Here is a 57,671-nt window from a genome sequence, read left to right as displayed (position 1 = left end):
ATCAGTCCACTATCGGACAAAAGTAGATTCTTGTTTTTCCATATGAGAAAAATGTCGCTGGTAGCAGCCAATACCGACTGCGGTCCAATCAAATCGAGAGAGGTAACCCCCGGAAAAATAAGCATGCCAATTTTCGGCTTGGGACGAGCAGTAGCACGCGAAACAAAATACTTACTTCCTTGCAAAGAATTTTCCTCCGCTTTACTTTTATCAGGATTCAACACAGATGCTGCAACCACGCCAGCAGCCAAGGTGACTATTGCTCTTCTTTTCGACACAATCACTATAGATTTCTCCTACCTATAAAGGGTTATAGCTTCACTATTTTTAGAGATGGATTTTGTTGATTTTTATTTAATATTAGAAATATTTACCCATGAAAGAGCCAAGGTTTATTTTTTTAAAGTTTTCAAATGGGTTTTGTAACTACAAGCATGACGATAGCAGCAATCGCCAGAATTACCACAAAAGGAATACACTGTGGTTTAGGAAAAGCTGATATTGATTTTTTCTCTTGCTGCCAAAAGAGCTTCCTTGATAGCCATCCGTAAAGAGCCGACAACAACAAGACGATACAAAGTTTGACAATCAGCCAGGCCGCAGGAAACCATCCCCCCAATAACGCAATAGCCAACCCTAACGCCCAGGTTACGAACATTGCTGGACTGGTAACCCTTTGATCCCAACGACGCACGGACGTAATCAACGTTGACGAGCTGGCTTTTTGTATCTGCTGACCTTCACGTACGCTGCTTAGTATAAGAATGGAAGTAGCAAGCATTCCTCCAATCCAAACGATTGCGGCAATAACATGAAATGCCTTAAGCCAAAGATAAACCACAGCAACCTCACTGAGTGGTTTCGAGCAATAAAGCCTGGCGACGAGCCAGTGCTCGTTCATTTACAAATGTCCCAAACGGAATAAGGGCTGCTACAATCATTCGGATTACATCGTTTAGAGCCCATTTTCCATCTGAAACGGTCTGGATCAGCATCCAGAAGTAAAAAATAAAAGCCATTCCATGAATTGGGCCCACAATAGAAGTTGTCACAGATAATCCCTCAAAGTATTTCAAAGGAACAGCAATCCCTATAAGAATCATGAGAGTTGAACCTTCCAGAAGTGACGCAAAGCGCATCCTTCTCAACTGCGCGATTTCTTCAAGCATCTCGGGCGACCGCATCAATCAACCTCCTTGAGAACCTTTTCAATATTCGCAAGGCGTCTTTCTATCTCAGCGATTGATCTCTTGGTGGCCGATACCCCACTTACACAGTCTTCCTGAGTTTTGATGGAGCGCGCCGCGAGATCACGATAAGCACCTTCACTGTTGATCTGCAGCCTTACAGATCGCGCAGAAGAGAAGTATTTCATCCCAAAGATCAGTACAATTACAACCAGCACCAGGATGGTGGTAAGAAGAAATGCCGAGGCATGATCATTCATGTTTGTCCCTTTCAGAGATTTCGTATTTTGTGGAAAGAGGTAGAGAACGAGCGGCGTCAGCAACAGAGGCCGGGTTTAGAGCAATATCAAACATTACGATCTCGAAGTAATTTAACGACTTTCCATCTTGCGATAATTCCATCTTGCTCAATACAAGCCCTGCGTCCTGTAACTTTTTCAGATGTAAATGCAGCAGGGGACGGCTAATACCTAGCTTGCGTGCAAGCTGACTGACATAAGCCCGCCCTTCAGCATGCAACACTTCGAGGATTCGAAGTCGATGTGGATTCGCAAGGGCAGCCAAGGTCTCCAGCATCTGATTCTCATTTATCCTCATCGATTGGTTCATCATTAATATGTTTCATGTGTAATATTTTTATTTCATGCTGTGCGGTATGTCAACAAAATCTTTCAGGTGGAATGCAAGATCGAACAGAGGTGACGCCCTCTGTTCTGACAATTTTTGGGCTTGAATAAGAACGCCTTTCAAAACCACGTTTTGAGTGCCCGGAAGCATATAGGTGAGCTTGCGATCGTGGTGAATGCGAGATGGATGTCGACTCTTCGTTCGTAGCGAACGGTAAGACGTCTGAGACGTGAGATCCAGGCGAATGTGCGCTCGGCGACCCAGCGATGCTTTCCAGGATGTGAGCTTCTTTCGATGTCTTTTCTCGTAATTACAGTGCCTGATCCCACAACGGGAATATGCGAGACGGCAACGTCTGTAATCATAGGCTCAGGACTAATTCTTTGAGATAGAATATGAAGCTTGAGGCGACATGTATTGCAGACATGAACGTATGTGTGCCACGGTCGTATCTGGCAGCAATACGACGCCAGTCTTCAAGCTTTGCGAAGATATTTTCGATACGGTGACGTTTTTTATACAGATGCTTATACAGATGCCAGTTGCAGGGAGGTTTTGATTTTTCGCTCTGCGAGAGACTGCCTTTTGCCTGTCCGAATAAATTAATAGGTCATGATCCTCGACAGGTTCCCCGGCGCGTTCAGCTTCCAGTCAGGTTCAACCGGTATGAAAGGGCTCCGCTTGTCGTCCTGCCTCTGAGCACCCCGCCGTGCGGCAGAGGCACAACACTCAGACCAGGGTGTCTTGTTGTACCACATGAAGCTCTCTGCCCGCCGCAGCCTTGTTCTGCTCACAGCTCTGAACACCCTGCTTTTGGCGCCTGCGCACGCAGCCCCTCTCGCAGGGCAGGACGAAACAGCCGGGCAACGCCTGTCCTTTCCTGATGCCCTGGCCATGGCCTGGGCGCAGGACCCGCGCCGGTCCGAGCTGGGAACAAACCGTTACTCCGCCGAATCCCGTGCCAGAGCGGCGGGAAGCTGGTTTGCCGGGGGGCCATCGCTTTCCGGTTCGTATTTTGATGACCACGCCATTGGCTCCAACATTGGCTATACAACCTATGAAGGCGGGATAAGCGTCCCGCTCTGGTTACCGGGGCAGGGCAGCGCGACCCGGAAGGTCGCCAAGGCCGAAGCGGAAGCCGCGACAGAACGCAGTAGTGAAGAACATATGGCCCTTGCTGTGCGCCTGCTGGACGCCACGGCAGCCGCCATGCTGGCCCACAAGCGGATGGCCAGCACGCAGGCGCTGGCCAGTGCCGCCGCCCGCCTGAGCGCTCATGTGGCGCGTGCTGCCACAACTGGCGAAATGACACTGGCTGACCAGCAGATGGCTGAAGCGGCACAGGCCTCTGCCCAGACCGATGCCACCATGGCGCGGGAAGAAGCCCAGACAGCCGCCGCCGGGCTGGTGGCCCTGCTGGGTTCACCCATAGTGCCGGATATCCTCGCTTTTACGGCGCCACAGAGTGCCGAGGAAAAGCTGGTGGCCCACACGGTGGAAGAAAATGACCCCCGTGTACGGGCCGCACAGAAAGAAACCGCCGCAGCCAATGCAGATATGGTGCTGGCCCGCCGGTCCTTCATGCCCAACCCGCAGGTTGGTGTCGGGGCCATTCACGAAGCCCAGTACGGCAGCCCGTGGGATACCCGCGTGGGGGTAAACTTCACCATGGCGCTGCCCAGCGCTGTGCATAACGCGCCACTCCTGGCCGCCGCCCGCAACCGGGTGGCCGCGGCAGAGACACAGGAGACTCTGACACGCCGCATGGTCCGGCAGGAAATTGCCCAGATCCGGGCAAGGCTGACCTCCGCATCCTCCACCCTAAAAAGTGCGCGCACAGCAGCCCAGCAACTGGAAAGTCGGGCGGACCTTATGGAACGCTCCTGGAAACTTCAGGAAACCTCTCTGGATGATGCACTGAGGGCCAGACAGGCGGCCTATGCGGCCGATCTGGTGCGGGACCGGGCGGAAATTCTCTGGCATACAGCCATTGCCCGCGCCCTGATTGCCGCCGGAGCCATTCCGGGGCTGGAGCAGGCCCCTGCCCTGGCACGCCGCCCCTCCGCCCGGCCAGCTTCCTCTGGTGCAGAGATGGAAATCCCGGAGGACGCAGGCACTCCGCATACACGCCGCCCCGGTGAACCGCTGCGTATTCCGGAACTGGTCTCTTCCCCCCGCAGCAGTGGCGGCCCTGAATGATGGACGGAATACAGACCTCCGCCAAATCGGAACGCGCCGCCCGCAGGCTGCATGACCGGTTTTCAGGCAAACCCTTTCAGAAAAAAACAGTCCTTACCATGAAATATCTTGCGCTTTTTCTTTGCGTTCTTGCCGCAGCACCCGTGACTGTTCTGGCTGAAGAGACCCCGCCCCAGACTCTGAAACTTTCTGCCGAGGCCATCCGGAACGAGGGGCTGCAGTGCGTACCTGTCACATCCGGCACGCTGGTGCATATGCTGCCCGCCACGGCCCATGTGCAGCCGGATGTCACCCGCACGGTCACGCTGCATGCCGCAGGGAACGGCAAGGTGCTCACAGTCGCCGTGCTGCCGGGGCAGAGTGTGAAAACGGGGGACACCCTGCTGACCTATCAGAACCACGCCCTGCATCTGGCCCGGCTGCAGGAGGTGCAGACACGCTCCGCACTGGCCGCCGCCAAGGCCGCGCGGGATGATGCCGCCGCATCATATGAACGCGCACGCGCACTGGCGGGCACAACTGTTTCCAGTGGGGAAACCCGCCGGCGTCTGGCCGTGCTGAAACAGGCGCAGGACACCATTGCCACGCACGAGGCGGAACTGGGCGTTCTGGCGCACCGCTTTCAGGAAGAATACACCTCCCCCACTGAAACGCATGGCGCGGACGAAACCTCGACCCTGATTTCCCCCGTGGATGGCACCGTGACACAGGTTGATACGGCTGTGGCTGCGGATGTGGACCCCACCGTGCCCCTGCTGACGGTGAGTGACACGGGGCATGTCTGGATTGTTTCAGATGTCACCCCGCAGGATGCCGCCCTGCTTGTGGAGGGCGGGCGTCAGGAAACGCTTTCCCGCTCGCCCGATGGCACAACGGCAATCCCCCCCCTGCTGTCCCGCATCGAGACCATTGATACCGCAGCAAACCCGGCAACCGGGCTTGTGCGTGTGCTCAGCCGCGTGCCCAACCCTTCCGGCAAGCTGCGTCCGGGCATGATGCTGAACAGCCTCCTGCAGACCTCGCAAACCGGCTCCGGACTGATCATCCCGGCGCAGGCTGTCCAGACGCTTGGAGACCGCACAGTGGTATTTGTGCAAACCGCACCTGACAGCTTTCGCCCCGTGACCATTCGGACCGGGATGGAAGAAAACGGAAAAACCCTTGTGCTGTCTGGCCTGAAAGCCGGAGAGACCATTGTGAGTGACGGCAGTCTGGCCCTGAAAGCCATGATCGTCCTGCCCGGCATGGATACGGATTAAGCCTGTGCTGACATTTTTTGAAAAACTGAATCAGGCCCGCTTCCTGCTGCTGGCCCTGCTGGTTCTGCTCATGCTGAGCGGGGGTGTTGTTCTGTCTGGCCTGCCGGTGGAGGCCGTGCCGGATATTTCACCCCAGCAGGTGCTGGTTTCGGCCATAGCGCCCGGTCTGGCGACGGAAGAAGTTGAAAAACTGATTACCTTCCCGGTGGAAAGCAGCATGGCGGGTATTCCCGGCGTGAAAGACCTGCGTTCCATCTCACGCTCCGGCGTTTCCGTGGTCTATATCCAGTTTGAGGACTCTACAGACATCAATCTGGACCGCGCCCGTGTGACTGAACGCATGGCGCAGGCCCGATCCCTGATCAGTGTGCCCGGTGTCAGCATCAGCATGGGGCCGCTTACAACAGGCCTTGGCGAAATCTTCCAGTTTCAGCTTTACGGCCCCGGCCTTTCCCTGATGGAGCTGCACCGCCTGATAAGCTGGACGGTGGCCCCTCAGCTCAAGCTTGTCCCCGGTGTAGTCGATGTCAACATCGGGGGTGGGGCGGAAGAGACATGGAATGTGACTCTCGATCCGGCCCGCCTGCTGACCTATGGCGTTTCTGTGGGCGATGTCTATCGCGCCATAGAGACCAGCAATGCCGCCTCCGGCGGCGGCTGGATCGAGCATCATGCCGAGGAACAGGTTGTGGGCGGGCGCGGGTTGCTGCGTTCCTTGCAGGATTTCGGGGCTATTACGGTTAAAACCCAGCCCGGAGGCACTGCCATCCGCCTGCGGGATCTGGGGCGCATCAGCACAGTCCCGCGCACGCGGCTGGGCGCAGTCACGCGTGACGGGCAGGGTGAAATTGTCACCGGGGTGGTGATGATGGAAAAAGGGGCCAGTTCAGACGCCACTCTGGCGGGCATCCGGGCCGCTCTTCCTGCCATTACGCAATCCCTGCCCGCCGGGGTCAGGCTGGTGCCTTATTACGACCGCGCCATGCTCACCAACCGCACCATTGCCACCGTGCGTGAAAACCTGCTGATTGGCGCGGCTCTGGTTGTGGCCGTGCTGCTTGCCGTGATTGGCAACCTGCGGGCCTCCCTGCTGATTGCCTCTGTTATTCCGTTCGCGCTGGTGTGCGCCATGACAGGCATGCGGATATTCGGCATCTCCGCCAATCTGCTCAGCCTTGGCGCCATTGATTTCGGCATGATTGTGGACAGCTCTCTTGTGGTGGTGGAGCATGTGCTCAGCCGCCGCCTGCGTGAGCCAGACGTGCCCTTCGGGGAGCTGGTCCGCTCCTGCGCGCAGCAGATTGCCCGGCCTGTCAGCTTCGCCATTCTGGTTATCATCATGGTGTATCTGCCCGTCCTGACTCTGCAGGACATTGAGGGCCGGATGTTCCGCCCCATGGCCCAGACCGTCATCATGGCGCTGGCCGCTTCCCTGCTTTACTGCATTGTGTGGATCCCCATTCTGTGTGTTTCCACCCTGCGCACGGTACAGGTCCCGCATGAGACCAGACTGATGCAATGGCTGCGGCGGCATTATGAACCGCTGTTCTCCCGCTGTGTGCGCAAGCCCCGGCTTCTGGTTGGCGGCAGTCTGGCCGTGTGCGTACTGGCTGCCGTTCTGGGCATGGGGCTGGGCAGCGAGTTTGTACCGCAGCTCGAGGAAGGTGCACTGGCGCTGCACGCCCTGCGCCTGCCCTCCGCTTCACTGGAGACGGTTCTGAAATCCGTGCAGCAGCAGGAACGCCTGCTGAAAACCTTCCCGGAAGTGGAAACGGTTATCAGCAACACCGGCACCGCCGCCATCCCGACGGACCCGATGGGCCAGAATGAAACCGACAGCTTCATTTTGCTCAAGGAACCGCGTCAGGGCCGCTCTCAGGCTGAACTGGTCTCGGCCATGAATAAAGCCCTTCAGAACGCGCTGCCGGACGCCCTCTTTTCATGGAGCCAGCCGGTCCAGATGCGTATGGACGATCTGCTGTCCGGTGTGCGGACCCAGATTGCTGTCTCCATCTTCGGGAATGATCTGCCTACCCTTGCCCGCCTGAGTGAACAGGTGATCAAGGCGCTGAACAGTGTGCCCGGCGCGGCGGATGTGATGGCGGAAGATGATGGCGCCACCCCCTTCCTGCATATTGACGTAAACCGCGAAAACGCGGGCAGGCTGAACGTGCGTGTGCAGGATATTCTGGATACGGTGGAGGCCATTGGGGGCCATATCGGGCGGCCCGTAACGCAGGGGAACGCCATCATCCCCACGCAGGCGCGGTTTGACCCGGCGCAGGCACGCTCCCTTGCCGATATCGGTGCCCTGCGCGTGATACAGGCAGACGGGCGCGGCACGGTCATGCTCTCTCAGGTTGCGGATATCCGCCAGCAGGACGGACCACCGCGGATCAGCCGCGATGGTATCCGCAGGCGTATTGTCGTTCAGGCCAATGTGCGCGGGCGGGATATTGCCTCCTATGTGGCGGAGGCGCAGAAAACCGTGCAGCGCACTGTCACGCTGCCGCACGGCTACACCATGCAGTGGAATGGCCAGTTCAGAAACCTCCAGTCTGCTTCAAAACGGCTGGCCATTGTCGTGCCCATTGCCCTCACGCTCATCTTCCTGCTGCTGATTACCGCTCTGGGCTCGGCCCGGCTGGCGCTGCTGGTGTTCTGTAACCTGCCTCTGGCTGCGTCCGGCGGTATTTTCGCGCTGGTGCTGCGCGGGCTGCCCTTCAGCATTTCCGCCGGCATCGGGTTTATCGCCCTGTTTGGTGTCGCGGTTCTGAATGGCGTGGTGCTGGTCAGCACGGCGGAGCAGATCCGCCGCCGGGGTGTGGGGGCCGCCCGCGCGGCCTTTACCGCCGCGCGGGAACGCTTCCGGCCCGTGATGGCCACGGCGCTGGTGGCCAGCCTCGGCTTTTTTCCCATGGCCTTTTCCGCCTCCGCCGGGGCGGAAGTGGAGCGCCCGCTGGCCAGCGTGGTGGTGGGCGGGCTGGTAACATCCACCCTGCTCACCCTGTTTGTTTTGCCTCTGCTCTACGCGCGCTTTATGAAAGCAGGACGCCCGCCCGCTGAAGAAAGCTGATCCCGCATGCGCATCCTGATCATGGAAGATGAACCCCATCTTGGAGCTGCCGTACAGGAACGGGTGCGGCAGGCAGGCCACACGGTGGACTGGTTCACCACGCTGGAGGATGGCCGCGCAGCCCTTGCGGCGGTGCATTACGATGTGCTCCTGCTGGACCTTGGTCTGCCCGATGGCAGCGGGCGCACCCTGCTGCGGGAAATCCGCCAGACCAGTTCCCCGCTGGCGGTGCTGGTCACCACAGCGGAAGATCAGGTGAGTGACCGCATTGCCGGTCTTTCCGAAGGCGCGGATGACTATCTGGCCAAACCCTATGATCTGGATGAGTTGGTGGCCCGCATTGCCGCCGTAAGCCGCCGCTACCGCCCTCTGGTTGATAACCGGCTGAGAGTGGGCGATATCGATATTGATCTCGAGCGCACCCGTCTGACGCGCAACGGGCAGGTGATTGATCTGACAGCGCGGGAGTGGGCTCTGGTGGAACTGCTGGCCCGCCGCCCCGGCGCCATCTGCTCCCGCGAGCGGATAGAAGATGCGCTCTATACTCTGGAAGAAGAAGTGGGCAGCAACACCATAGAAGTGTTTGTCAGCCGGGTTCGCAAAAAGCTGGGGGCGGATATTATCCGCACCGTGCGCGGGCGCGGATACTGCCTTGAACAGCCGCCTGCCTCATGACCCCCGCCCAGCCCCCTTCCCCGCTCCCGCCCGAAAAACCGGCTCCCCCCTGGCGGCTGGCCACGCGCCTGATCCGTGGCGTGACAGGTGTTGTGGCAGGCTGCCTCGCCATTGTCAGCCTGACAACAGCGGGTTTCACACAATACGAAATTACCGAACGGCTGGATGACTCCCTTCAGGAAGTAGGGGAACGGCTCCAGTTCGCCGTGCTGGCCCTGAACCAACAGGGGCCGGGGCAGGATGTGGCGCATCTGTCTGATATCAAGCCCACATCCCTCGCCTACCAGATTACCGATGCGGCGGGGCATGTCCTTCTCCGCTCTTCCAACGCGCCGGCAACGCGCTTTACCGTGCCCTTGTCCGGCGGGTTTTACATGCTGCCGCAGTTCCGGGTGTATGTTACACCCGCCGCACAGGCCGACCGGTTCATTATGGTGGGGGAACCCCGCCTGCACCGCACACAGGCAACACATCGCGCCATCCTGATTGCCGTACTCCCTATTATCGGCTCCGTGCCGTGTATCTGGCTGCTGGTGATCTGGATTGTGCGGCGGGGGCTGCGCCCGCTTGTGCGCCTGCAGGATGAAATCAGGGAACGCGGCAGCGGCAACCTCAAGCCCGTACCGGATCTGGCTTTGCCAATCGAGCTTTCCACCATCCAGATGGCCGTCAACTCACTTCTGGAGCGGCTGCATAAAGCCCTTTCCGCAGAGCGCGCCTTTGCGGCCAACGCCGCGCATGAACTCCGCAACCCCATCGCAGCCCTGCTGGCACAGGCCCAGATGCTGCGCGCCTCAACGCTGCAAGCCCTGTCCGCCCCGACCATGCCGGACAACACGGAAACCTCAGCACTTCCCCCGCCCGCTGAAGACCGCGAAAAAACCCTCGAACGAGTGGATACGCTGATCAGCCAGAGCCACCGCCTGAGCCGCACGGTTGAAAAACTGCTCCAGCTCTCCCGCGCCGTGGCTGGCACAGCCCTGCGGCGTGACCGCTTTGATCTACTCTCCGTCCTGCATGTGGTTGCGGATGAGCTGGACCGGCCGGACCTCTCCTGCCCGCGCATCCAGATTGAAACCGGTGCTCTGAAAAAGCTGGATGTGCTGGGAGATCTGGACGCCGCAGGCATCCTGTTCCGCAATCTGCTGGAAAATGCCCTGCGGCACAGCCCGCAAGGGTCTGTGGTGCAGGTGCATGTCTCCACCCCTCAGACAAATCCCGCATACTGTGGGGCAGCACCGCTGGCCAGCGCTGGCCAGAAAACCATCGGTCAGAACACTGCCCAGGCTGCCTGTGCGAGCTGCGCTTCTACCTCAGCCTCTACCTCGGCAATGGACCACATTGCCTGTGTCACGATTGAAAATGCCTGCCCGCTCCTTGCCCCGGATCTGCTTGGCCGCCTGCCAGACCCGTTTGTACGCGGGAACCTCGGTACGGAAGGCAGCGGGCTGGGGCTGGCCATTGCCAGAACAATTTCCGGGCAAATGGCCATCCGTATGGATCTGGCCTCTCCCATCCCGGGGCAGGAGGCTGGATTTATGGTGCGACTGACCTTCCAGCAAGCCCCCGGACAAGAGCCGGATGGCGTTCAGCCAATCCGTTCCAGACCACCCATATAAGGCCGCAGCACTTCCGGCACGGTAATGGAGCCATCTTCATTCTGACCGTTTTCCATCACCGCAATAAGCGTACGCCCCACGGCCAGACCGGAACCATTCAGGGTATGGACAAACACCGGAGAACCACCCCCCTGCGGGCGGAACCGGGCGTTCATCCTGCGGGCCTGAAAATCCCGCGTGTTGGAGCAGGAAGAAATTTCACGCCACGCCGCCTGCCCCGGCAGCCATGCTTCCAGATCAAACGTCTTGGCCGCCCCGAACCCGGTATCCCCCGCGCACAGCAGAATCCGGCGATACGGCACGCCCAGCTTTTCGAGAATTTTCTCGGCGCAGCGCGTCATGCGCTCGTGCTCCGCTTCACTCTCTTCCGGCGTGGTGATGGAAACCATTTCCACTTTTTCAAACTGGTGCTGGCGCAGCATACCGCGCACATCCCGCCCGGCGGACCCGGCCTCACTGCGGAAGCACTGGCTGAGAGCCGTCATGCGGCGGGGCAGTGTGGAGGCCTCCAGAATATCCCCCGCGACGGATGCCGTCAGCGGGACTTCCGCTGTCGGGATCAGCCAGCGGCCATCTTCCGTGCGGAAAGACTGGTCGGAGAATTTCGGCAGCTTGTCCGTGCCATACATCGCGGCATCATTCACCAGCACCGGAACCTGTGTTTCCACATAGCCATTCTCATCACTGTGCTGGTCCAGCATGAACTGCCCCAGCGCACGCGCCATACGGGCCAGAGCGCCACGCAGCACCACAAACCGGGCACCGGAGAGCTTGGAGGCCGTGCCAAAATCCATCTGGCCCAGCGCTTCCCCCAGCTCAAAATGCTGGCGTGCGGTAAACGCGAACTCACGGGGCGTGCCCCATACATGCTGCACCACGTTGGCGGTTTCATCCGCGCCATCCGGCACGGAAGGGTCAAGCCGGTTGGGCAGGCTGGCCAGAATGGTGGCGCTCTCCCCCTCCAGATACGCCACACGTTCTTCCAGCGCTTCCATTTCCACACGGATGGCAACGCCTTCAGCTTCCAGTGCGCTGCTTTCTTCACCCGTGCGCTTCAGAATGCCGATTTCACGCGCCAGCGTTTTCCGGCGGGCCTGCTTTTCCTGCAGGGCTGTCTGGGCCTGCCGCCGCTCCTCATCCCATGAGAGAAGCTGCTGCGCGACAGGGGCCAGCCCGCGGCGGGCAAGATCAGCATCAAAAGCGGCAGGGTCTGCCCGCAGGGCGCGGATATCATGCATGGATCAGGAAGCCTCTTCCTCTGGAGTGGTCTCTTCAGACAGCGGGGCGGGCTTTGTTTTTGGCTCAACAAGCCGCGCTGCAAGAATGGAAATTTCGTAAAGAAGGACCAGCGGAACCGCCAGCCCTATCTGCGTGATGACATCCGGCGGCATCAGGATGGCGGCAATCACGAACGCCCCCACAATGGCATAGCGGCGGAAGCGCCTGAGCATGGCGGCAGTCACAATCCCCACGCGCGCAAGCAGTGTCAGCACCACAGGCAGTTCAAACGCGACCCCAAACGCCATGATCAGCTTCATGACCAGCGAGAGATATTCAGACACCTTGGCCTGAAGCTCGATCTGCACGCCGCCTGTGCTGCCCGGCGTCTGGAAAGACAGGAAGAACCGCCAGGCAATGGGGAAAATGAAATAATAGGCCAGAGCCGCCCCCAGCAGGAACAGGATGGGCGTTGCAATCAGGAACGGGGCAAAGGCCCGTTTTTCCGAGCGGTACAGGCCGGGCGCAATAAAAATCCAGGCCTGCATGGCAATAATGGGGAAAGACAGAAAAGCGGCCCCGAAGAACGCTACCCGGATATAGGTAAAAAAGGCTTCATACAGCGCCGTGTAAATCAGATGCGGCTGCTCCCCCTGCTGCCGCATGATCTCGCCCAGAGGCCGGGCCAGAAAGAGGTAGATATCCCCCGCAAAGTGGTAACACAGCGCAAAGCACACCAGAAACGCCGCACCGGACCACAGCAACCTGCGGCGCAGTTCAAGCAGATGGTCAATCAGCGGCATGGGCTGATCGTGAATGGGGTCATTCTGCAGGGGTTCGTTCTCCATCATAGTCCGTGCCCGGCCCCGGCACCCTCACCACCCTGCGCAGGTGTTTCCGCACCGGGCTGCCCCGGCACGGCTGGCCCCGGTGCGACCCGGCGTTGCCCGTGCATCAGCCGCACGGGGGGTAAAATAGCGGGCGGGAACATCCGCGCACGTTCCTGCACAATGCGCCGCACATGCGCAGGGGGCAGTTCCGCCGGGGCATCAACCACCTCATCTTCAACAAGCGGATTGAGTTCGGCATAGGACTCAGCCCCTCCCACAGCAGGGGGCAGGCTTGGAAGGCCCACACTGCGCTCTTCCAGCATGGCGGTGGACCCACCCGTCGCCCCTGAAAACTCCGCCGAACGCTTTGGCGCATCCAGCGCACGGGGGCCAGCGGGGCGGACACCGGGCGGTTCCTCAAAAGACCGCGCCAGCGTGCCATCTCCATCAATGGCTTTCATGATGCGGCCGCGCACGTTCAGGTTCCGCAGATCCCGCACATGGTCCCGCACTTCAGAAAGATCGGCCTCACGCACCATCTCATCCACATGAGACTGGAACTCGCTTGCCATCTTGCGGGCTTTTTTCACAAACCCCGCCAGACCCTTGATCGCCACAGGCAGGTCTTTCGGGCCGATGACCACCAGGGCCACAGCACCTATCAAAGCAATTTCCGACCAGGCAAAATCAAACATCGGCAGGACCACCCATCAGCACAGCCTGAGGAGCACGAACCACCTCTCCCCCACGCCACATCCTGCGTGCGCAGCCCCCTCTGCCCCCTGTCGGAAAGAACGGGGCAGCAGGATGCACACACAGAGGCCGCAGATCTATCACGACCGCTCCGGCTCGGAAACCACTCCCGCGCCCTCATTGCTCTCTGGCCGGGGTGCGGGTGCCTCATCCTCCACTGGATCCTCTGCCGGGGTCAGATCAGGATCAGCACGCACCTCTTCTGTAAGGGTATCATCTTCCGGCGCGCGCTCTTCTTCCGAATGCGCGCTTCCGGCCTCCTGATCAGCCTCCTGTGCACCGTCCTGCCCCATGGCCTCCTCCGCAGACTGCGCGGATTTTCTGCCCGATGTCAGCGTATCCGGCACATCCACCAGAAGTTCTTCCCGCCGGGGAAGGTCCGAGAGGGCACGCAGGCCGAAATGCCGGAGGAAATCCGGCGTTGTCCCCCACAGCACCGGGCGGCCCGGCACTTCCTTGCGCCCGCGCGGGGCCACAAGAGAGGCTTCAATCAACGTATCCAGCACGGTCTGACCAAGGCTGACACCCCGGATTTCTTCAATTTCCACACGGGTGCAGGGCTGGTGATACGCAATAATGGCCAGCGTTTCCATCACGGCCCGTGGCAGGCGGCGCGGTTTTTCCAGCACACGCGTGAGCGCCGGAGCCAGATCCGGGGCGGTGCGGAACTGCCAGCCTCCGGCCACCTCCACCGGCATCACACCACGCCCGTCATAGCGTGCCACCAGAGCCGCCATAACCGCCGCGACAAACGCCCCCATATCCTCCAGACCATCGGGCACCAGATTTCGGGCTTCCAGCAGTTCCGCCAGACGGCGCAGGCTGACCGGCTCCGTTCCCGCAAAAATCAGCGCTTCCGCCAGCCGCACCGCATCCTCCGGCACAGCAGGCACTGGCCCCGCAGACTGCTCAGCCGAGGCCACCAGCGCCTCTGGCTGCGGGGCCGGGGTGTGCCCGGTCTGGCCGTCCTGCGGCCTCATGTCCGGTTCCTCGTTCATGCGCTCTCCCTGCCAGAACGGAGCGCCTTGCGCCCGGTTCTGTTTTTCTGCTGTGCCGTGCGGGCCGGGTCTTCACCCGTATCCGGGCCTGCCCCACCCTGCGGGTGTGCGCTGGCCTGCCGGGAGACATCCGCACCAGGTTCATGCTCGTCCAACAGTTCGTGCCCGTCCGGCACCTCATGCTCGTCCAGCTCAGAGGCATCGCCCTCATGCGGGCGCAGCATGATCCTGCCGAATGTTTCGTCCTGCCGCAGTTCCAGCCGCCCGCTCTTGGCCAGTTCCAGCCCGGCGATGAGCGTGCCCGCCACAGCTGCGCGCCTCTGCCGCACAGCCTCTTCCCCCACGCCTTCTTCCGGCAGGTGTTCGGGCAGGAACGCGTCCAGACTGTTCCAGCCCGGCGGGGTTTTGCCCAGCAGGCGTGTCAGGCGGGACAGCGCATCCTGCACCGTCCAGAACCGTATGGTGCGGGGGGCATAAATGCGTTTGCGCGCTGTGCGGCGCATGGCCGCCATGTAGGCCCGCATGAGTTGCGGCATGTCCAGCGCAAGACCGGAGCGGTCAATTTCAATCAGTGTTTCGCCCTCGCCTCTGGCAAACACATCACGCCCCAGACGGGGGCGGACATCCAGCCAGCGAGCGAGTTCGGTCATGCAGGCCAGCTCTATCAGCCGTTCCTGCAGAAGTTCGGCAGCGTCTTCCCCCTCCGCCGCAAGCTCATCTTCAGCAGGCAGCAGCAGGCGGGATTTCAGCCAGGCCAGCCAGGCCGCCATAACCAGCCAGTCCGCCGCCAGTTCCAGCCTGACCTTGCGGGCCGATTCCACAACGGCGAGATACTGTTCCACCAGTTGCAGAATGGAAATACGGGCAAGATCAACCTTCTGCGCACGGGCCAGATCCAGCAGTAGATCGAGCGGCCCTTCAAACCCATCCAGTGAGAGCAGGGGGACACGCGGCACGCCGCCTTCCGCCTCAGACACAGGTGGGGCAGCACCAGCCGCCTCTGCCTGATCCGGCAGAGGCCCCGGTGCATTCCTGTCTGGCCCCTCCGGCCTGCTGGAAGACGGCTGTGCGGCATCCATTACTGTCTGCCTTTAATGGACCTGTGTGCAGCCCAGCCCGCGCTCCCGCACAGCACTGCAGAAACTGCGCGTTTCCGCCACAGAGCCAAATCCGCTCACCCGCAGGCGGTAGAACACGGCATTATCGCGCTGCACTTTTTCAATCACCGGTGTGCGGTCCGCAAACAGCGTCGGGTAGTGCGTTTTCAGGCGGCTCCACTCCTGCTGGGCCTGCGCCTCTGTCTGAAGCGCTGCCAGCTGAACACGGAATTTTCCACCTGCTCTGGCAACCGGGGCCGGGGCAGAAGGCTGGGTGGTGCCCGAACTGGTGGCCGGGCTGGCTGGTTCAGCCGCCTCCGGTGCCACCTTTTTGGCCGCAACCTTGGGCGCGGGTTTGCTCGCGGCCGGAACCGCGGGGGCTGCGGCGGGCGCGCTGGCGGCGACATCTCCGGCGGCAGACTCATCCGCAACACCCGTGCTGGAGTCCGGCAGGCTGTCAGGCTGCTGCGTGGCGTCCGTCTGTGCGGTGCCCTCTGGCGTGGCCGGAGTGGCCTGCGCGGCAGTCCCTCCCGGCGCGGCCCCTTCCGGCCCGGCAGACTGCCCGGTAGCCGGAGCTGCTGCAGCTTTGGCCTGATCCGCAGGCTGAGCCGCACTCCCCGGAGCCGGTGCTTCCGTTGCCGCCGTTTTGGCGGCCTGCTGACCATACTGCGCCGCCAGGGCACTCGGGTCAGGCTTTTCCGGCGCGGGCACGGGGTGTGCCTGCCCATCATCCGCTTCCGGCGTGCTCAGGCCATCAACCTGCATCCCACCCGGATCAACCGGCTTGGTGCGCATGGAAACTTCTGGCGGACCCAGCACGGGAATCCCGCTCTGGTGGTGCCCCACCAGCGCCCAGCCGCCAATACCCAGAACCAGCAGGCCACCAAGGCCCGCCGCACCGTAAACCAGCCTGCGGGTTCCGGCATCACTGCTCAGAAGCTGGGCAAGTACGCCGCCCCCCGCTGCCGGGGCAGAGGCCGCGGCGCGGCGCGGCGGCGCGGCGGCATAATCCGTGCTCATGCGTTCCCGCGCACGGTTGATCCGGTCGTCAAAAGACCCTTTATCGTCTTCGTTCATCAGCGCATCTCCTCCACAGGTTCCACACCCATGACAGCAAGCCCGGACCGGATCACTGTTGCTGTTGCAGCAACAAGCGCCAGCCGTGCCCGCGTGGCTTCCGGGGCGTCGGGCTGGAGAAAGCGCAGAGACGCATCATCCCGCCCACGGTTCCACAGCGCGTGGAAATCACCCGCCAGGTCCGCCAGATAGAAGGCCACGCGATGCGGCTCCCGCGCAAGAGCCGCGGCTTCCACCAGCCGAGGCCATTCCGCCATGCGCCGCACCAGAGCCATTTCTGCCTCGGACTCCAGATGGCCCAGCGGCACACCCGCCAGAGCCTCAGCCGTCACGGCACCGTAAGAGCCATCCTCCTGAGCAGACCGCAGAACGGAGCGGCACCGCGCATGGGCATACTGCACGTAAAAGACCGGGTTATCGCGCTTCTGCGCCACAACCAGATCCAGATCAAACTCCATCTGGGCATCGCTCTTGCGCGTGAGCATGGTGAAGCGCACGGCATCCTTGCCCACTTCATCAATCAGGTCGCGCAGCGTGACAAACGTGCCCGCACGCTTGGACATCCGGACCGGCTGGCCATCACGCAGGATATGCACGATCTGGCACAGCACCACTTCCAGCGGCACGGTATCGTGCGTCACCGCGCGGACGGCGGCTTTCATGCGTTTGACATACCCGCCATGGTCCGCCCCCCACACATCCACCATCATCTGCGCGCCACGGGCCACCTTGTCTGCATGGCAGCCGATATCATTGGCGAAGTAGGTGTTCGTGCCGTCCGATTTCCGCATCGGGCGGTCCACATCATCACCAAACTGCGTGGAGCGGAACAGGAGCTGCTCGCGCTCTTCCCAGTCCTCCGGCAGCTTGCCTTTGGGGGGCTCAAGCACGCCTTCATACAGCAGGCCCTGCTTGTTCAGCGTTTCGATGGCTGCATCGGTCACGCCATCACGCAGCACCTGCGCCTCGGATGTGAAAACATCCTGATGCACGCCCAGCGCCGCCAGATCCTCCTTGATGGCTGCAAGCATCTGCGCCACGGCAAATTCGCGCACGGTATCAAGCCATGTCAGTTCCGGGGCGGGCAGCGCGCCGGGTTCCGCCAGATTATCGCCGTACTGCTCAACCAGAGCCTCACCCACCGGAATCAGATAGTCACCGCGATATTGCAGGCCGGTGGGGGTCAGGGCGTCAAACGCCTCCTCCGTCACCGTGGTGCCCAGCGCCTGCAGGTAGCGCCAGTATACGGCCCATGCCAGCGCCTTCACCTGCGCCCCGGCATCATTGATGTAGAATTCCTTGGTGACGGCAAATCCCGCCTTGGCCATCAGGTTGGCCAGCGCATCCCCCACCACGGCCCCGCGGCAATGGCCGACATGCATCGGGCCGGTGGGGTTGGCGGAAACATATTCCACATTCACGCGCAGCCCGGCGCCAGCGTTGGACTCGCCATAGCGCTCACCCGCCTTCAGCACTGCCGGCAGTGTGGCGCGCAGCACGTCCGGTGTCAGCGTCATGTTCACAAAGCCCGGCCCGGCGGCGGAAACACGGGCCACGCCCTCAACCTTTTCCAGCGCGGTTACAAGCTCCGCCGCAATATCAGCCGGCTTGCGGCCAGCCACCTTGGCCAGCAGCAGCGCCGCGTTGGTCGCCATATCTCCATGGGAGAGGTCACGCGCAGGGGTAACCTCCACGCGCGCCAGCGTTTCTTCCGGCACCTCAGGCAGCATTTCCCGCACGGCGGCCAGGACGTGGTGACGATAACGCTGGAACAAACAGTCTGACATGAACTCAAGATCCCAAAAGAAAGCGACAGAACCGCGTTTTCAGCCCGCTATGGACAGATCAGTCAACCGGCGATGTTCTTCCATCGCGTATCGATCCGTCATTGAGGCAACATAATCGGCCACAGTGCGCCGTAATCCGGCCTCATCCCCCGCCAGTGCGGGTTCGCGCCAGCTATCCGGCAGCAGCCTGGGCGACTCCACCAGAATGGTGAACAGTTCCTCTGTCACACGCTTCGCCTTGTACGTCATGCGGTTGACCCGCCAGTGGCGATAAAGCTTTGCGAACAGGAATTTCCTGATCCCCTTGTTGGCCTCCGCCATGCCGGGGCTGAACGCCACAACCGGCTCAGACGCCTGACGGATGTCCTCCACACTCTGAGGAGCCAGTTCGGCCAGCCGCCTGCGGGAGCACACCAGCACATCCGTTGTCAGGGCGTGAATAACCCGCCGCACCATTTCATGCCGGATACGCTGCTGCGTGTGCGGCGTGCCGGAGGGAAGATCAGCCGCCAGCCTGCGGGCCTCGCTCAGCGCTTCCCCCACCAGCGGAACATCCACCAGATCATCCAGCGAGAGCAGGCCGGATTTCACACCATCATCCAGATCATGCCCATGATAGGCGATATCATCGGCCAGTGCGGCCACCTGCGCTTCCGCCGAGGCATAGGTTCCAAGGTCCAGAGGCCACTGCGCATCCACCTCCCGCAGGCGGGCGGAGGGGTTACGCACCGGCCCGTTATGTTTGGCCAGCCCTTCCAGTGTTTCCCATGTCAGGTTCAGACCATCAAACGCCAGATAGCGCCGCTCCAGCAAGGTCACCTGCCGCAGCGCCTGCGTGTTATGGTCAAACCCGCCCCAGGGCTGCATCAGGGCGGCCACGGCTTCTTCCCCCGCATGGCCAAACGGCGTGTGCCCCAGATCATGCGCCAGCGCCACGGCCTCGGTCAGATCCTCATCCAGCCGCAAATACCGCGCCATGGAGCGTGCAACCTGCGCCACCTCCAGAGAATGGGTCAGCCGGGTGCGGAAAAAATCCCCTTCATGATTGATGAAGACCTGCGTTTTATACTGCAGGCGGCGGAACCCGGAGGAATGCACCACACGGTCCCGGTCACGCTGCCAGGGCGAGCGGGTGAGAGATTCCTCCTCCGCATGCAAGCGGCGGCCACGCCCCGGCGCCATCTGCACGGCATAGGGGGCGAGAGACATCTGTGCGGCGGCCTGTAATCCCATCACTCTTCCGGTCCTGCTCCTCTGACGCAGGCCGTGAGACGCCACACACCCGCATACGCCCCATACATTAGGCGATTGCGTGAAAATTGACCATGCATCCCCCTGCTGCCCCTTCAAACCGGGCCCGACACACGCTATCTGAAAAGCATGACCCAGCCCCTGCCCTTCTCTGTCTCCGATGCCGCAGCCGCGCGCATTGCCCGTGTGATTGCCACACGCACCGCTTCCGCTCCCGCGGAAGGAAAGGCTCCGCCCGCCGCCCTGCGCGTGGCGGTGGAAGCCGGGGGGTGCAATGGCTTTCAGTATCAGTTCCGACTGATTGACAAGACAGACATCGCGCCAGACGACATCCTGCTGGAAAAGGACGATGCTCTGGTTGTGGTTGACCCCGTCAGTCTGGACCTGCTGGCCGGTGCGGAACTGGATTTTGCGGACAAGCTGATGGGCGCGCATTTTACGGTCAACAACCCCAATGCGGCGTCTTCCTGCGGGTGCGGCACAAGCTTTTCCGTCGCATGAAAATCGCAAGCTGGAACGTCAACTCCGTCCGTCAGCGGCAGGACCTGATTCTGGACTGGCTGCACCGCAACACACCAGATGTGCTGATGCTGCAGGAAATCAAATGCGAGACAGAGCAGTTCCCTGCTGAAGCCTTCCGCGCCGCCGGGTATGAATGTGCGGTTGTGGGGCAGAAATCCTATAACGGGGTCGCCACTCTGGTGCGGGGTGCATTTGAAACCACCACAGATCACCTCCCCGGCTTTGAAAATCCGGCAGCCCGTTATGTTGAAATCCGCACGCAGGGCATCACGCTGGGGAACCTCTATCTGCCCAATGGCAACTCCGGCGGGGAAGAAGGCTATGCGACCAAGCTGGCCTTTTTTGACGCCCTCGCCCGCCGAGCCAAAGCTTTTCTGACTACCGAAACCGATTTCGTGCTGGCCGGAGACTATAACGTCTGCCCCACAGCGGAAGATTGCGCCCCCGGCGCACTTGGCCCGGACGATGCCCTTGTCCGCCCCGAAAGCCGGGCTGCCTGGCGGCGGCTGTTATGGCTGGGGCTGACTGACGCCCTGCGCGCCCTGCACCCGAGCGGCACCGCCTATACATTCTGGGATTATCAGGCAGGAGCCTGGCAGCGTGACTGCGGCCTGCGGATTGACCACGCCCTGCTTTCCCCCCGCGTGGCCGAACGGCTGATAACGGCTTGGCCCGACAGGGAAGAACGTGCGCTGGAACGTCCTTCAGACCATGTCCCCCTGATTGTTACCCTGAAAGACCTGCCTGCCACAGCCTGAGAGCAGACACGCGACAAACCCCGGCCCGCAGCACGCCGGAACGCTGAAGCAGGCCGTAAAACAAACCGGAGTCCCCTCGCCATGAGTGCTGCCCCTCTCTCCCTTCTCTCCATGGCGCAGGCTCTGGCAGACGGCACGCTCCGCAGCCGGGATCTGGTGGAACAGGCGCTGCACCGCATTGCGGACCCGAATGGTGAAGGGGCCCGCACATTTGTCGCCGTTCATGCCGCCTCAGCCCGGGCGGCTGCGGATGAGAGCGACCGCCAGCGCAAACAGGGCCTTCCGGTTCCTCCTCTTTCAGGCGTGCCTGTTTCCATCAAAGACCTGCTTGATGAAGCCGGGTCTGTCACCCGCGCGGGGTCCCGTGTTCTGGAGCAGGCCGCCCCTGCAACACAGGACGCCCCGGCCGTTGCCAACCTGCGCAAAGCCGGGCTGATTTCGGTTGGCCGCACCAACATGACCGAATTTGCGTTCTCGGGTGTTGGCATCAACCCGCATACCGGCACCCCCGCAAACCCGTGGGACCGCCAGAACCGCCGCATTCCGGGCGGGTCTTCCTCCGGGGCCGCCATTTCCGTAAGTGATGGCATGGCCGCCATCGGCATTGGCAGTGACACTGGCGGCTCCTGCCGTATTCCCGCCGCCCTGAACGGGCTTGTGGGATACAAACCTACTGCCTCCCGCATTTCCACAGCAGGCACCGTCCCGCTCTCTTTCACGCTGGACTCCATTGGCAGTCTGGGCCGCACGGTCTCCTGTTGCCGCGCTGCGGATCAGGCTTTGTCCGGCCAAGCCATCACCCTGCACAACGCCACACTGCCCAACGCGCCGCGTCTGGGTGTTCTGCGCACCTATGTGACGGAAGGTCTGGATGACACTGTCACCCGGACCTATGCACAGGCCCTGCGCAGGCTGGAGCAGGCTGGTGCCGTTCTGAAGGATCTCTCCTTCCCGGAACTGGATACCCTTCCCGAAATCAACGCGCTGGGCGGCTTCCCTGCGCCGGAATCTCTCACCTGGCACGCCCGGCTGATTGAAGAGCATGCAGATCTGTATGACCCCTTTGTTCTGAAGCGGATTTTGCGCGGCAAGGAACAAACTGCCGTGAACTACATCACGCTCAGACTGCGCCGCAGCGCACTCATCAAAAAAGCCGCTGAAATACTTGATCAGTACGATGCAGTGCTGATGCCCACTGCCCCCATTATCGCACCCCGTATCGACGCCTTGCAGGACGACAAAACCTACACCGCCACCAATCTCCTGCTCCTGCGTAACCCGACCATCACCAATTTTCTTGACCGCTGCGCCATCAGCCTGCCCTGCCACGAACACGGCTCGGCACCGGTAGGGCTCATGGCAATGGGGCACCCTCTTGGAGACGAGCACCTGTTTGGCATCGCAAGCTGGATGGAAGCGGCTCTCTGTCAGTAAGAAAGGCAGGGGAAGGGAAAATTACAGAACTTCAGGGGTTTTCAAAGCCGTATCTCGAATCACGGACTTTCAGAAATACAGAACGCACCGAAGGATCAAGGACAATCGGGAGTCCTTACACCTTCTGCTTGCTCCCTCCCCGGCCCGTTGCCCGCCCTTGAACAGGGCAACCCCGCGTTAGCCCCGCATGCACGCCGCCTTGTTATCCGCCTCAAAACAGCGCATGCAACGGCCCACGGCTCTGGCAGGCAGGCACTTGATACCCGGCCGAACGCTCGATGAACGAGGCAGCCCTTTTCTGTAGGCCGCTTCATTCCCCAATTTTATTGATCGCCATACATATTCCGCCCTTAACGCAAGGTTATCGGACGCCTCTCTATTTTGAGATTGACATAGTACGTTGCGATTTAACAACATGGCCTACGGCGCAAGGGCTCTCATGCTCGGCTCCCGGCTGACCCAGCAAGGTTTGGACACCATAGTTCGTTACGTTAATGAAAGGGGTTTCTTAGATGCGTCACCACTGTCAAACACTCTGCGCCCATTATAGCAGGGCCGTTTTGCTGTTTGGCACAGCACTCGCAAGCCTTCTCGTTATTCCCGACGCATCAGCCGCGGCCTCCCTGCATGGAGCCAAGAACTCGCTCAAGACGCCCATCCGGGCCAAACACCGCAAAAGCCTTTCTTCCGCGCCTGCCAGTGCCCTGCCCGCCGGCGCCGTGCATGCCGCAGCGCCGCGCCCCCACCATTCCGGCCCGCTGCACAGCAAAGAGAGCGAGGAAATAAACGTCAGCACACGCCGCATCGCCAGCCGAGGTGCGGAAGTTGCCGTGTCACGCAAGGTCATGGATCGCTTTGTTGAGGGCACCAACCCCATGCAGATCCTGGCCCAGACCACACCTGGTGCCAACTTCACATCAACAGATGCATTCGGCCTTGATACATACGGAAACACCTTCTTCATGCGTGGGTTCACGCAAATGCAGATTGGCGCAACACTGGATGGCATCCCATTGGGAACACAGGGTTTCACCAACAACAACGGTGTTTCCATCACACAGGCTATGATTCAGGATGACATCGGCGGGATGACAATGTCTCAGGGAGCCGGCGCGCTGGACTCCTTCTCCGCCCAGAACCTTGGTGGCGCGATGACATATGTCTCATCAGACCCAAAGGACAAGGCCGGTGGCAAAATCAGCCAGACATTCGGCAGTTATAACGCATTCCGCACCTATGGCCGTGCTGACAGCGGAATTCTGAATTCCACAGGAACAAAATTCTACGCCTCCTTCGCACGCACAAAAACAGACCTGTGGAAAGGGCAAGGCTACCAAAGCGAATTGCAGGCGGATGCAAAAGTTGTCCAGCCCCTTGGCAGCCGCGGGAAAGTCACTGCCTTTTTTGGTTATGGGAACTTCGCCCAAGGCAACTATCTGACCATGACCAAAAACATGTGGAGAACAATGGGGCCGAACTCCACATATTTGAAACCCGATTATGATAAGGCAAAACTCTGGGCGTATTATGCACAATATACGTCTGACGTCCCGCCAGGATACCAGGGTCGCCTCTCCAATGATGAAATTGGCGATTATGCGTGGGATTCCTCACAACTCCAGCGCACCTACCTTTCCTCAATCAACACGCATTACGATCTTTTTGATAAAGTAAAGTCTGACACCGTCCTTTATGGAAACGTCAGCAGCGGGCTGTACGGTGGCACCAACAACTTTGTCACGTCTCCGACCTATGGCACACCTGAACTCCTTCCAGATGGCACCGTAACAGGTGTTCCCATGGCGCTCTCCATGGCGCATGCCGTCATGCGTCGTCTCGGCGGCACCCAGAAATTCACCATAGAAGCACCGCACCACAACCGGATTGAAACGGGCGTGTGGTATGAAAACAACCATTGGATTTACAATCAGAGACTCTATGAAGATGGTCTGAACTCTGGCCATAACTGGCTCTCTGATTTCAAACAGGGCACCGGGCATACCTGGTTCAATGACTCCTATAACACCAATACGTTCCAGTTTTTCCTTCAGGACCGCTGGACAATCATTCCCGGTATGAATCTGCAGGCGGGCTTCAAATCCCTCACCCAGACAACACATGGCGGAACAAAGGATGATTACACGCAGCAGTTAACCGCAGAAGGATGGAATACGTATTATCGCCATGCGGCCAATGGCACACTAACAGCCTCCGCAGCGTTCCTGCCCCACATTAACTTTGATTATCACTTTCTCAATCATCATGAGTTCTACTTTGATATTGCAGAAAATATGCGTGCCTATGACTATTATTCCCAGACATCAAGCAGCACCCCGTGGGGCGGGTTGGGCAACTCCAGACACACGGCCCAACAGGTGTTTGATACCAACAAGAGCATTCTCCGCCCTGAACGGACATGGAATTACGTCACAGGGTATCGATATGACACAAGCCTGTATTCAATATCGGCTGACTTTTATCATACCGATTATTACAACCGCGTTGCCGCCATTACGGAAGGAAGCGCAAACAACGCAAACAGTGCTTTCCTGAACGTCGGGAAAGAAAGCGTGAACGGTGCGGACGTCATGGGGACAATCCGCCCGGTGGAAGGGCTTGAAATTACAAACAGCTTCAGCTGGAACGATGCCCAATATCAAAGCCGCTCCATCAATTATGGTGGGACATCATACGATATCAAAGGGAAGCATCAGGTCTACTATCCAAAGTTCATGTATAAGGCGAACCTGAATTATACATACAAACGGGCCATGTTTAACTTCAACGTCAACTATATCAGTTCACGCCCGATGACCTATCTGAATGATGAAAGCATTCCGGCTTACTGGGTTGCCAACACGAACTTTGCCTATAATTTTGGGAAAATTGGCTTTACGCAGAATCTCAAAACAACTTTTGGGATAACCAATCTGTTCAACGCAAACTATATTGGCGGCGTCTATGGTGCTGCATCCGTGCAGGGTGACGATAACGCCAACCTGTTTGTCGCAGCGCCACGGCAATTCTTTGGGACACTCACCGCCGAGTTCTAAAAAATCAACCGACATGGGCCGGGCACAGGGCATGTGTCCGGCTTTCCATATTCTCACCCAAGGCCATTATGAAAAAAAGCTCTGCTCTTCTCGCACTTCTTCTGACAGCAAGCATGCCCGCTCATGCACAGCAGGCAGGCAAGGCTGATGGCATATTTCAGGATATGCCTGAGAAATTTGTCTTAAAAGATCAGGATTTTGATTTTGTCCGAAAAGACATCATGATCCCCATGCGAGACGGAGTAAAATTACATACAGTTGTTCTGATCCCTAAAAATGCACACAACGCCGCCATTCTTCTAACCCGCACCCCTTACAATGCCGACCACATGACCTCTCTGGCAGAAAGCGGAACCATGACCTCCGTCCTGCAAGGGTATGACAATATGCCTGATGTCATTGCTGATGGTGGCTATATTCGGGTTATTCAGGATGTACGCGGCAAATATGGGTCAGAAGGCCGCTACGTCATGAATCATCCCATGCGTGGTCCATTAAATTCCACAAAAGTTGATCACAGCACAGATACATGGGACACCATTGAATGGCTCATTCACAACATTCCTGAAAGCAACGGGAAAGTTGGCATTATTGGTGTCTCCTATGATGGTTATACCGCTCTCACGACTTTGATTCACCCTCACCCAGCCCTGAAAGTTTCGGTGCCCATGAATCCCATGGTAGATGGATGGATGGGAGATGACTGGTTCCATAATGGCGCCTTCCGGGAGGAAATGCTTCCCTATATCTACAATCAGGATGCAACACCCAAAAACACACTCAAGTGGTGGAGCAGAGATTATGATAACTACCAGCTTTTCCTGAACGGTGTTTCCGCAGGTTCCATCGCCAGAGCCCACGGCATGGAGCAAATCGGCTTTTTCCGCCAAATTCTGGCGCATCCCGCTTATGATGACTGGTGGCAGTCTCAGGCGCTGGACCGCATTCTCCCCAAAGAAGGCCTTACCGTCCCGACACTTCTTGTCCACAGCCTATGGGACCAGGAAGATAATTACGGCGCGATCGCGCTCTACTATGCCCTGCAGAAAGTTCCCGCTTCACAACCCGACCTCTGGCTGGCCATGGGCCCATGGAATCATGGGGGAGAAATCAAAGAGGCCAGCACACTTGGCCCCGTGAAGCTGCGTTCCGATACAGGCTTATATTTTCGCAAGAAAATTCTGGAACCGTTCCTCGCTCATTATCTGAAAGACAGCTCAATCCCTCTTCCCGCCCGTGTCACCGCGTTCCGCACCGGGACAAATGAATGGGAGAGCATGCCTGCACTCTCGCCGCAGGACTGCACAACAGAGTGCACCGTCCTCCAGCTTGCTACCCATCATGGCCTGACCCTCAACCCCACCACAAAAGATGCCGAAACAGTACAGTATGTGTCCGACCCCGAGCACCCCGTTCCTTATGTGCAGAGGCCGGTCATCTCAAAAAATCTTCCCGGCTCGGAATGGCAATGGTGGCTGGCGAGTGACCAGCGCAATGCGGCATCGCGGCCAGATGTCGCGTCCTTTACATCCCAGACACTGACAAAAGCCGTTTCCATAACCGGCCAGCCGCTTGTGCATCTCACCGCCTCATCAACCGGCACAGACGGAGATTTTGTGATCAAACTGATTGACGTTTATCCCGATGAGGTCCCCGATCAACCGGAAATGGGCGGCTACCAGTTAATGATCAGCGCAGATATCCTGCGTGGCCGCTACAGAAACAGTTTTGCACATCCGGAAGCTATTCCCGCCAATACACCGCAGACCTATCGCATGAGGCTGCCCATTGTGCACCACACGTTCCTGCCCGGTCACAAGATCATGATACAGATCCAGTCCAGTTGGTTCCCGCTCTATGACCGTAACCCGCAGACATATGTTGACAGCATTTTTAACGCCACACCTGACGCCTACAAACCTGCAACAATCAGTATCGATACCGCAGGAAGCTGGCTTCAGGTGCATCAGACGTCACCGAGCCCTCTTTAGAGGGCATTATAAACGCATGTTCTGATCATAACGCCGCCCGAAACCTGCAGGAAAAACTCTGGTATCGCCCATAACGGTGCCAGCAGTTCCAGGGTCCAGAACGCGTATGCGAAGCTCATCATCCAGTGCCCGCACCGTCTCTGAAGGCGACGCTGCACAATTCGCACCACAAAACACCCCAATACTCCACAAGAAGGCGATCATCCTTCAAACATAACCTTAGAATTCATAGCGAATTCAGAATGAGAAGATTTTTTATCTACTCTAACGCATTAAAAATAATAAATGATATTTCCAAAAAAACAATTCGCAGATTTCTTTTACACACAAATATTTAATTTCATAATTTTGTAATTTTCCTTTCACAAAACCACAACAAGACACTCCGTTGTCAGAAACATAGTCTCGCCGCGACATCACAATCCCGCGCAGGGAGCCTTTTCATATGAGGAATCACGTTGCATGAAACGGAGTAGACTTCTCCTTCTTACAACCTGTTTGAGTTCTTTGTTTCTTTCCAACGCGCACGCTCAAACTGCTGCAACGCCTACTCAGGCCGGCACGCAACAGACCAGCACCAAGGCAGCAAAGAAAGGCAAAACTGCTTCTGCTGTAAAAAAAGCAAAAGTGACTTCTGTCCAGGCTAATCAGGCAGAATCCATTGTTGTACTCGGGGCTGGTGCAGCGCGTGAGACACAGAAACTCTCCCATATGGCTCTTCAGCAGGTCGCACCCGGCACCAGTCCGCTCAAGACCCTCTCCAAGCTGCCGGGGGTCATGTTTACGTCATCAGATCCGTTAGGGTCTTATGAATGGTCACAGCAAATCATTATCCGTGGTTTTGATCAAAGCCGTCTGGGCTTTACCATGGACGGTATTCCACTTGGTAACCTTGCCTATGCCAACGATAACGGCCTTGCCATTGGCCGCGCGCTCCAGACAGAAAACAACGGCGCGGCGACACTGGCACAAGGCGCTGGGTCTGTCGGTGTTGCTGCCTCCAACGACCTCGGCGGGGCGCTTGAATTCACCTCCATAGACCCAACCAAGAAATTCGGTGTGGATGTTGCCGCCACAGGTGGGTCCCATGGCACATGGCGCACCTTTGCCCGCGTTAACACCGGCATACTCCCCGGTGGCGGGCGTATGTATATGTCCTATGACTATCAGGACGCCAACAAGTGGAAAGGTACCGGAATCCAGCAGCAGCAGCAGGCAAACGCCAAGCTTGTGCAGCCTCTGGGTGACAGGGTGAAACTGACCGTGTTTGGAGACTACAGCCAGCGCGCGGAAAACGATTATCAGGATATTTCCAAAGAGCAGATTCGCACAATTGGATATAATCTCGACAATATTACAAATAATTACGGGCTCGCAAAAGATATTGCGAGAGCCTACCAGAACAACACGCCCTTCCCTGCCGGCATCAAGGATCAGGACCAGTCTTACTATAACTCTGCCGGTCTGCGTAAAGACGTGCTGGGATATGGAAAACTCGATTTCAAGTTGACAGACCACCTGAAGGGTTTTGCAACAATTTACGGTCACACCAATACAGGTCAGGGTATTTACGCAACACCGTATACTGCAACACCTGCCGAACTCGGCGGTTCCCCGATTTCAGTTCGCACCACTGAATATGACATTCATCGCGAAGGGTTTATTGGCAGTCTGTCTTACGAAATCGGACATCACACGATTGAAGGGGGTTTCTGGTTCGAAAACAACAATTTTGAACAGGCGCGCCGCTTCTATCCGCTGAGTGAAGATGGATATACCGGTAGTTCTGTTCACTGGTTCCACAACAACGCGTTTGAAACCCAGTGGCAGAGTGCTTTCAATACGAAAACCTATCAGTTCCACCTTCAGGATACCTGGCAGATTATCCCGGCATTGAAGCTGAACTACGGCTTCAAGTCTCTGGTAGTTGATAACCATGGCCGCCAGTTGCAGGGCAACTCTATGGGCGTACCAACGGATACCAATACCTATGCCGGTGGTTCCATCACATCCGCCAATGGCTTCCTGCCGCAGATTGGCGCCAACTATCGCCTGAGCCGCCACCACGAAATCTTTGCTGATTTCGCACGGAACATGGCTGCTTTTGACAACTCCTCAACCGGTGCAACCAGCCCGTTCGCCATGACCACAGCAGCTTATGCTTCGGCCAGAAACTCATTGCGCCCGGAGATGTCCTACAGTGAGGAAATCGGCTACCGCTATCATGACCGCCACATTCAGGCTTCTCTGACCGGTTACTACGTTGAATTCCAAAACAGACTGCTCTCCATTACACCAAACGCAACCAACAACGTGCAGGGTATCCCCAGCATTCTGGTCAATGGTGGCGGCGTTACAGCCCGCGGTATTGATGCCGCATTCAATTACCACTTCACAGATAGCTGGTCCTTGTATGTCTCTTACGCATACAACCAGTCCACCTATAACAACGACCTGACAACAGGTGGCATAACCTACAACACTCAAGGCAAAAGCGTTGTTGCCATGCCACGGAACCTGGCCAACGTTCAGATCAGCTATGATGATGGCTCGATCTGGGGTAACTTCGGCATGCAGTATCAGGGCCGACGCACTTACACCTACACGAACGATCAGTGGGTCAATCCCAACGATATCTTTAACCTTAACGTTGGGTACCGCTTCCACAGCACCAACTGGGCCCTGCGCGGTCTGGATGCCCAGATTAACGTCACCAACCTGTTTGATAAACGCTATGTCGCCACAGTCGGCAGCGCGGGCTTCCGCCCGACCGACCCAACTGGCAGCCTTCAGACCCTTCAGGCCGGTGCACCGCGCATGGTCTTCTTTACTGTGCGCAAACACTTCTAAAAGGGCACTGTCTTTTTTCGCCTCATAATACGGATAATATCATGGTCTCTGCCCCGAACCGTCGCCAGTTCCTGAAATTCAGCGCTGCCGCGACGGCAGGGGCAGCCCTACCGGAAAACCTCAAAAAAGCACTGGCCGTGCCCCCCAACAAGGTGACCGGCACGATACAGGATGTCGAACATGTCGTGATCCTGATGCAGGAAAACCGCTCGTTCGATCATTACTTTGGCTGCTTGCAGGGCGTACGGGGGTATGGTGACCCACGCGCCAAAACTCTGTCCAACGGCAGCAGTGTCTTTGCCCAGCCGGACGGGAAGGGTGGCCATGTCCTGCCCTTCCTCTTCAATACCGCACATACATCCAGCGCGTGCCTTGCAAGCCTTGACCATAGCTGGAAAGGCACCCAGACCGCATGGAACAACTGGGACACATGGGTACCCCACAAAACGCCGATGACCATGGGTTATTTTACCCGTGCCGAAATTCCGTACTACTATGCTCTGGCCGATGCTTTTACGATTTGTGATTCCTATCACGCATCGATATTCGGGCCGACCAACCCCAATCGCCTGTATTTCTTCAGCGGCACCAGCGGATTGGCCGTGGGAAATACCGGAAAGCAGGTTGTTGACAACGTAGATGACGGGAACTGGTCCGCCGACATCACAAAAGATCACCCTGACTTCACGCCGTTTAACTGGACAACATATCCAGAAAAGCTTCAGGACGCGGGCATCTCCTGGCGTGTTTATCAGGAATACGACAATTTCGGCGATAATCCTCTCGCCTCGTTTGCAGCATTTCGCAATCTTGATAGAAACTCATGGGCTTACCGGCGAGCACGCACGATTGTGCCCGGATCTGGCCCTGCGGATATGCATAATACGGAAGGGCGTTATCTTATCGCGGCTTTTGAACGAGACGTTGCACAGGGAACCTTACCGCAGGTTTCATGGATTGTGCCACCAACGGCTCTCAGCGAGCATCCCAACGCCCCACCGGGTTATGGTGAATATCTGATTTCTGCATTGATGGACGTATTTGTCCGTCATCCTGATGTATGGACAAAAACTGTTTTCATTCTGAATTATGATGAAAACGACGGTTTTTTTGATCATGTTCCACCCCCAATTCCAGCTCTTGATGAGAAGCAAGGCATCAGCACGGCTTCCACACAGGGAGAGAGCTATCATGGTGTTCCCGTAGGTTTAGGGCCGCGTGTGCCTGCTCTCATCATATCCCCATGGACCAAAGGGGGCTGGGTCAATTCTCAGGTATTTGACCACACATCTATCCTGCGCTTTCTTGAAGCCCGCTTTGGTGTGCCATGCCCGTTTATTACACCCTGGCGGCGCAGCATCTGTGGCGATATGACATCAATTTTCGACTTTTCACAGACTGACCGCAGATGGGAGGCCACTCTCCCTCGCACTGATACATATCTGGCCGAAACTCGAAAATCCTGCTCTTTACCAAAACCGGAGATCCCGTCCCGGCAAACCTTGCCAAGGCAAGAGACCGGGCAGAGACCTGCGCGAGCGCTGCCTTACAGCCTCCATACAGATGTTCTGGCGAATGGTAGCCTGCATATTATCAACGATGGGGCTCAGGGTGCCGTTCTGCGCATTCGGGACGCTGGCATAGCGCGGCATTACACTGTTTGTGCAGGCCGGGCCATAACTGTGCAGCTTGACGCCATGTCAGAGAAACCTGTTACGATACATGGACCAAACGGCTTCTTTCGTGAGTTTCATAGCCGCCCTCAAATCGCATGCACGTTGCGTTACACGCCACAGGGCAACACTCTTGTTGTCTCCCTGCATAATCGAGAAAAAACGCCCGTCACGATACACATATCGGAAAAATACAGTGGTGCCAGCCATGATCTCACGCTGCCATCCGGGCACGCAACCCAGATCGTGTGGCCTATTGCATCGTCTGACAACTGGTATGATCTGGTCCTGACAGACCAACATAAGCATGTTTTTATGCGCTGGGCAGGCCATATGGAAAACGGAAAGCCAAGCCGCACGGACCCTCATATGGCCCGATAAGGACGGAGATCCTTATTACCCGTCTCCAACAGATCGGGTATCTGGGACATTTCGTAACGCGGGTGCATGGAACACATGAAGTCGTGCGCGTCTGGCCCTGTATCCTCCTGCTCGTTTGAGCAGGAGGATTTTTAACAGTTTGTATGGTCAGGACTTTTTGCTTTTTGTGCTCTCGGAGCTTCCGTCAATTCCGTAATCCGAGAGATTGGAAAGCTGATTAAAATAGTTATGCTCTTCTTTCTTCTTTTTTACCTGCTGTATAATCAACTCGACAAGCCCGATGATGAGACCAGCACCAGCGGCAATACCCGAAGCCAATCCGGCCACGGTGCCCGCTACGCCTGCAGCAATACCAACGCTAACACCAGCAGCATCCGCAGCTGATACCGCACCATCCGCCGCGCCGGCTATACCGCTCAGGGTGTCCAGACTCCCCGTAGTGATGTTCAGGCCGCCATCGACCTTGTCACCGTCTTTCAGGTCCTTCACGCCGCTCATCAGGCTCATGACACCTGAAGCAATCCCCCCAGCGGCACCCAGTTCTTTTCCAGCGACCTCACCCCAGGCAGAGCCTTTTGTCCAGGCATCATTGGCCGCTTTCTTTGCCTTTGTTGCATCATCCGCATTTTCTGCTCCCCCCTGCTCTTCGATACTTGCCTTAATTTTTTTGGCCTGCTTTTTTAGTATCGATTTCAGAAGCTTTGATGATCCTTCCGCTGTTCCTCCCACAAACTGCATGCTGGAGGCAGCAAGACCAGCTCGACCAGTAGCTGTGCGTGAACCCGCAGCATACTGAACAATAGAGGCTGCGAGCACCCCGGCACTAAGCCCACTGCTCGTCAGATGCAGTGCACCATTTGAATAGACAGTGTCAGGGCTAGGTATCCAGGATGTTAGGCCACCATTCTTTCCACCAGCACCGTTATCCGCCGCTGGCGCAGTTCCTTCTTCTCCTTCAGGATTTCCCTCAACCTGATTCCCTGCGCCATCCTCGGGGTTCACCGGAGCCTGATTCCCTGCGCCATCCTCGGGATTCACCGGAGCCTGATTCCCTGCGCCATCCTCTGGATTTACCGCAGCTTGGCCCTCTTCTCCACCACCTGCAGGGTTTTCAATAGGGTCTTCAGCCGCTCCATTCTTGTCCTTTTTTGCTTTTTCATATTTTTCAATGGCATCGTTAATTTTATAACCTTGACGAACAAGATCGACGATTTTCTTAATTTCTTTAATAACGCTTCCCGCTGTTGTCGCGTTGAACGCTTCAGGGTTCTGCGCTTGCGCATTCTCGACATAGGCCTTGATCTTGGAATCGCTGGCTTTGCCGTTGTCATCACAAAATGCATTCAAGAAATTTGTGGTTTCTTCTATGTTATTTTCGGCATCCGAAATGGCGCTTTGTACATTTGATTGAATCTGGCTGGTATATTTTTGCGTATAATCTGAACCCAACACTGAACTAAAGGCTGAATTGTCATCCTGATAATTACTGATGATCTGCGCCATGGCATCAGGCGTGGAAACACCCTGCAAAGCTGTCGTCAAAGTATCCTTATTCAGAATTTCATTACTATAAGCTTGCTCAATTTCATTTTTATCACCGCTTTTGTTCAAAATATCAGTAAGGTTTGTTGCATCCGCACCACTTTTTCCAAGGAGACCATCGAGCGTGTGCGTCTGACTCACAAAATTCTGCAAGCCGGTGCCAATACTGACGCCATTGCCTTTACTATCTTTAGCGTTCAAATCGCTATTCAGGCTCGCGCCGGTCAATTCGCTTGTATTATAATAGCTGCTGATTTGGGCCTTCAAAGTAGGGTCACTGTCAGCAATACTTTTCAGTCCATCACTTTCCGCTGTTTTCTCAAACTTCTGAACATCGGAGTCTGACTGAAGCTGCTTTATTTTGGACTGAAGATCTGCAAGTTCACTCTTATAATTGGAACTCAAACCTTTCGACTTCGCCATTTTACCAGACCATAGCCCCTGAGACTTGCCTGACTCCATAACGCTTTCATCATTTTCAAGCTGATTGAGAACGGCGGCCTTGGTCGCGGCATCGTAATTCTGTGGGTTCTCAAATATGTCCTTACCAATCTTCTTGGAATCGATATCTGGCAGGGACTGCTTGATCGCATTCTCACTAAGATAAGACAGAAAACTGCTATCGCTTGTCGGTGCTTCGGATTTGATCCAGTCAACAAGATTACCGCGGCCAACCGCTCCATCTGCCCCGGTACCACCAGGACCATTTCCCGCCACATCAAGGCCGGAAAAAATGGCGTTCTGGCTCATCACATTGGCGGCTTCATTCAGCGCACTGCCGAGCCCCTTATCCGAAGCAACGGCGGCCAGATTATCCTTGTGAATTCCGGAGTTATCCTGCCGCTGATCAGCCGCACCAGCCTGCATCTGCTCTCCGGCCCCGGCTATGAGGGTCTGATTGGCCATAACCAAAGCGGCCTGACGCACCAGAGTAAGCGACATTGCTCCGGCATCAGGATTCTTTTTTTCATATGACTTGAGTGATGACATCGCCGTTTTCAGATCAGAATTGGATTTTTTTACAAAATCCTTGACCTGCGACAGCGTGATAACCCCAGTCGACTTCTTTCCCTTGGCTCCCGTATTCTCCAAGGCGCTGATCATGGATGGGCTGCGTGAAATCACTTTCAGCGTTTTTTGCGCCTCTGGCGGCAGCTTGCTCCATGTTGATGGATCACTGAAATCAATATGTGCGTCATGCAGGCCCCATTTCTGCCAGTTATCTGCCAGAAGCTGCACTGCTGCATATTGCCGCCCGATATCCTTTCCCTGATCGCCCGAGTCTGATGAGCCTGCTGTTAACTGGTCCCACTCGCTGTAATTTTTGGCGTATTTTGAACTATCTACGTAACTGTCTGCATCCTGATCAGACACAGGCCCAGCACTATCCTTATTTGTATCAGTCGATTTTCTGACTGCCTTCCCAAAGGCTGATGAGAGATCGCTCTGGTCAGCCTGTGCCTTGTAGCTATCGGAGGAAGACCCTTTGACGGTGCAGGACTGCATCACATAATCCCAATGCTCTGTAAATTAAGAAATCCCCTTCAGAATAAACAGCCTGTTCCATTTTATATCGTGAAAGTTTTATGAACGAGATCGGCAGGGCACCTATCGTATATACCCCGACCGTTCTCTCTTCGAAGCCTGACATCACATTCATGCAGAGAATCGAGAGACTACGCTTGACAGATCTGCGTTCAAACACGCCCCCCTGCACCTTTAACAGATGTTCCACCTGTTATCCCATCTACGCTACAGACTTGCCTGCAAAGCAGTCTGCACAGAGGTGGTCCCGTTCGTTCGGACAGCTTTACCGGTCTGATAATACCAACCGGTGTTTGCCAGAACCCATGCAAATCAGAGGACCTGTTAATTGTCTCTGGCTATAGAAACCTCCTCTGTCACTCACGGATCGCAGCAAACAACGATTGGTATTAGCACTTCCTGAATATAGAACATCAGGAAGCATCAGAATGTAAGGGTATCTAATTAAAAATCATTTCCATGAATACCTCATGAAATCTGATATTTCCTATCATTGTAACGCGGGTTTATCTGATAACTTCGTCCCAAGATACTTTCAAACTCTAATGTTTCTTCCAAACTGGACCGTATGGCTTTATGCCCTGTCAGATGCATGATACCGATGGGATGGTGGGGGTAAAAAGGATCCACAAATCTTTTCTTGAATTCATCGTAAAGTGGCTGATAATGCAACGTGTAATTACATGCTGGAGGGAGCCGCTGCGATGGCATCTGGTCAACACAGCAGGCCAATGCCATTGCCAGACCATCAGATGTAAATGGCCTTCCTTTCTTCAGAATGATATCCTGCCATTTCCGCATTCTGTCCCAATGTGGCGCATCGCGTTTCAAAGCATAGACACCCGCATTCAGATCAGGATAACGGCTCATTTTTTTGAGAACTGACAATGGCAGACCTGCATGATAGGCCGCTTTCAAGTTGAATGAGCGGAAAACCGGAATTAACCCCCAATACCAATGAACAGGCAGGCTATCACGATACCTGTTCCATGTTCCAACAACTGCCAGAGAGCCCTCGTTCGCTGCTCCAATCAAGAATTCTATGGCTTCCCAACTCTGGATCCATGTATCAGCATCAAGGAATACAAACAGATCATAGTCCGGAAAGATTTTATCAAGCCACAATTTTCCCAGATTAACAGCCAATGCTTTTCTGGATTTTACTGCCTTCTGAATTCTGAAAGAGGAAGGCTTAAAGTGTCTAATAAAGCAGTTTTTATGTTGCAGAATTTCAGTTTGTTCTTCCGTCATACCTGCATCAATAATGCCAATTGGCATATCCTTCCCGGCAGGATGCTTTCTGATTGAATGAATCAGTTCAAGCATCAACGGAAAATATGTTGCTTCAGCCCCTGTGACGAGAAGCACTTTGGGACTTCTTTTATGAAGGGTTTCCGAATTCACGATGTCATAACCTCGTTTTATCTGTCCGACCAAGGACGTGTAAAAAACGTCTCCTGACGCCGCCTGGCGTCAGGTGGTTGGTCGCAACGATAACGAAGTGAACGCTGCCCTGCTTATTCCCCATTGCGGTAGACGACCGTCGCCGTTCACCACAATTGGCCGAAACCGGGTGTTATATTCGCAGGCCACCCGACAAAGGGGAGGCACTTCGTTTTTCGTGCGCGACCAAGCGCGAGATATCTCTATCATAGGTTGAAAATAACAGCCAGAAGAACCAGAAAAGTGCAGGAAACCGGCCTACGTGTTTAGTTCCAGGCTTTGATGGGTTGGATTGATGATGAATCGTTCTGGCTCTGAAGCCCATATCTTGCAGATATATTCATAGGGTGTGAGGCCTTTGAGTGTCTTGAGCCGTCGCCCGAAATTATACGCGGCGATGACGTCATTGAGGTGCGTCCTCAACTGCTCATGACTGTCGTAATGGAAGCGTTTGACAGTTGCTTTCTTGATCGTGCGGTTCATTCGCTCGACCTGACCATTGGTCCAGGGGTGATTGGGTTTTGTCAGGCGATGCTTGATCCCTTGACCTCGCAGATCATGTCGAAACGCATGGAACGTGACCATGCCGTGCCCCGGTTGCGGGGTTGCTCGGCGAACTGGATGCCATTGTCCGTCAGGTTGGTATGAACCCGATAAGGAACGATGCGCAGAAGATATTCGAGAAATTCCCAGGCTGTTCGTCTGTTGGCTTTGTCCACAAGCTGCGTTACCGCAAACTTGCTTGTGCGGTCTATGCCGACGAAAAGGCCACGATCACCGCTTCGTCAGTCTCGGACAGAACCGTTGAGCGCGGCTCTTTGGGACCTGTCTTCTGATCCTCGACAGTCTGACGCTTCCGCTACTTCGCCACCGTTTTCGGATTGATCCCGAACGCCTCGCTCAGCGCCGCGAGCGAAGCCTGCGATCGTTGTATTGCCGCTCGCACGGCGTGCGTGGTCGTGGCGCTCTCATGACGTATCTGTCCCATAATGCTTCCTTCCACTCATGTGAAAATACCACACCATCAAATCCCGGGACCAAACATCTAACTGACGATCACGAGGCACATGGAAGCGCACACTCCATGTCTGGGCACCTGCCCGCCTGAAGATATTGTTCATGTCGTTCATACCTGCGGATATGTAACGCTGGACATGTCACTACACCACACAAATCTGTAGTGACGTATCTTCGTAAGTGCTTGTTTTTAAAGGGAAGATATAGGCTGGCGGAGAGACAGGGATTCGAACCCTGGGTACGCTATTAACGTACACACGCTTTCCAAGCGTGCGCCTTAAGCCACTCGGCCATCTCTCCGGCGCGGGTGTGGTAATAGCAACTCTGACGGATCAGGCAAGAGGAAAAACATCCGTTTTCCCACTCTCAGCCAGAAAAAAGTGCAGACCGGGCGTTTTGAATGAAACGAGCAATCGCATCCGGGCTTTTGAGGCCGGGAGCGCTCTCCACTCCGGAAGACACATCCACCGCGGGAGCACCGCTCTGTTCTATGGCCTGCGCTACGTTATCCGGTGTCAGCCCGCCTGCCAGCATCCACGGGAAGGAGGGCGTCCAGCCCTGCATCAGCCCCCAGTCCAGTTTCTGGGCGTTACCGCCGGGGCGCGAGGCACTCGCAGGCGGTTTGGGTTCAATCAGTATCCGCTCCACCGCCGCCGGGCAGGCCACGGGAAGGTCCGCCCGCGCGGAGACCGGCTGAGACAGCCAGACCGGCACACCAAAGCGCGCATACACCTCCGCAGCGCGTTCAAATGAGGCATAGATCTGAAGGATATCCAGAGAAACCCCGTCCAGCACACGGGCCAGTGTTTCATCATCCGGATGCACAAACAGCCCGACACGCGCCGGGCCACCTGCATGCCGCCCGGAGAGCGCCCGGGCCTGCGCCGGGGTCACGCAGCGCGGGGAGCGATCAAAAAATACGAACCCCACCCAGTCCGCACCATGTGCAATGCAGGCGTCAAATCCGGCCTCTTCCGTCAGCCCGCAGATCTTGACCCCACGCACGGCAGGAGCGGACAAAGGCACCATGGTTTATGCTGCCAGCTCTGCCGCGATTGCCGCAGCCGCAGCCGCCGGGTCAGCCGCCTGGGTGATGGGGCGACCCACCACAATCCAGTCCGCACCGGCCTGGCTGGCTTCGCGCGGGGTCATGATTCGTTTCTGATCTCCGGCTTGGCTACCGGCAGGCCGGATTCCCGGTGTTACCAGCAAAGGGGCGTCGCCCAGTGCATCCCGCAACGGGGCCAGTTCATGCGCGGAGCAAACCAGACCATCAATCCCGGCGCGCATGGCCAGTTTGCCCAGACGCAGAACCTGCGCGCGCGCGCCATCCATCACACCGGTTTCGGCCAGAGCCTCATCATCCAGGCTGGTCAGCACCGTGACGGCCAGCAGGGCGGGGCGGGCCCCTTCCGGGAAGGCCTCATCACAGGCGCGGCGGGCCGCTTCCATCATGGCCAGACCACCAGACGCATGCAGTGTCAGCATTCTGGGCCGCAGGCTGGAGAGGGATCTGATGGCGGCTGCGACCGTGTTGGGGATATCATGCAGCTTGAGGTCCAGAAACAGCGGCGTTGCGCCCGCAACATCCGCTATGGCCGGGAACCCCGCCGCGTAGGCAAATTCAAGGCCCAGCTTGACTGCCCCGGCGGAGGGCGCAACGGCCTGTGCCCAGGTCTGCGCCGTGGACGCGTCTTGTGTATCCAGTGCCGCAATCAGGCCAGTCTTGCGCTTCATAGTCAGATACGATCGTCCTGTGTGGTGGAAAGAGAGGGATAGCCAGACGGCTGAGAGGCCGGAACAGCATGCGGGACCACGGCGGAGGCCGCCTGCACCTGCGCGAGCTGCGCTTCCAGCTCCTTGATCCGCTGCTCTGCCTTGCGCGCACGGCGGCGCTGCACCAGCTCCGCCACCCACAGGCAGAAAGCCCCCATAACGAAGGCAATAGCGGCAACGCTCAGCGCCAGAACGCCAGCCGAACATTTCCAGCTGTATGTGAGAAGCCACATATCCAGCGGGTCCTGATTACTGGCGCTGAAAATGACAAGAGCCAGCAGAAAGGGGATAACAACAGTCAGTCTGATCATGGTTATGTCGTAGCCTTCCCGTGTATGGAGAGCAAGGAAACAGATGAAAGAAAGACGCAAAAGGCAACTAAGCCACCACACCCCAAAATTTTGTTAAGGTCTGCTGCCTTAATACTATTCAGGGAGGTATTTAACGGCTTACCCCCTCGCGCTGATAGCGCTAATCTGTTACCTCGTTCCGAACTTTTCTCTATTTCTTACTTAATCCCTGCACAGATAAAATTTTAAATCACAGGAGCCTTCGGATAACATGGCTGACCAGAACAACAGTATGACAGAAACCATCACCGGAGCAGCAGGCCGTTCCGCAAAACCTGGTGTTCTGATGGGAATCCAGTACGTCAAGGCTGTGACCTTTCAGGTTATTGGTGCCCCTTCTGTTTACACGCGTGTTCAGGAGCGCCCGCAGATTGCCATTACCGTGGATGTTCGCGCCAACCAGATAGGCGAAAACAGCCCGAATTTCGAAGTCGAACTGGCCATGCGCTGCCAGGGCCAGACGGCCGCCGGTGTGAATGGTGAAGAGCCGACCCCCCTGTTTGAAGTCAATCTGACCTATGCCGGAATTTTCACGCTGAACCATTCCACAGCGGAAACCTTCGAGCCGCTCCTGCTGGTGGAAGCCCCGCGCATGCTGTTCCCCGGTGCCAGAAACCTGCTGGCAACACTGAGCCGGGAAGCCGGGTTCCTCCCGGTTGTTGTGCAGCAGATCGACTTTGCCGAACTCTGGCGCAACCGTCGCGCACAGGGCTGATCCACACCCTTGCCCTGCTCTTCCTGTCATTCTGAAGAAAGTCTGATGCGATGACCGCACTGCAGTTCCCCCCTCTCTGGCAGGCGTTTGACCCTGACTGGTACCGGCAGGAATATAAAACGGTCCTTGGTGAGGCTGCGGCACTTTCAGATGCCGACCTCAAGACATGGTATGAAGAACAGGGCGCATTTTCCGGCCATTCTCCCAACCGCTTTTTTGATGAGGAATGGTACCGCAGGAACTGCTCCGAAGCTCTGGCAGACATTACGGCCAACCGCTGCCGTTCCGGATTTGAGCATTATTGCCGCACCGGATTCAAAACACAGTCTCCGCATTATCTGTTCTCGGAACACTATTATACGTCCAGCGCCCCGGACATGAGTCTGGCCAACCTTGAAAAAAACGGGTTTGCCAATGGCTATGACCACTTCCTGCGTTCAGGGGACAAGGAACACCGGTCCGGGCACTTGTTTTTTGACCCCCAGACCTACCTGCGCAACAGGCCGGAGAACCCGGACCTGACTCACCTTTCCCCGTTTATCCATCTGTTGCATGCGGACAAAAGCCTGCCGGATACCATCCGCCTTTCCCGGCATTTTGATCCTGCCTGGTATCGTCTGACACATCCTGAAGCCGTGCAGGCCGTGGAATACGGATATACGCCCAACGTCCTGTATCAATTTTTGGCTGATTTTACGCCGGACGGTTTCTAACCTTCCCTCCGCCTCCAAATCATGGGATTGCATGGACACTACAGGCTGCAAAGCCTGCCATGCTTGACGCTTTACGATGCAGAGGATGAAAAAATGACGGAACAGGCGGCTCTTGATCTGGCAGACACAGGGCTGGATGACAGCCTGAAACGTCTTTTTGACCTGCTCCGTATTCCCAGCATTTCCACACAGCCAGACCACGCACCAGACTGCCGCCGGGCAGCCGAATGGCTGGTGCGGGAACTGACTGACATCGGTTTTGACGCCAGCACACGTGAAACACCGGGCCACCCGATGGTTGTGGCGCATGCCAAAGGGCCGGACGGTGCACCGCATGTGCTGTTCTACGGTCATTACGATGTGCAGCCGGTTGACCCGCTGAACCTCTGGGTTTCCCCACCGTTCGAGCCGGTTCTGGTCAAAGGCCCCACTGGCGAGATGGAAATCACGGCCCGCGGTGCGGCGGATGACAAGGGGCAGGTCATGACCTTTGTGGAAGCCTGCCGCGCCCTGCGCGCTGCCGATGGTACCCTGCCCCTGAGCGTGACCCTGCTGATTGAGGGTGAGGAAGAATCTGGCGGCGCAAACCTGCTGCCATTTCTGGAAGCCAACCGGGATGAACTGAAGGCGGACGTCGCGCTGATTTGCGATACCGGCATGCTGGGCCGGGGCATGCCCGCCATCACCACCATGCTGCGCGGCATGGTGGGGGAAGAAGTGACCCTGACCTGCGCGAATCGTGACCTGCATTCCGGCATGTATGGCAATGCCGCCCGCAACCCTATCCAGCTTCTGTGCGATATCCTCTCCGATCTGCGCGATGGTGCGACGGGCCGGGTCACACTCCCGGGGTTTTACGATGGCGTGCCGGTTATCCCTGAAGAAACCCGGGCGCAGTGGCGCAAAATCGGGCCGAGCGATGCTGATAGCCTGAACCCTGTCGGCCTGAACCTGCCCGCCGGTGAAATTGGCTATACCGCTCTTGAACAGACATGGTGCCGCCCGAGCTGCGAGATCAACGGCATAAGCGGCGGGTATGAGGAGAAGGGCTTCAAGACTGTCCTGCCATCCAAAGCCATGGCGAAAGTCTCTTTCCGGCTGGTGGGGGACCAGAACCCGGAGGCCATCCGCGCGGCCTTCCGCGCCCATGTTGAAGCACGTCTGCCCGCGGACTGCACGGCGGAATTCATCGCCCATGGCGGGTCCAGAGCCAGCCTTGTCTCCCCTGATATGCCCTTCCTGCCCGCCGCCCTGAAGGCGCTGGAAGACGAATGGCAGCATCCGGCGGCTGTCATTGGCTGCGGCGGCTCCATTCCCGTGGTGACAGAAGTGCAGCAGGCTCTGGGCATGGACTCCCTGCTGATCGGCTTCGGGCTGGAGGATGACCGTGTACACTCCCCGAACGAGAAGTATGACCTGACATGCTTCCACAAGGGTATCCGTTCATGGATCCGCGTGCTGCACGCGCTGGCGGCCCGGAAAAGCCGCTGATCTCCAAACCACTGATGCCTGATACAACAGGGGGCTGACCGGAATGCTGGTGCTGACTCAAGGGGACCCGGCAGGCATAGGGCCGGAAATTACCGCGAAGGCCTGGCAGGCCCTGCGCGAAAGCGGCCCGGCCTTTGTGTTTCTGGGCGATCCTGCCCTTCTGGAAGGGCAGGCCCCGGTCCGTGTGCTCGGCAGCATAGCGGAAGCCCCTGCGGTTTTTCCGCATGCCATTCCGGTTCTGCCGCTCTCTCTTTCGGTGCCGGCTCTCCCCGGCACACCGGACAGCCGGAACGCTGGCAGTGTGATTGAGAGCATTACGCAGGCTGTGCGCCTTGTTCAGTCCGGTGAGGCCTCAGCCGTTGTGACAAACCCCATCAGCAAGGATGTGGTGAAGCAGGCCGGGTTCACACACCCCGGCCACACGGGCTATCTGGCCGAACTCTGCGGAGTGCCGGGTCAGGATGTCATGATGCTGGCTGGCCCCTCACTCAGGGTTGTGCCCGTAACGGTGCATGTCGCTTTGAGAAAAGCGATTGAGCAGCTCACGCCAGGTCTGATTATCCGCACCGCCCGCACCACGGTGGAGGGGCTGAAACGAGACTTTGGCCTGCCCAACCCACGCGTGGCCGTGGCTGGCCTGAACCCGCATGCAGGCGAAGGCGGCTTGATGGGGCGGGAGGAACTGGACTGCATCACCCCCGCCATCCGGACCCTACAGGCTGAAGGCATGACAATTTCCGGCCCCCTGCCGCCGGACACCCTCTTCACGCCGGAAGCCCGCGCGCGGTATGATGTCGCGTTATGCATGTATCATGATCAGGGCCTTATTCCGCTCAAGACGCTGGATATGGCAGAAGGCGTGAACATCACGCTCGGCCTGCCGATTATTCGCACATCCCCTGACCATGGCACGGCTTTTGATATAGCGGGCACAGGGCAGGCTGACCCGCGCAGCCTGCTGGCCGCACTCAGGCTGGCAGCCCGGCTGGCCGATAACCGAAGGAAGGCATGATGACACGCCCAACACGCCCCGCCATTCGGCTTGGTGTCAATATTGATCACGTTGCAACCGTGCGGAATGCACGCGGCGGCACGCACCCGGACCCGGTTGCCGCGGCCCTGCTGGCCATTCAGTCGGGTGCTGATGGCATTACCGCGCACTTGCGCGAAGACCGCCGCCATATTCGTGATGCAGACCTCCAGCGCCTGCGCGCGGAGGTTGCCGCCCCCCTGAATATGGAAATGGCCGCCACGGACGAGATGGTCTCTCTCGCCATCACCCTCCTGCCGCATGCCTGCTGCATCGTGCCAGAGCGACGGGAAGAGCTGACAACGGAAGGCGGGCTGGATGTAGCCGGCCAACTGGCCTCCCTGACACCGCGTGTGCAGGCGCTGGCAGAACGCGGCATTCGTGTTTCCCTGTTTATTGACCCGGACCCCACCCAGATTGACGCCGCCGTTACCGCAGGCGCGCAGGTGGTGGAACTGCACACCGGAGCCTACGCGGAAGGCCGCGCGGGAGAGCTGGACCGCCTGCGCGTTGCCGCAACGCGGGCTGCGGCAGCGGGGCTGGAAGTCCATGCCGGACATGGGCTGACTTATGAAAATGTCGGACCTGTTGCCGCACTTCCTGAAATCCGGGAACTGAATATCGGGCACTTCCTGATCGGGCAGGCCATTTTTGATGGGCTTCCCTCCGTTATTCAAACCATGAAACGCCACATTCAGAATGCTGCAGCACTCTGAACCGGCATAAACAAGGCAGACCATGGAACAGATGCAGGCCCCAGGCACACCCAAAGGACTGATGGCGGCTGTCATCGGCATGGGCATTCTGATTGTCGTGGGCACCGGGGCACTTGTGGGCGTGATCATCCACCGGATGGGCGCGCACACCAGCCCCGCCACCCTTGCGGCTTCTGCCCCGGCTGGTGGGGAACAGATATCCTCCACCACGCCCCTGCCGCTTCCCGCCGGCAGCCGTCTGGTGAGCATGACCCATGTGCAGGATGACCTGCTGGCCCTGCACATTCTGGAAAACGGGAAAGACCGTATCCTGCTCTGGCAGGTCAGCTCCGGTCGTGTGCGGCCAGGGCTTGATATCGCCAACCTTCCCGCCCTGTCCGCTCCATGACAGCACATCACTCCCCCACCCCGGCCAGCCCTGACATGACCCTGCACACACAGGAAACACCTCCCTTCCCGCCGCTGGCAGCTATCGGGCTGATGAGCGGCACCTCTCTGGACGGTGTAGATGCCGCTCTGATAACAACAGACGGTATAAGGGTTTTTGATCACGGTCCTTCCCTGACCCTCCCGTATGATCCCGCCCTGCGCGCCGGCCTGAGGGATATTCTGGATCGCGCCGCCCACCTCCCTGAAAACGACGCCGCTCTTCTCGCAGCAGAGCAGGCGCTGACAGATGTCCATACGCAGGCCGTGCAGGCCCTGCGGGCCAAAGCCGGAAACCCCCGTATTGATGTGATTGGCCTGCATGGGCAAACCATCCTGCATGCGCCGGGCCGCACGTGGCAGATAGGCAATGCCAGCCGCCTTTCTGCCGCCACCGATCTCCCGGTTATCCATGATTTCCGCACGGCAGACGTTCAGGCCGGGGGAGAAGGGGCACCGCTGGCGCCGCTCTATCACGCCGCACTCCTGCACGGGCACCCCACACCGGCCGCCGTGCTGAACATTGGCGGTGTGGCCAACCTCACCCTCATGACGGCCTCCGGCAGCGTGCTGGCCTGTGATACCGGCCCCGGCAATGCCCTGCTGGATGACTGGATGTTCCGCCACACAGGCCAGCCCTGTGACAGAAACGGTGCCTGCGCCCGCACCGGGCAGGTTGACGCCACACGTCTGGCACTCCTGATGGCGCATGATTTCTTCCAGAAGCCACCGCCAAAATCACTCGACAGGCTCAGTTTCCATCAGGCGCTGGAGCAGATTGCCTCTCTCAGCGTTGAGGATGGCGCCGCCACCCTGACCGCCTTCACCGCCGAGGCAATCGCTCGCACCCCTCTGCCCGAAACACCGCTCCACTGGTTTGTCTGCGGCGGCGGCCGGCATAATCCCACCTTGATGCAGGCATTGGCGGAAAGACTGTCCGGCACCGTACAGCCCGTGGAAACTCTGGGGTGGGATGGAGATGCCCTGGAGGCTGAATGTTTTGGTTTTCTGGCTGTGCGCAGCCTGCGCGGCCTGCCGCTCTCCCTGCCTGAAACAACCGGCGTGCCACAGCCCACACCCGGTGGAAAGCTGACCTGTGGGGGTATTGCCCCCGCGAACCGGAGGCTGTAACCGCGCCCTCCCTCCGCTGCCAGAGCCGGAGGAAGAATTGATCTTCCTGCTCTGGCAAGGCACCATGCGCCCAGCATGCAAGAAGGACCTGATGATGAAACGTGCCTTTATTCTTTGTCTGACCCTGCAAGGCCTCACCCTGCTGCCCTCTGTCCCTGCGGCACACGCACAGACTGTGGTTGATGGCAGCACCAAGAATGCGAGCCCGTTTGTAAAATCCACCCTGCACACGCTGAGCACGCGCTTTGCGGACTCCCACCCGCGCTTCAGGAACATCACCACCCACGGCAGTGGTGACAAGCAGGTTGTCTGCGGTGAAATCAGCCTGCATGACAGCAAAACCCCGGCTGCTGAAAATTTCATGCCGTTCGGTGCCACGCAGGGAGAAGAAAACCCTCTGGTGTATGAACCCCGCACCATTCCCGCAGCGCTCGATTTCCGGGAAGTGAACACCTGGATCAACCGCGGGGCGGATCTTGAAGATCTGGAAGAAATGGGGTGCGTGCCCGAAGGCAGCTATCGCCAGTACAGTGACCACCTGAATACAGTGTTACAACACAGAAAAACCAACTGACCTCAGGCTCCACTCTCTCGGGTCCTTCAGGGTTGCCCCCTCCTGAAAGGCCCCTTTCCTGTTATGACAAACAGGGCAAAAATGCCGCTATGCAGCGGGAAAAACACAATATCGGCATCAATCCCCCCTCACCCTCCGCCGGACGATTGACACCCATGCGGTCCCGTGCATGACTGTCCGGGTCCAAAATAAAAATAACAAATTCCGGTCGTCTGAAAATGAAATTCCTGACCCTGTTGCTCCTGCTCCCCTTCCTGGGGCTGCTCTGGACGCCCCTGTACGACCGCTATACGCCCGTACTGTTCGGCTTCCCCTTCTTTTACTGGTACCAGCTTGCCTGGGTTCCGGTGACCTCCATCATCATCTGGATTGTCTGGAAGAAGGGGCGTGACGCATGACCAGTATCAATCCCTGGGCGCTGGGCGTCTTTATCTTCTTTTTTGCCGCAACCATTCTGATTGGCAGCTCCATCCAGTGGCTGCGCGGGCTGTTTGGCGGGGGCAAAAGTGCCACGACCTCTTCTGACGAGGAATGGTCTCTCGGCGGCCGGCAGTTCGGCGCGTGGGTCACGTGGTTTCTGGTCGGTGGGGATTTTTATACCGCCTACACCGTTATTGCCGTGCCTGCGCTGGTCTACGCCGCGGGGGGGTTTGGCTTCTTCGCGCTGCCCTACACCATTATCGTCTACCCGTTCATTTTTCTGGTCATGCCGCGCCTGTGGAAGCTTGCTCATGCAGGCGGCCACTCCACGGCGGCAGATCTTGTCCGCGCGCGCTTTAACAGCCGCCCGCTGGAAATTGTGGTGGCCATTACAGGGCTGGTCGCGGTCATGCCCTATATTGCGCTCCAGCTGATCGGCATCCGCACGGTCATTCAGGCTCTGGGTCTGCCGGGGGATATTCCGCTGGTTGTCGCCTTTATCTCGCTGGCTGCCTACACATGGCTCGGCGGGCTTCACGCACCGGCGCTGACAGCCTTCATCAAAGATATCATGATCTACATTGCCGTTCTGGTCGCGGTAACGGTTATTCCGCTGCATATGGGCGGGTATTCCGCACTGTTTGCCGGAACGGACACCACCCAGCCGGTCCTCCATTCCGGGCAGGGTCTGCCCTATGCCACGCTGGCTCTGTCTTCCGCTCTGGCCGCCTTCCTGTATCCGCACACATTGACCGGTATTCTGGCCGCGAAATCCGCTGATACCATTCGCCAGAACGCTGTCTTCCTGCCCATCTACACCGTTGTGCTGGGCCTGATTGCCATGCTTGGCCTCATGGCCCACACTGCAGGCATCAAGACAGACAACACCAATATGGTCGTGCCGCTGCTGTTCCAGCAGATCTTCCCGAGCTGGTTCAGCGGTTTCTGCTTTGCCGCCATCGCTGTGGGCGCTCTGGTTCCCGCCGCCGTGATGGCCATCGGCGCTGCCAACCTTGTCACCAGCAATCTGCTGCCACGCCAGAAGAACCCGGTCCGCACCAGCCGCATTACCGCTCTGGCTGTCAAAATCGGCGCTCTGCTCTGCGTGCTGTTTCTCAACGCCAAGTTTGCGATTGATTTCCAGCTTCTGGGCGGCGTGATTATCCTGCAAACCTTCCCGGCGCTGGTCCTTGGCCTGCTGCGCATCCGCTTTTCTGCGGCGGCCATGCTGGCGGGCTGGGCCGCAGGGGGCATTTTCGGTCTGGGTCTGTGCTGGATGGATGGCCTGAAACCCATCCATATGGTGACACTCGGCGGGTTCTCGGGGAATATTTCAACAGGGCTTCTGTCCCTGCTGGTCAATCTGGTTGTGGTCGGGGTGGTCACCCTGCTCAAGCCGGCGGCTGAGCTTCCTGCTGCAGCACCCGCCCCGCAGCCCACAGCCGAAACATCGGGCCAGGCGTCCGTTTCCTGATCTGCCCATAACACCAGAAACCGGGGGAGAGCCAAACAGCCTCCTCCGGCTCTCCCGCTCAAAAGCGGGTGTTACACCCGCCTTCTCACTCTGCCTTCAGCAGAAGTAATGCTGGTCCATATCATCCCGCAGGGAAAGCCGGTCTTCCGCGGGGTGCTCTTCCACCACAGCCATGAATTCAGCCAGTTGCGCCTGCACGAATTTATTCAGGCTGATTCCACGCTGCTGCGCCAGCCCGTCGAGCTGAGCGTAAACATCTTCCAGAACATAGCCGGAGCGCGGCCCATTCCGAAGTTGCAAGGGGTGCCGCCGTCTGACACGGCAGGCCCCAAGAAACTCCCGGAGAGCCGCCTCGCCCCGCGCCTGCAGGTCTGACGTCTGGACCGCGTAAAAATCCACCTGCCCGCTCAGCCCCACAAACAGCCCCCGATACAGGCGGCCGTTTTCTGTCAGGCTGATAACGGCTGGAAGACCGCCAATGATCATCACGTCACGCATGGTCCTGTATTCTCCATTCCGCCGCATGCCCGCACCGCGCTCGCAGGCAAAGGGGAATGCCTCCTCTGCCAGAGGGTGCCCCGTGCGGTAAATCATTTTCATTGCCCGAAAGGCTCTGGTTCGGCACTTTTTACGTCTTATTCCTGAAAGAAGAGTTTCATGGATGCCAGACAGCGCTCCCCGTTCCGCACAGATGCCCCTTGGTCTGGACGACACCCGCCCCCGGCAGGTTGCCCTCAGCCCCGGCGCCACCCTGCTGCGCGGCTTCGCGTCTGATCAGGCCGAGGCGCTCCTGCACACGCTTACCCCACTTCTGCGCGCGGCCCCCTTCCGCCATATGATCACCCCCGGCGGCCGACGCATGTCCGTTACCATGACAAGCTGCGGCGCGTGGGGGTGGATGTCCGATCAGGCAGGCTACCGCTATACATCCACGGACCCCGCCACGCACGCGCCGTGGCCCGCCATGCCGCCCCTGCTGCACCATCTGACCTGCCGCAGCGCCGCAACCGCGGGGTTTGAGGGCTTTACCCCCAATAGTTGCCTGATCAACCGGTATGAGGCTGGCACACGCATGGCGCTCCATCAGGATAAGGATGAAGGCGATACCACGCACCCCATTGTCTCTGTCTCGCTTGGCCTGCCCATCTTCTTCCTGTGGGGCGGCCTTCAACGCAGCGACCAGCCCCGCCCTGTTCTGCTGGAACATGGAGACATTCTGGTATGGGGCGGAAAGGCCCGGCTGCATTATCATGGTGTCAAGCCGCTCAGGCCCGGCCTGCATCCGCTGACTGGCCCCGTGCGCCTTAATCTGACATTCCGTTACGTCGCGAAGGACTGATACCCCCTAGGAAGCGCATTCCGCCCATTCCTGCCTGATCCCTGTTTCTCCTGCCTCGGACCCTCCCCAATGCCACCTTCCCCGCCCCTCTCCCGCCGCACGGCTCTCGCAACCGGAACGCTCGTCACGGGCCTGAACCTGCTGGGGCTCACCCCGGCACGAGCGCAGAATGCCCCGGCCAACCGCTTTGCGGCCCTTGAACAGATTTTTCAGAACGCCCTTGCAGAGGGCAAAACCCCGGGTGCGGTCGCGGCCCTCGGGATGGCCGGGCAGACAGTCTGGAAAGGCGTGTTCGGGAACCGGGCGCTGGTTCCCCACAAGGCTCCCATGACATGGGGCACGCTGTTCGATATGGCGTCTCTCACCAAGGTGCTGATTACAGCACCGGCCATCATGCAGCTTTATGAGCGTGGCCTGCTGAAGCTGGATGAACCTGCCTGCACCTATCTTCCCGCCTTCGCAGCCAATGGCAAACAGGCCATTACCATCCGGCTTCTCCTCACACATTATTCCGGACTTGCGCCTGATCTTGATCTTTCCACCCCGTGGCATGGCAAGGATGCCGCCATCCAGAGGGTCATGGACGCGCGGCCTGTCCATCCACCCGGTGAACGCTTTGTTTACAGTGACATCAACTTCATCACGCTCGGGCTGATTGTTGAGAAACTGTCCGGGCTTCCGCTGGATGTCTATGCCACACGCAGCATTCTCCAGCCGCTGGGCCTTTCACGCACATTCTTCCAGCCAGACAGCGTCTTGCGCGACAGTATCGCCCCCACCCAGTATGATGAACAGAACCAGATGCTTCAGGGAGTGGTGCATGACCCCACAGCCCGCCGCATGGGCGGCGTTGCGGGGCACGCCGGGCTGTTTTCCTGCGCTGATGACATGCTGACCTACGCACAGGCCTTGCTGGCCCGCAGGGCCGGGCGGCCTTCCGCCTTTCCGTTACAGCCGGAAACACTGAAGCTGATGTCCACCCCTCAACAGCCCGCCGGAAAGATCGACCTGCGAGGGCTGGGGTGGGATATTGCCACGCATTACTCCACGCCACGCGGGGAGCATTTTCCTGCAACGTCTTTCGGGCATACGGGCTTTACGGGAACATCGCTCTGGCTGGTGCCAGACAGGGAAATCTGTGTGCTGATCCTGACCAACCGCGTTCACCCGGATGGCACGGGAAATGTGATAGCACTGCGGAAAGATGCCGCAACGGCCGCCGCGCTGGCTTTGCAGACACTCTGAGCCTTGTCCGGGGTGGGCTGCCGAGCGCCTGCCCCAGACCAGACTAGGGCGTTGCGGCTATCTCCGGGGTATCTTCCACAAACACACCTGTCAGAGCCAGCTTTACGTCGTCCCCCACAGCGGTCGTAAAGTGCCTGATGCCAAAGGCGCTGCGCTGAATGGTCCCCTGCGCTTCAAACCCCACGCTATACGCATGATCCAGCGGGCTTTCCCCCGCCCCGACAAAATGAACCTGCAAAACAATCGGGCGGGTCACACCATGCAGCGTCAGGCGGCCCATAACTCTGGCCTGCGATAAGCCTTCAGGGATAACGCTGGTCGAGACGAACTCAGCCGTGGGGTATTTCCGGGCATCCAGCCAGTCTTCCCCCCACAATGTCTGCATGACTGAATGCGATGTTGTGATGAGGGACTGCACAGGCAGGCGCAACGCAACACGGGAGCGCTCAGGATGTGTGGAATCAAGCTGGAGTGCGCCGGACACCCCGGAAAACATCCCGCGATACTGGCTTACCCCCAGGCAGAAAACCGAAAACGTAACCTGCGTCCGCATGGAATCTACATGGTACGCGCCGTCTTTTACAACGGTTCTCTCTGCCACCAGCGGCGGCACCTCTTCGGCTCGCGCCGGAGCCACGAACCTTATACCCAGAATAGCCCCTGCCACAGCCAGCAGAGAAACGCCGGCACATCTCATCGTGCGTCCCCTGTGTTCCTGTGGCTTTAAGTCCCGCAACAGGCCAAGGTTCCCTCACCCCTCAGCTTTACAAGAATAAAGCGCCTCAGGCTTTCCCCTCGCTTTTACGCCACATCCTGACCTGCCTTTCGATCCATTTCTGCGCAGAAACCTTACGGGAAGGATCAAGCATGCGGTACAGCCGAACAATGTCATATTCGTCAGGTGTTACGGTGAGCGCGATATCTTCCTGCACATATCCTGTCAGAAAAATTTCCGGCTCCACACCAAACAGGGCCGCAAGTTTAGGAATATGTTTTCTGGCACTCCCTTCGCGCCCTGTCTCCCAGAACGCGATGGCAGGCCTCGAAACTCCAAGTGCGTCCGCCACCTGCTGCTGTGTCAGCCCGGCTGCTTTCCGCAGAATTTTCATCCTCTGCCCAAGGTCTGACCCTGGCGAGGCAATTTCCCGCTCTTCAGACCTGTTTTCATGGTTTTCAGGCTGGCCAGACACACCCGGCACGTTCCGCCTTGATTTTACCATTCCGCGCTCTCCAAAACATCCAGCACGTACCTGCATGACGCACGTGGCTTTTACCCGGTCATGAGCCTATTTACAATTAACGCGCTGCCACGCCGCATAATACAGCAGACGTTTGCACAATCCCGCGCGTAAATTTCATCATGGCCGAACAAACACCCTCTATCACTCGTTCATGACGGGCAACAGAGGTTTTTTATGGATATTCTTTAAAATCCTCGCCCCTGTTACAGGAGCGAAGAAATATTTCAGACACAGACTGGAAGGCTATCAGAATTCCACGTATTTTTGTGAGATATTTTCTGACACGTTTTTTTTCAGAAACTCTGGGAAAGGCCGGTCAGAATAGTCCGCCGCAAACCATACTGAGGCGCACCCACACCAATACCACTTCCATCACGCAGCAGGTACGCCCGGTCAAACAGGTTTGTCACATCCAGCCTGAGCTGCGTATTTCCAAGGAAAGAGTGGCCAAACAGGTTTTTGAACGTCTGCACCGCGGCAAGGTTGAACGTCGCATATTGCGGCACAACAGCACCGTTCGGAATATCACTATCCGCTCTCAGGCCACTCCCGTAGACCATGGTGGCGGAAACCCTCAGCGGATGCCAGCTTCTGTGGAAAAAGCTGTAGGCCGCCCCGGCTGATGCCGTCCAGCGCTGGTCATGATCAAGGTGAATCCACCGATGACTGATATAATTCAGGTCATCCTGCCCGAAGTTGAACTGGGCACTGGTAATATCCTTGCCAATCGCGCGAGACCACGAAAAATTACCATACAGGGACAACGGACCCCTATCGTAAGACGTACTGACTTCATACCCGTTCACCTGCCCTTTCCGGTAGTTAAACCCACTCAGAACAATGGGGGCACCAAACTGGCCTTCATCAATCAGGTTATTGGCAAGCTTGTAATACGCATCAAAAGACACACGCCAGCCGGGAAGAATCTGCTGCTGAATACCCGCATCAAAATAATGGTCCCGTTCCGCCCTGACTGTTGAATTCTGCATCACGGCTGCTGCGGCACTGGTGTTTGCAAATTTGTAAAGTGCTGAACTGCTCACAACTTCAAACGGCGGGGGTGTAAAATAGCGGGAATAGCCAGCATGAAGTGCTGCACCTTTCCAAGGCTTCCAGACAAGATTCAAACGCGGGCTGACCTGCTTCTGGCTGGTATATTCACTTACTCCATCAAAACGCAGACCATAGTTAACAGTCAGGTTGCGCAGAGGCGTCCACTCGTCCTGTGCATACAAACCATAAATCGTGCCGGTCTTACCGCTGCCATCATAGACTTTCATAGGCGCTGAATCGAAGGTCGGATTGCCTTCATCATCCACGCCATTCACACCGAAAACGGTGGAATCTGTCTTGGAAACCGTGCGTTCCACAAAAAGCTGAAAGCCAAAGCGAACGGTGTGATCCTTTGCCGCATGCCATGTCACATCATGCTGCGTACCCGTGGAAAAAATGGACCGTGCCGCACGCTGCGCAATCCCGTTATAAACCAGATCTCCCAACGGATCGGGAGAATACCGCAGGCTGCTGTAGCGTGTGAAAACCGAACTTTGCAGGCTGAATGTCCCGATTTCCTTCTGGAGAGCCAGAACGGCAAAATCCGTAATCTGCTTCTGCCGTTCGTTCAGGCTGGCGCTATCCACGCTGCCATCAAGCTTCTGCGCCAGATCGCTCCCGGTATAGGACGGTTCAGAAAATTGCTTCTGTTGGCCTGGGTTATTCGGCAACTGATATTCCGCGTTGGAAACCCCGGCAATCAGGCTGATACGAGTATTTTCATCGGCCGTATACCGCAGGTGGCCAAGAAAATGATACTGGTTGCTCAGATCATGCATCGCGTTGAATGATCGGGTTGTGTTTTCAATCCCTACGCGATCATGCACAAAATCCGCGGTCGCAAAATAATCCCATTTTCCCTTGTGCCCACCATACTGGAGCGAGGGGAAGAAGTAATCCCGCGCACCCCCGTAAACAGAGGCCACTCCGCCTGCATTGGTCGTGCCGTTCTTCGTGGTGATATCAACCACCGCAGCCTGCAAAAATCCGAACTCACTTGGGAGAGCACCGGTTGTAAGAGACATGCTATCGGCAAAGCGCGTCATCAGAGCCTGCCCGAAAACATTCAACCCTTCAGGAAGCTGCACGCCATCAAGCCGGAACTGCACTTCATTATGGTCACCACGCACATGGATCTGGCCATAGCTATCCTGTGCAACCCCCGGAGCCTGTAACAGCACCTGATTAAGTGGCACATTGTCCCCACCGGGTATGGTTTCCAGTGCCTTGCGGTCAAACTTGTACACTGTCGCCCCGGTGGAGGGCTGCAACTCCGATCTGGCGCGATCGAGATGCGCCGTCACTGTCACGCGTTCCGGTTCTTCTGCCAATGAAGGCTGGATACTGACAGTTTCGTGCCCCGCTCCCTTTCCCTCACTTGGTCCCTTGCTTACGTCATGTTCTTTATGGATATCACGTCCCGTGCGAATCCCGCCCTGACGGAGCGTTCTGGAAGACACGCGCGCCGCATGCGCGGCTTTGCTCTCTTTGCCCGTTCGTCCAACAGACTGCACGGAATGTGATGTTCCGACAGGCTGAGTGTGAGCCTGCGCATTTTCCAGACAGAACAGGAAACCGGCTGTTGTGCAGACAGTCGAACATGCCAGCAGAAAAGAGAGACGAGACACCAGCATAAGACATTGGCCCTTCAGGTTAAGAGACGATCCGAGTTTGGCTCATATACGTTATGATATAACGTATCAATCTTATTCCTGAAAGGTTTCTGCAGATCACGCCCTTAAAATCCAGGCCTGTTACCTGCAAACCACACCAGATCAGTCCGGCTTTTCTCCGCTTGTGCGGACGCCGGTTTTCCCGTAGGAGGATGCCTATCCACCTCAGCGTCCCGTTCGTCTAGAGGCCTAGGACACTGCCCTCTCACGGCGGCAACACGGGTTCGAATCCCGTACGGGACGCCAATCTTTCCAATGACTTAGAGTTTTGGTCGCGGAATGATTGACTGTTTTTGGGCCCACCTTGGGCCCATTGCCAAAAAAGACGATAAGCACATGGTCCCAATGGGCCCATGAAAAGGCTATGCTGGGCCCAAGCGAGGCTCACCATGAAAGATCGAAACACTTCCACAAAAATCGACCCGGCCACAGGCCGTCCGCTCCCTGCGGGCGTTGAATATCGCGGCAAGGGCCAGTACCGGGCCCGCAAGCGTATCGCGGGCGGAAACAGGATCCACCAGATCTTCTCTACGGCCAGACTGGCCCGGCGCTGGCTCGATACAACGTCCGCCAAGCTTGAACTCGGACAGTTTGAGGATACGCGGCCACTGGAACGTCAAACCGTCCATGAACTGGTCGACCGCTATGTGCGTGAGGAGATGCAGACACGGGACAATGATCGCAAGGGTCATATTCCTGCCATCCTTCAGGACGAGATCGCACACCTTCCGCTGGTCGATCTGACCGCGACAGCTGTCCGCGGCTTCCGGGACCGGCAGGCAGAGAAATACAGTGCTGCAACAGTTGTCAAACGGCTCAACATGCTCGCTGCGATCTGTCAGCATGCGATCGCGGAGTGGGACCTGCCCATCTCGAAAAACCCGGCGGCAGCTACGTCAGTCAGACGTCCGGCAGGCGCGGACAAAAAACGAAACCGACGTCTCATCGGTGACGAATACGATCGCCTGCTGGAAGTCATGGCAACATCCCCCTGGCCCGATGATGTCGCATTCGTGCAGTTTGCCATCGAGCAGGGCACACGACGGGAAGAAGCTCTTGGGCTGCGTTGGCGCGACATTGATTTCGACCGTCATGCCTTGTCCCTTGGGAAAACGAAGACAATGCATCGCGCCGTCGAACGTGGTCCGGAAATCCGTCCGCTGACACCCAGGGCAGCCCGCCTGCTCCGGTCCCTTCAGGCGCAACGCAAATCATCCCGACCGGGCGATCTCGTCTTTGACATTGGTAGCAAGGATGCTTTCTCAGTCCGGTTCGGGCGGATGACGAAGAAAGCTGGCCTCAAGGACCTCACCTTCCATGACCTTCGGCATGAGGCGACAAGCCGCCTCGCAAGAATTTACACCAACCCGCTCGAACTCCGTCGTGTGACGGGCCACAAGGATATCAAATCCCTTGACAGGTACTACCAGCCTCATACGGAAGACCTGGCAGCCAAAGCACTGGCTTATGAAAAAACCAATCCAGAAAACAAAGCATAATGTTCCCGTCAGGCAGTCAGAAATGACAGCCTGACAAGAGCCAGTAAAAACAATGCCGTCATGACCAGCCAGAAACTGAAATCCGGACTCAAGACGGCACTTTCCCCGCGACCCCGCCGGTTTTTCCGGAACTGATTTCTCTCGATCTCAAGGAGCTTACGCTCGATAAAATCATCCAGAGCCGCTACGGGAAAACACCACGCGCGGCCGATTTTCACCGACCGGATTCCCAAGGTCTCGTGCTGGTTCCGCAATGTTCCTTCTGCAAGACCGATATACGCTGCTGCCTCAGGATAACGTAGCAGACCACGAAACTGCATTGCCATATCTGCTTTTTTAACCGACGACATGATACACACGCTCCTGTTGTGAGTGTATGGCCAGAGACGTGCACTGGCAGAACGTAGCTGCCAGAGTCCATTTATCTCTTCTTGTCATAGACATTCCCTCAGCCTCCACGAGAGGAAACTGGCTTCACACGATGATCGGGGCCTGAGCATCGAATCAATCGCCAATTTCCCTGTCATATTTTCAGGGTATGAGACATTCCTGAAACGGCAAGACGGTTTTTTCATAATTTTTGACATCACCCACTTCCGTCCCGGATACCGAAACCGATGTCATGCACGACGCATATCTATCCGGCAGCACATGCGTTTCGATTCCGGTTTCCCTGCGTTTCAAACCATTCGGTTCCTATAACGGCGTTTCGCCATTCTTTTCGGTATCCGCGATCCGGTCCACCAGGGACTGACACAACGCCTTCAGATCATCTGGACGCGCCAAAAGGTCGAGGAAAATACAAACCGGGGTGATCCCGACCCGCCTGTAGGGTAATCCCCCCATAAAAAGAGTGGCTTTTGAATGAGAATTTTCTCAGCGTGAGGATGAGGAGATTTTGATGAAGAGTGATCGCTTTACTGATGCCCAGATTATGGGCGTG

48 protein-coding genes, 2 tRNA genes and 2 pseudogenes (1 of these 52 running past the window's edge) are annotated in these 57,671 nt (G+C 57.5%); 26 read left to right on the top strand and 26 right to left on the bottom strand.

What is annotated here, in order from left to right:
- The 6 genes from GOB82_RS10220 to GOB82_RS10195 form a co-directional block, all read right to left on the bottom strand.
- Positions 1-284, bottom strand: partial view of a DJ-1/PfpI family protein gene (locus GOB82_RS10220; RefSeq protein ID WP_198911969.1) — the beginning only. Its footprint begins 310 nt before the window's first position; only the first 284 of its 594 coding nucleotides appear in the window; its start codon is at positions 282-284; its stop codon lies beyond the left edge, outside the window.
- Positions 285-409: 125 nt separating this feature from the next.
- Positions 410-841 carry a CopD family protein gene (locus GOB82_RS10215; RefSeq protein ID WP_166122706.1) on the bottom strand — a complete coding sequence of 144 codons (432 nt, stop codon included), beginning with the start codon at positions 839-841 and terminating at the stop codon, positions 410-412.
- Positions 842-848: 7 nt separating this feature from the next.
- Positions 849-1,184 (bottom strand): DUF3817 domain-containing protein, encoded by a 336-nt coding sequence (locus GOB82_RS10210; RefSeq protein ID WP_198911968.1) that lies wholly within the window; start codon positions 1,182-1,184, stop codon positions 849-851.
- Entirely contained in the window at positions 1,184-1,447 is a 264-nt protein-coding gene (locus tag GOB82_RS10205) for a hypothetical protein (protein WP_166122704.1), read from the bottom strand. The genes GOB82_RS10210 and GOB82_RS10205 overlap by 1 nt, the downstream gene beginning before the upstream one ends.
- Positions 1,440-1,763 carry an ArsR/SmtB family transcription factor gene (locus tag GOB82_RS10200; protein ID WP_242007337.1) on the bottom strand — a complete coding sequence of 108 codons (324 nt, stop codon included), beginning with the start codon at positions 1,761-1,763 and terminating at the stop codon, positions 1,440-1,442. Before GOB82_RS10200 ends, GOB82_RS10205 begins: the two co-directional genes overlap by 8 nt.
- A 170-nt stretch (positions 1,764-1,933) precedes the next feature.
- Positions 1,934-2,179 (bottom strand): transposase, encoded by a 246-nt coding sequence (locus GOB82_RS10195; protein WP_166122700.1) that lies wholly within the window; start codon positions 2,177-2,179, stop codon positions 1,934-1,936.
- Between the two features lie 391 nt (positions 2,180-2,570).
- Here GOB82_RS10195 and GOB82_RS10190 point away from each other — a divergent pair, with 391 nt between their 5' ends.
- From GOB82_RS10190 to GOB82_RS10170, 5 genes are read left to right on the top strand one after another with little or no spacing between them, the layout of a single operon-like run.
- On the top strand, positions 2,571-4,013 hold the full coding sequence (locus tag GOB82_RS10190) for a TolC family protein (RefSeq protein ID WP_242007336.1): 1,443 nt from the start codon (positions 2,571-2,573) through the stop codon (positions 4,011-4,013).
- Positions 4,010-5,272, top strand: coding sequence for an efflux RND transporter periplasmic adaptor subunit (locus tag GOB82_RS10185; RefSeq protein WP_166122698.1), 1,263 nt, complete (start codon positions 4,010-4,012; stop codon positions 5,270-5,272). The genes GOB82_RS10190 and GOB82_RS10185 overlap by 4 nt, the downstream gene beginning before the upstream one ends.
- 4 nt (positions 5,273-5,276) lie before the next feature.
- A complete protein-coding gene (locus GOB82_RS10180) occupies positions 5,277-8,348 on the top strand; it encodes an efflux RND transporter permease subunit (protein WP_265794564.1) in 3,072 nt (1,023 codons plus the stop codon).
- A 6-nt stretch (positions 8,349-8,354) separates the two neighbouring features.
- Positions 8,355-9,023 carry a response regulator transcription factor gene (locus GOB82_RS10175; protein WP_166122696.1) on the top strand — a complete coding sequence of 223 codons (669 nt, stop codon included), beginning with the start codon at positions 8,355-8,357 and terminating at the stop codon, positions 9,021-9,023.
- Positions 9,020-10,642, top strand: coding sequence for a sensor histidine kinase (locus tag GOB82_RS10170; RefSeq protein WP_166122694.1), 1,623 nt, complete (start codon positions 9,020-9,022; stop codon positions 10,640-10,642). Before GOB82_RS10175 ends, GOB82_RS10170 begins: the two co-directional genes overlap by 4 nt.
- Here GOB82_RS10170 and serS read toward each other — a convergent pair.
- The 8 genes and pseudogenes from serS to GOB82_RS10130 all read right to left on the bottom strand — a co-directional run bounded on the left by serS (position 10,612) and on the right by GOB82_RS10130 (position 19,611).
- Entirely contained in the window at positions 10,612-11,880 is a 1,269-nt protein-coding gene (gene serS / locus GOB82_RS10165) for a serine--tRNA ligase (protein WP_166122692.1), read from the bottom strand. The two genes, GOB82_RS10170 and serS, sit on opposite strands and share 31 nt — an antisense overlap.
- 3 nt (positions 11,881-11,883) lie before the next feature.
- The gene (gene tatC, locus GOB82_RS10160; protein ID WP_166122690.1) at positions 11,884-12,711 is read right to left on the bottom strand and encodes a twin-arginine translocase subunit TatC; all 828 of its coding nucleotides are present in this window, start codon (positions 12,709-12,711) and stop codon (positions 11,884-11,886) included.
- Positions 12,708-13,385 (bottom strand): Sec-independent protein translocase protein TatB, encoded by a 678-nt coding sequence (gene tatB / locus GOB82_RS10155; protein ID WP_166122688.1) that lies wholly within the window; start codon positions 13,383-13,385, stop codon positions 12,708-12,710. Before tatB ends, tatC begins: the two co-directional genes overlap by 4 nt.
- 138 nt (positions 13,386-13,523) lie before the next feature.
- Positions 13,524-14,423, bottom strand: a complete 900-nt coding sequence (gene scpB / locus GOB82_RS10150; protein ID WP_338078194.1) for an SMC-Scp complex subunit ScpB — start codon at positions 14,421-14,423, stop codon at positions 13,524-13,526.
- Positions 14,424-14,599: 176 nt separating this feature from the next.
- Positions 14,600-15,467, bottom strand: a pseudogene (locus GOB82_RS10145) (segregation and condensation protein A); the annotation flags it as partial.
- Between the two features lie 65 nt (positions 15,468-15,532).
- Entirely contained in the window at positions 15,533-16,615 is a 1,083-nt protein-coding gene (locus tag GOB82_RS10140; RefSeq protein WP_166122684.1) for an SPOR domain-containing protein, read from the bottom strand.
- On the bottom strand, positions 16,615-18,402 hold the full coding sequence (gene argS, locus GOB82_RS10135) for an arginine--tRNA ligase (RefSeq protein ID WP_166122682.1): 1,788 nt from the start codon (positions 18,400-18,402) through the stop codon (positions 16,615-16,617). The genes GOB82_RS10140 and argS overlap by 1 nt, the downstream gene beginning before the upstream one ends.
- Positions 18,403-18,441: 39 nt before the next feature.
- Complete coding sequence (locus GOB82_RS10130; RefSeq protein WP_166122718.1) at positions 18,442-19,611, bottom strand: deoxyguanosinetriphosphate triphosphohydrolase; 1,170 nt, start codon at positions 19,609-19,611, stop codon at positions 18,442-18,444.
- Positions 19,612-19,782: 171 nt separating this feature from the next.
- Here GOB82_RS10130 and GOB82_RS10125 point away from each other — a divergent pair, with 171 nt between their 5' ends.
- From GOB82_RS10125 to GOB82_RS10095, 7 genes are all read left to right on the top strand, one after another.
- Positions 19,783-20,154 carry a HesB/IscA family protein gene (locus GOB82_RS10125; protein WP_166122681.1) on the top strand — a complete coding sequence of 124 codons (372 nt, stop codon included), beginning with the start codon at positions 19,783-19,785 and terminating at the stop codon, positions 20,152-20,154.
- The gene (locus GOB82_RS10120) at positions 20,151-20,933 is read left to right on the top strand and encodes an exodeoxyribonuclease III (protein WP_166122678.1); all 783 of its coding nucleotides are present in this window, start codon (positions 20,151-20,153) and stop codon (positions 20,931-20,933) included. The genes GOB82_RS10125 and GOB82_RS10120 overlap by 4 nt, the downstream gene beginning before the upstream one ends.
- Positions 20,934-21,014: 81 nt before the next feature.
- Entirely contained in the window at positions 21,015-22,367 is a 1,353-nt protein-coding gene (locus GOB82_RS10115) for an amidase (protein WP_166122677.1), read from the top strand.
- Positions 22,368-22,879: 512 nt separating this feature from the next.
- A complete protein-coding gene (locus GOB82_RS10110) occupies positions 22,880-25,420 on the top strand; it encodes a TonB-dependent receptor domain-containing protein (protein WP_166122675.1) in 2,541 nt (846 codons plus the stop codon).
- Between the two features lie 68 nt (positions 25,421-25,488).
- Positions 25,489-27,411, top strand: a complete 1,923-nt coding sequence (locus GOB82_RS10105) for a CocE/NonD family hydrolase (protein WP_166122674.1) — start codon at positions 25,489-25,491, stop codon at positions 27,409-27,411.
- Between the two features lie 462 nt (positions 27,412-27,873).
- Positions 27,874-30,261 carry a TonB-dependent receptor gene (locus tag GOB82_RS10100; protein WP_166122673.1) on the top strand — a complete coding sequence of 796 codons (2,388 nt, stop codon included), beginning with the start codon at positions 27,874-27,876 and terminating at the stop codon, positions 30,259-30,261.
- A gap of 41 nt (positions 30,262-30,302) precedes the next feature.
- Positions 30,303-32,315: a phosphocholine-specific phospholipase C gene (locus GOB82_RS10095; protein WP_166122672.1), complete on the top strand. Its 2,013-nt coding sequence runs from the start codon at positions 30,303-30,305 to the stop codon at positions 32,313-32,315.
- A gap of 147 nt (positions 32,316-32,462) precedes the next feature.
- Here GOB82_RS10095 and GOB82_RS10090 read toward each other — a convergent pair whose 3' ends face one another.
- The 7 genes and pseudogenes from GOB82_RS10090 to GOB82_RS10060 all read right to left on the bottom strand — a co-directional run bounded on the left by GOB82_RS10090 (position 32,463) and on the right by GOB82_RS10060 (position 39,949).
- The gene (locus GOB82_RS10090) at positions 32,463-35,231 is read right to left on the bottom strand and encodes a type III effector HrpK domain-containing protein (RefSeq protein ID WP_166122671.1); all 2,769 of its coding nucleotides are present in this window, start codon (positions 35,229-35,231) and stop codon (positions 32,463-32,465) included.
- Positions 35,232-35,870: 639 nt separating this feature from the next.
- Positions 35,871-36,770 (bottom strand): glycosyltransferase, encoded by a 900-nt coding sequence (locus GOB82_RS10085; protein WP_166122670.1) that lies wholly within the window; start codon positions 36,768-36,770, stop codon positions 35,871-35,873.
- A 333-nt stretch (positions 36,771-37,103) separates the two neighbouring features.
- Positions 37,104-37,833: pseudogene (locus tag GOB82_RS10080) on the bottom strand (integrase core domain-containing protein).
- A 238-nt stretch (positions 37,834-38,071) separates the two neighbouring features.
- A tRNA-Ser gene (locus GOB82_RS10075) sits at positions 38,072-38,162 on the bottom strand.
- A gap of 66 nt (positions 38,163-38,228) precedes the next feature.
- Positions 38,229-38,891 (bottom strand): phosphoribosylanthranilate isomerase, encoded by a 663-nt coding sequence (locus GOB82_RS10070; protein ID WP_166122669.1) that lies wholly within the window; start codon positions 38,889-38,891, stop codon positions 38,229-38,231.
- Positions 38,892-38,894: 3 nt separating this feature from the next.
- On the bottom strand, positions 38,895-39,599 hold the full coding sequence (gene pyrF, locus GOB82_RS10065) for an orotidine-5'-phosphate decarboxylase (RefSeq protein ID WP_166122668.1): 705 nt from the start codon (positions 39,597-39,599) through the stop codon (positions 38,895-38,897).
- 2 nt (positions 39,600-39,601) lie between these two features.
- Positions 39,602-39,949, bottom strand: coding sequence for a lipopolysaccharide assembly protein LapA domain-containing protein (locus tag GOB82_RS10060; RefSeq protein ID WP_166122667.1), 348 nt, complete (start codon positions 39,947-39,949; stop codon positions 39,602-39,604).
- 250 nt (positions 39,950-40,199) lie between these two features.
- Between GOB82_RS10060 and GOB82_RS10055 the strand changes: the two genes are divergently transcribed.
- The 10 genes from GOB82_RS10055 (at position 40,200) to GOB82_RS10010 (ending at position 48,678) form a co-directional block, all read left to right on the top strand.
- Complete coding sequence (locus GOB82_RS10055; RefSeq protein WP_166122666.1) at positions 40,200-40,703, top strand: protein-export chaperone SecB; 504 nt, start codon at positions 40,200-40,202, stop codon at positions 40,701-40,703.
- A gap of 50 nt (positions 40,704-40,753) precedes the next feature.
- Positions 40,754-41,416, top strand: coding sequence for a glycosyl transferase (locus GOB82_RS10050; protein WP_166122665.1), 663 nt, complete (start codon positions 40,754-40,756; stop codon positions 41,414-41,416).
- Positions 41,417-41,509: 93 nt separating this feature from the next.
- Positions 41,510-42,907, top strand: coding sequence for a dipeptidase (locus GOB82_RS10045; protein ID WP_166122716.1), 1,398 nt, complete (start codon positions 41,510-41,512; stop codon positions 42,905-42,907).
- Positions 42,908-42,950: 43 nt separating this feature from the next.
- Positions 42,951-43,919, top strand: a complete 969-nt coding sequence (gene pdxA, locus GOB82_RS10040; protein WP_166122664.1) for a 4-hydroxythreonine-4-phosphate dehydrogenase PdxA — start codon at positions 42,951-42,953, stop codon at positions 43,917-43,919.
- Positions 43,916-44,653 carry a pyridoxine 5'-phosphate synthase gene (locus GOB82_RS10035; RefSeq protein WP_377792193.1) on the top strand — a complete coding sequence of 246 codons (738 nt, stop codon included), beginning with the start codon at positions 43,916-43,918 and terminating at the stop codon, positions 44,651-44,653. The genes pdxA and GOB82_RS10035 overlap by 4 nt, the downstream gene beginning before the upstream one ends.
- Before the next feature lie 22 nt (positions 44,654-44,675).
- The gene (locus tag GOB82_RS10030) at positions 44,676-45,041 is read left to right on the top strand and encodes a hypothetical protein (RefSeq protein WP_166122663.1); all 366 of its coding nucleotides are present in this window, start codon (positions 44,676-44,678) and stop codon (positions 45,039-45,041) included.
- 35 nt (positions 45,042-45,076) lie between these two features.
- A complete protein-coding gene (locus GOB82_RS10025) occupies positions 45,077-46,210 on the top strand; it encodes an anhydro-N-acetylmuramic acid kinase (protein ID WP_242007338.1) in 1,134 nt (377 codons plus the stop codon).
- Positions 46,211-46,301: 91 nt separating this feature from the next.
- Positions 46,302-46,784 (top strand): hypothetical protein, encoded by a 483-nt coding sequence (locus tag GOB82_RS10020; RefSeq protein ID WP_242007334.1) that lies wholly within the window; start codon positions 46,302-46,304, stop codon positions 46,782-46,784.
- 218 nt (positions 46,785-47,002) lie between these two features.
- Positions 47,003-47,182: a DUF3311 domain-containing protein gene (locus GOB82_RS10015; RefSeq protein WP_166122661.1), complete on the top strand. Its 180-nt coding sequence runs from the start codon at positions 47,003-47,005 to the stop codon at positions 47,180-47,182.
- The gene (locus GOB82_RS10010; protein WP_166122660.1) at positions 47,179-48,678 is read left to right on the top strand and encodes a sodium:solute symporter family protein; all 1,500 of its coding nucleotides are present in this window, start codon (positions 47,179-47,181) and stop codon (positions 48,676-48,678) included. Before GOB82_RS10015 ends, GOB82_RS10010 begins: the two co-directional genes overlap by 4 nt.
- Positions 48,679-48,774: 96 nt before the next feature.
- On the opposite strand, the gene GOB82_RS13450 is transcribed toward GOB82_RS10010, so the two are convergent.
- Positions 48,775-49,278 carry a hypothetical protein gene (locus GOB82_RS13450; RefSeq protein ID WP_242007333.1) on the bottom strand — a complete coding sequence of 168 codons (504 nt, stop codon included), beginning with the start codon at positions 49,276-49,278 and terminating at the stop codon, positions 48,775-48,777.
- A gap of 61 nt (positions 49,279-49,339) precedes the next feature.
- Here GOB82_RS13450 and alkB point away from each other — a divergent pair, with 61 nt between their 5' ends.
- Both alkB and GOB82_RS09995 read left to right on the top strand, forming a co-directional pair.
- Complete coding sequence (gene alkB / locus GOB82_RS10000) at positions 49,340-50,017, top strand: DNA oxidative demethylase AlkB (protein ID WP_198911967.1); 678 nt, start codon at positions 49,340-49,342, stop codon at positions 50,015-50,017.
- A gap of 69 nt (positions 50,018-50,086) precedes the next feature.
- Positions 50,087-51,262 (top strand): serine hydrolase domain-containing protein, encoded by a 1,176-nt coding sequence (locus GOB82_RS09995; RefSeq protein ID WP_166122659.1) that lies wholly within the window; start codon positions 50,087-50,089, stop codon positions 51,260-51,262.
- Positions 51,263-51,305: 43 nt separating this feature from the next.
- Here GOB82_RS09995 and GOB82_RS09990 read toward each other — a convergent pair whose 3' ends face one another.
- The 3 genes from GOB82_RS09990 to GOB82_RS09980 all read right to left on the bottom strand — a co-directional run bounded on the left by GOB82_RS09990 (position 51,306) and on the right by GOB82_RS09980 (position 55,190).
- Positions 51,306-51,959, bottom strand: coding sequence for a YceI family protein (locus tag GOB82_RS09990; RefSeq protein WP_166122657.1), 654 nt, complete (start codon positions 51,957-51,959; stop codon positions 51,306-51,308).
- A gap of 85 nt (positions 51,960-52,044) precedes the next feature.
- Positions 52,045-52,482, bottom strand: a complete 438-nt coding sequence (locus GOB82_RS09985; RefSeq protein WP_166122655.1) for a helix-turn-helix domain-containing protein — start codon at positions 52,480-52,482, stop codon at positions 52,045-52,047.
- Positions 52,483-52,796: 314 nt separating this feature from the next.
- A complete protein-coding gene (locus GOB82_RS09980; protein WP_242007332.1) occupies positions 52,797-55,190 on the bottom strand; it encodes a TonB-dependent receptor in 2,394 nt (797 codons plus the stop codon).
- A gap of 209 nt (positions 55,191-55,399) precedes the next feature.
- Between GOB82_RS09980 and GOB82_RS09975 the strand changes: the two genes are divergently transcribed.
- Together GOB82_RS09975 and GOB82_RS09970 are read left to right on the top strand one after the other, a co-directional pair.
- A tRNA-Glu gene (locus tag GOB82_RS09975) sits at positions 55,400-55,475 on the top strand.
- 143 nt (positions 55,476-55,618) lie between these two features.
- A complete protein-coding gene (locus tag GOB82_RS09970; protein ID WP_166122653.1) occupies positions 55,619-56,728 on the top strand; it encodes a tyrosine-type recombinase/integrase in 1,110 nt (369 codons plus the stop codon).
- 8 nt (positions 56,729-56,736) lie between these two features.
- Here GOB82_RS09970 and GOB82_RS09965 read toward each other — a convergent pair whose 3' ends face one another.
- The gene (locus GOB82_RS09965) at positions 56,737-57,078 is read right to left on the bottom strand and encodes a helix-turn-helix transcriptional regulator (protein WP_166122651.1); all 342 of its coding nucleotides are present in this window, start codon (positions 57,076-57,078) and stop codon (positions 56,737-56,739) included.
- Positions 57,079-57,671 lie beyond the last annotated feature (593 nt).

Source organism: Acetobacter farinalis, assembly GCF_011516935.1.
GTDB lineage: Bacteria > Pseudomonadota > Alphaproteobacteria > Acetobacterales > Acetobacteraceae > Acetobacter > Acetobacter farinalis.
This window is presented reverse-complemented; position numbering and strand designations above follow the sequence as displayed.

Excerpts from the sequence above, each read along its gene's own strand:
- tatC (WP_166122690.1), bottom strand. The coding sequence starts at position 12,711 with ATGATGGAGAACGAACCCCTGCAGAATGACCCCATTCACGATCAGCCC.
- serS (WP_166122692.1), bottom strand. The coding sequence starts at position 11,880 with ATGCATGATATCCGCGCCCTGCGGGCAGACCCTGCCGCTTTTGATGCT.
- GOB82_RS10010 (WP_166122660.1), top strand. The coding sequence starts at position 47,179 with ATGACCAGTATCAATCCCTGGGCGCTGGGCGTCTTTATCTTCTTTTTT.
- GOB82_RS09980 (WP_242007332.1), bottom strand. The coding sequence starts at position 55,190 with ATGCTGGTGTCTCGTCTCTCTTTTCTGCTGGCATGTTCGACTGTCTGC.
- GOB82_RS09970 (WP_166122653.1), top strand. The coding sequence starts at position 55,619 with ATGAAAGATCGAAACACTTCCACAAAAATCGACCCGGCCACAGGCCGT.
- GOB82_RS10030 (WP_166122663.1), top strand. The coding sequence starts at position 44,676 with ATGGAACAGATGCAGGCCCCAGGCACACCCAAAGGACTGATGGCGGCT.
- GOB82_RS10070 (WP_166122669.1), bottom strand. The coding sequence starts at position 38,891 with ATGGTGCCTTTGTCCGCTCCTGCCGTGCGTGGGGTCAAGATCTGCGGG.
- GOB82_RS10020 (WP_242007334.1), top strand. The coding sequence starts at position 46,302 with ATGATGAAACGTGCCTTTATTCTTTGTCTGACCCTGCAAGGCCTCACC.
- GOB82_RS10035 (WP_377792193.1), top strand. The coding sequence starts at position 43,916 with ATGATGACACGCCCAACACGCCCCGCCATTCGGCTTGGTGTCAATATT.
- GOB82_RS10105 (WP_166122674.1), top strand. The coding sequence starts at position 25,489 with ATGAAAAAAAGCTCTGCTCTTCTCGCACTTCTTCTGACAGCAAGCATG.
- GOB82_RS10200 (WP_242007337.1), bottom strand. The coding sequence starts at position 1,763 with ATGCTGGAGACCTTGGCTGCCCTTGCGAATCCACATCGACTTCGAATC.
- GOB82_RS10190 (WP_242007336.1), top strand. The coding sequence starts at position 2,571 with ATGAAGCTCTCTGCCCGCCGCAGCCTTGTTCTGCTCACAGCTCTGAAC.
- GOB82_RS10095 (WP_166122672.1), top strand. The coding sequence starts at position 30,303 with ATGGTCTCTGCCCCGAACCGTCGCCAGTTCCTGAAATTCAGCGCTGCC.
- GOB82_RS10115 (WP_166122677.1), top strand. The coding sequence starts at position 21,015 with ATGAGTGCTGCCCCTCTCTCCCTTCTCTCCATGGCGCAGGCTCTGGCA.
- pdxA (WP_166122664.1), top strand. The coding sequence starts at position 42,951 with ATGCTGGTGCTGACTCAAGGGGACCCGGCAGGCATAGGGCCGGAAATT.
- GOB82_RS10125 (WP_166122681.1), top strand. The coding sequence starts at position 19,783 with ATGACCCAGCCCCTGCCCTTCTCTGTCTCCGATGCCGCAGCCGCGCGC.
- argS (WP_166122682.1), bottom strand. The coding sequence starts at position 18,402 with ATGTCAGACTGTTTGTTCCAGCGTTATCGTCACCACGTCCTGGCCGCC.
- GOB82_RS10110 (WP_166122675.1), top strand. The coding sequence starts at position 22,880 with ATGCGTCACCACTGTCAAACACTCTGCGCCCATTATAGCAGGGCCGTT.
- GOB82_RS10140 (WP_166122684.1), bottom strand. The coding sequence starts at position 16,615 with ATGAACGAAGACGATAAAGGGTCTTTTGACGACCGGATCAACCGTGCG.
- GOB82_RS10050 (WP_166122665.1), top strand. The coding sequence starts at position 40,754 with ATGACCGCACTGCAGTTCCCCCCTCTCTGGCAGGCGTTTGACCCTGAC.
- GOB82_RS10045 (WP_166122716.1), top strand. The coding sequence starts at position 41,510 with ATGACGGAACAGGCGGCTCTTGATCTGGCAGACACAGGGCTGGATGAC.
- GOB82_RS10015 (WP_166122661.1), top strand. The coding sequence starts at position 47,003 with ATGAAATTCCTGACCCTGTTGCTCCTGCTCCCCTTCCTGGGGCTGCTC.
- tatB (WP_166122688.1), bottom strand. The coding sequence starts at position 13,385 with ATGTTTGATTTTGCCTGGTCGGAAATTGCTTTGATAGGTGCTGTGGCC.
- GOB82_RS09995 (WP_166122659.1), top strand. The coding sequence starts at position 50,087 with ATGCCACCTTCCCCGCCCCTCTCCCGCCGCACGGCTCTCGCAACCGGA.
- GOB82_RS10170 (WP_166122694.1), top strand. The coding sequence starts at position 9,020 with ATGACCCCCGCCCAGCCCCCTTCCCCGCTCCCGCCCGAAAAACCGGCT.
- GOB82_RS09965 (WP_166122651.1), bottom strand. The coding sequence starts at position 57,078 with ATGTCGTCGGTTAAAAAAGCAGATATGGCAATGCAGTTTCGTGGTCTG.
- GOB82_RS10025 (WP_242007338.1), top strand. The coding sequence starts at position 45,077 with ATGACCCTGCACACACAGGAAACACCTCCCTTCCCGCCGCTGGCAGCT.
- GOB82_RS10205 (WP_166122704.1), bottom strand. The coding sequence starts at position 1,447 with ATGAATGATCATGCCTCGGCATTTCTTCTTACCACCATCCTGGTGCTG.
- GOB82_RS10130 (WP_166122718.1), bottom strand. The coding sequence starts at position 19,611 with ATGTCTCTCGCCCCCTATGCCGTGCAGATGGCGCCGGGGCGTGGCCGC.
- GOB82_RS09985 (WP_166122655.1), bottom strand. The coding sequence starts at position 52,482 with ATGGTAAAATCAAGGCGGAACGTGCCGGGTGTGTCTGGCCAGCCTGAA.
- GOB82_RS10060 (WP_166122667.1), bottom strand. The coding sequence starts at position 39,949 with ATGATCAGACTGACTGTTGTTATCCCCTTTCTGCTGGCTCTTGTCATT.
- pyrF (WP_166122668.1), bottom strand. The coding sequence starts at position 39,599 with ATGAAGCGCAAGACTGGCCTGATTGCGGCACTGGATACACAAGACGCG.
- GOB82_RS10185 (WP_166122698.1), top strand. The coding sequence starts at position 4,010 with ATGATGGACGGAATACAGACCTCCGCCAAATCGGAACGCGCCGCCCGC.
- GOB82_RS10100 (WP_166122673.1), top strand. The coding sequence starts at position 27,874 with ATGAAACGGAGTAGACTTCTCCTTCTTACAACCTGTTTGAGTTCTTTG.
- GOB82_RS09990 (WP_166122657.1), bottom strand. The coding sequence starts at position 51,959 with ATGAGATGTGCCGGCGTTTCTCTGCTGGCTGTGGCAGGGGCTATTCTG.
- GOB82_RS10120 (WP_166122678.1), top strand. The coding sequence starts at position 20,151 with ATGAAAATCGCAAGCTGGAACGTCAACTCCGTCCGTCAGCGGCAGGAC.
- alkB (WP_198911967.1), top strand. The coding sequence starts at position 49,340 with ATGCCAGACAGCGCTCCCCGTTCCGCACAGATGCCCCTTGGTCTGGAC.
- GOB82_RS13450 (WP_242007333.1), bottom strand. The coding sequence starts at position 49,278 with ATGAAAATGATTTACCGCACGGGGCACCCTCTGGCAGAGGAGGCATTC.
- GOB82_RS10210 (WP_198911968.1), bottom strand. The coding sequence starts at position 1,184 with ATGCGGTCGCCCGAGATGCTTGAAGAAATCGCGCAGTTGAGAAGGATG.
- scpB (WP_338078194.1), bottom strand. The coding sequence starts at position 14,423 with ATGAGGCCGCAGGACGGCCAGACCGGGCACACCCCGGCCCCGCAGCCA.
- GOB82_RS10195 (WP_166122700.1), bottom strand. The coding sequence starts at position 2,179 with ATGATTACAGACGTTGCCGTCTCGCATATTCCCGTTGTGGGATCAGGC.
- GOB82_RS10175 (WP_166122696.1), top strand. The coding sequence starts at position 8,355 with ATGCGCATCCTGATCATGGAAGATGAACCCCATCTTGGAGCTGCCGTA.
- GOB82_RS10055 (WP_166122666.1), top strand. The coding sequence starts at position 40,200 with ATGGCTGACCAGAACAACAGTATGACAGAAACCATCACCGGAGCAGCA.